General features: G+C 55.7%; 35 protein-coding genes and 1 pseudogene (2 of these 36 cut by a window edge). 16 read left to right on the top strand and 20 right to left on the bottom strand.

Translation table 11 applies throughout. From position 1 onward, the window contains the following. The 5 genes from ACGY09_RS22680 to ACGY09_RS22660 all read left to right on the top strand — a co-directional run. Positions 1-105, top strand: partial view of a GntR family transcriptional regulator gene (locus ACGY09_RS22680; RefSeq protein WP_397569548.1) — the end only. It extends 774 nt beyond the left edge of the window; 105 of the gene's 879 nt are visible here — the last part of the coding sequence; its start codon lies beyond the left edge, outside the window; it ends in the stop codon at positions 103-105. A gap of 31 nt (positions 106-136) precedes the next feature. Next, positions 137-3,418: a DUF1553 domain-containing protein gene (locus ACGY09_RS22675; RefSeq protein WP_397569547.1), complete on the top strand. Its 3,282-nt coding sequence runs from the start codon at positions 137-139 to the stop codon at positions 3,416-3,418. 21 nt (positions 3,419-3,439) lie between these two features. Continuing rightward, the gene (locus tag ACGY09_RS22670) at positions 3,440-4,888 is read left to right on the top strand and encodes a DUF1501 domain-containing protein (RefSeq protein ID WP_397569546.1); all 1,449 of its coding nucleotides are present in this window, start codon (positions 3,440-3,442) and stop codon (positions 4,886-4,888) included. 401 nt (positions 4,889-5,289) lie between these two features. Then, positions 5,290-6,276 (top strand): DUF1559 domain-containing protein, encoded by a 987-nt coding sequence (locus ACGY09_RS22665; protein ID WP_397569545.1) that lies wholly within the window; start codon positions 5,290-5,292, stop codon positions 6,274-6,276. Positions 6,277-6,503: 227 nt separating this feature from the next. Beyond that, positions 6,504-6,956: a hypothetical protein gene (locus tag ACGY09_RS22660; RefSeq protein ID WP_373652703.1), complete on the top strand. Its 453-nt coding sequence runs from the start codon at positions 6,504-6,506 to the stop codon at positions 6,954-6,956. Positions 6,957-7,143: 187 nt separating this feature from the next. Here ACGY09_RS22660 and ACGY09_RS22655 read toward each other — a convergent pair whose 3' ends face one another. Continuing rightward, on the bottom strand, positions 7,144-7,347 hold the full coding sequence (locus ACGY09_RS22655) for a hypothetical protein (RefSeq protein ID WP_397569544.1): 204 nt from the start codon (positions 7,345-7,347) through the stop codon (positions 7,144-7,146). A 192-nt stretch (positions 7,348-7,539) separates the two neighbouring features. After that, positions 7,540-7,896 (bottom strand): hypothetical protein, encoded by a 357-nt coding sequence (locus ACGY09_RS22650; RefSeq protein WP_397569543.1) that lies wholly within the window; start codon positions 7,894-7,896, stop codon positions 7,540-7,542. A 1,168-nt stretch (positions 7,897-9,064) separates the two neighbouring features. Here ACGY09_RS22650 and ACGY09_RS22645 point away from each other — a divergent pair. After that, positions 9,065-9,937, top strand: a complete 873-nt coding sequence (locus tag ACGY09_RS22645; protein WP_373652705.1) for a DUF4394 domain-containing protein — start codon at positions 9,065-9,067, stop codon at positions 9,935-9,937. A gap of 1,045 nt (positions 9,938-10,982) precedes the next feature. On the opposite strand, the gene ACGY09_RS22640 is transcribed toward ACGY09_RS22645, so the two are convergent. Beyond that, complete coding sequence (locus ACGY09_RS22640) at positions 10,983-11,306, bottom strand: hypothetical protein (protein ID WP_397569542.1); 324 nt, start codon at positions 11,304-11,306, stop codon at positions 10,983-10,985. Between the two features lie 325 nt (positions 11,307-11,631). Between ACGY09_RS22640 and ACGY09_RS22635 the strand changes: the two genes are divergently transcribed. Beyond that, positions 11,632-12,249, top strand: coding sequence for a hypothetical protein (locus tag ACGY09_RS22635; RefSeq protein ID WP_397569541.1), 618 nt, complete (start codon positions 11,632-11,634; stop codon positions 12,247-12,249). A gap of 298 nt (positions 12,250-12,547) precedes the next feature. On the opposite strand, the gene ACGY09_RS22630 is transcribed toward ACGY09_RS22635, so the two are convergent. From ACGY09_RS22630 to ACGY09_RS22620, 3 genes are all read right to left on the bottom strand, one after another. After that, positions 12,548-13,468 carry a hypothetical protein gene (locus ACGY09_RS22630; RefSeq protein WP_397569540.1) on the bottom strand — a complete coding sequence of 307 codons (921 nt, stop codon included), beginning with the start codon at positions 13,466-13,468 and terminating at the stop codon, positions 12,548-12,550. A 131-nt stretch (positions 13,469-13,599) separates the two neighbouring features. Then, complete coding sequence (locus ACGY09_RS22625; protein WP_373649637.1) at positions 13,600-13,998, bottom strand: transposase; 399 nt, start codon at positions 13,996-13,998, stop codon at positions 13,600-13,602. Beyond that, positions 13,992-14,420, bottom strand: coding sequence for a transposase (locus tag ACGY09_RS22620; protein WP_397571900.1), 429 nt, complete (start codon positions 14,418-14,420; stop codon positions 13,992-13,994). The genes ACGY09_RS22625 and ACGY09_RS22620 overlap by 7 nt, the downstream gene beginning before the upstream one ends. Before the next feature lie 932 nt (positions 14,421-15,352). On the opposite strand from ACGY09_RS22620, the gene cphA (ACGY09_RS22615) reads away from it, so the two are divergent. The 3 genes from cphA (ACGY09_RS22615) to ACGY09_RS22605 all read left to right on the top strand — a co-directional run bounded on the left by cphA (ACGY09_RS22615) (position 15,353) and on the right by ACGY09_RS22605 (position 22,985). After that, positions 15,353-17,962, top strand: a complete 2,610-nt coding sequence (cphA, locus tag ACGY09_RS22615) for a cyanophycin synthetase (protein ID WP_397569539.1) — start codon at positions 15,353-15,355, stop codon at positions 17,960-17,962. A gap of 382 nt (positions 17,963-18,344) precedes the next feature. Further along, entirely contained in the window at positions 18,345-20,984 is a 2,640-nt protein-coding gene (cphA, locus tag ACGY09_RS22610; protein WP_397569538.1) for a cyanophycin synthetase, read from the top strand. Positions 20,985-21,245: 261 nt separating this feature from the next. Then, a complete protein-coding gene (locus ACGY09_RS22605; RefSeq protein ID WP_397569537.1) occupies positions 21,246-22,985 on the top strand; it encodes a SpoIIE family protein phosphatase in 1,740 nt (579 codons plus the stop codon). Positions 22,986-23,181: 196 nt separating this feature from the next. On the opposite strand, the gene ACGY09_RS22600 is transcribed toward ACGY09_RS22605, so the two are convergent. The 3 genes from ACGY09_RS22600 to ACGY09_RS22590 form a co-directional block, all read right to left on the bottom strand. Then, on the bottom strand, positions 23,182-24,381 hold the full coding sequence (locus ACGY09_RS22600; protein WP_397569536.1) for a class I SAM-dependent methyltransferase: 1,200 nt from the start codon (positions 24,379-24,381) through the stop codon (positions 23,182-23,184). Positions 24,382-24,466: 85 nt separating this feature from the next. After that, the gene (locus ACGY09_RS22595; RefSeq protein ID WP_397571899.1) at positions 24,467-26,410 is read right to left on the bottom strand and encodes an ATP-dependent DNA helicase; all 1,944 of its coding nucleotides are present in this window, start codon (positions 26,408-26,410) and stop codon (positions 24,467-24,469) included. A 188-nt stretch (positions 26,411-26,598) separates the two neighbouring features. Continuing rightward, positions 26,599-27,426, bottom strand: coding sequence for a BtpA/SgcQ family protein (locus tag ACGY09_RS22590; RefSeq protein ID WP_373652714.1), 828 nt, complete (start codon positions 27,424-27,426; stop codon positions 26,599-26,601). 107 nt (positions 27,427-27,533) lie between these two features. On the opposite strand from ACGY09_RS22590, the gene ACGY09_RS22585 reads away from it, so the two are divergent. Next, on the top strand, positions 27,534-29,222 hold the full coding sequence (locus ACGY09_RS22585; RefSeq protein ID WP_397569535.1) for an alpha-keto acid decarboxylase family protein: 1,689 nt from the start codon (positions 27,534-27,536) through the stop codon (positions 29,220-29,222). A 102-nt stretch (positions 29,223-29,324) separates the two neighbouring features. On the opposite strand, the gene ACGY09_RS22580 is transcribed toward ACGY09_RS22585, so the two are convergent. Beyond that, positions 29,325-32,567, bottom strand: a complete 3,243-nt coding sequence (locus ACGY09_RS22580) for a sulfatase-like hydrolase/transferase (RefSeq protein ID WP_397569534.1) — start codon at positions 32,565-32,567, stop codon at positions 29,325-29,327. Here ACGY09_RS22580 and gcvT point away from each other — a divergent pair. Continuing rightward, positions 32,561-33,676, top strand: coding sequence for a glycine cleavage system aminomethyltransferase GcvT (gene gcvT, locus ACGY09_RS22575; protein ID WP_397569533.1), 1,116 nt, complete (start codon positions 32,561-32,563; stop codon positions 33,674-33,676). The genes ACGY09_RS22580 and gcvT overlap by 7 nt on opposite strands. Here the strand turns inward: gcvT and ACGY09_RS22570 are convergent. The 4 genes from ACGY09_RS22570 to ACGY09_RS22555 all read right to left on the bottom strand — a co-directional run bounded on the left by ACGY09_RS22570 (position 33,658) and on the right by ACGY09_RS22555 (position 40,325). Further along, a complete protein-coding gene (locus ACGY09_RS22570; RefSeq protein WP_397569532.1) occupies positions 33,658-34,479 on the bottom strand; it encodes a (5-formylfuran-3-yl)methyl phosphate synthase in 822 nt (273 codons plus the stop codon). The two genes, gcvT and ACGY09_RS22570, sit on opposite strands and share 19 nt — an antisense overlap. After that, positions 34,476-36,659 carry a DUF2079 domain-containing protein gene (locus ACGY09_RS22565; RefSeq protein WP_397569531.1) on the bottom strand — a complete coding sequence of 728 codons (2,184 nt, stop codon included), beginning with the start codon at positions 36,657-36,659 and terminating at the stop codon, positions 34,476-34,478. Before ACGY09_RS22565 ends, ACGY09_RS22570 begins: the two co-directional genes overlap by 4 nt. A gap of 78 nt (positions 36,660-36,737) precedes the next feature. Beyond that, a complete protein-coding gene (locus ACGY09_RS22560) occupies positions 36,738-37,109 on the bottom strand; it encodes a hypothetical protein (protein ID WP_397569530.1) in 372 nt (123 codons plus the stop codon). Between the two features lie 567 nt (positions 37,110-37,676). Beyond that, on the bottom strand, positions 37,677-40,325 hold the full coding sequence (locus tag ACGY09_RS22555; protein ID WP_397569529.1) for a cation:proton antiporter: 2,649 nt from the start codon (positions 40,323-40,325) through the stop codon (positions 37,677-37,679). Between the two features lie 533 nt (positions 40,326-40,858). Between ACGY09_RS22555 and ACGY09_RS22550 the strand changes: the two genes are divergently transcribed. The 3 genes from ACGY09_RS22550 to ACGY09_RS22540 all read left to right on the top strand — a co-directional run bounded on the left by ACGY09_RS22550 (position 40,859) and on the right by ACGY09_RS22540 (position 46,488). Then, entirely contained in the window at positions 40,859-41,512 is a 654-nt protein-coding gene (locus ACGY09_RS22550) for a DNA-3-methyladenine glycosylase (RefSeq protein ID WP_373652722.1), read from the top strand. Between the two features lie 254 nt (positions 41,513-41,766). Continuing rightward, positions 41,767-42,855: an efflux RND transporter periplasmic adaptor subunit gene (locus ACGY09_RS22545; RefSeq protein ID WP_397569528.1), complete on the top strand. Its 1,089-nt coding sequence runs from the start codon at positions 41,767-41,769 to the stop codon at positions 42,853-42,855. 246 nt (positions 42,856-43,101) lie between these two features. Continuing rightward, positions 43,102-46,488, top strand: coding sequence for an efflux RND transporter permease subunit (locus tag ACGY09_RS22540; protein ID WP_397569527.1), 3,387 nt, complete (start codon positions 43,102-43,104; stop codon positions 46,486-46,488). A 1,350-nt stretch (positions 46,489-47,838) separates the two neighbouring features. On the opposite strand, the gene ACGY09_RS22535 is transcribed toward ACGY09_RS22540, so the two are convergent. After that, on the bottom strand, positions 47,839-48,243 hold the full coding sequence (locus ACGY09_RS22535) for a hypothetical protein (RefSeq protein ID WP_397569526.1): 405 nt from the start codon (positions 48,241-48,243) through the stop codon (positions 47,839-47,841). A gap of 135 nt (positions 48,244-48,378) precedes the next feature. Further along, entirely contained in the window at positions 48,379-48,975 is a 597-nt protein-coding gene (locus ACGY09_RS22530; protein WP_397569525.1) for an REP-associated tyrosine transposase, read from the bottom strand. Positions 48,976-49,169: 194 nt separating this feature from the next. Here ACGY09_RS22530 and ACGY09_RS22525 point away from each other — a divergent pair, with 194 nt between their 5' ends. After that, a complete protein-coding gene (locus ACGY09_RS22525) occupies positions 49,170-52,967 on the top strand; it encodes a tetratricopeptide repeat protein (RefSeq protein WP_397569524.1) in 3,798 nt (1,265 codons plus the stop codon). Between the two features lie 86 nt (positions 52,968-53,053). Here the strand turns inward: ACGY09_RS22525 and ACGY09_RS22520 are convergent. The 4 genes and pseudogenes from ACGY09_RS22520 to upp all read right to left on the bottom strand — a co-directional run. Beyond that, positions 53,054-54,241: pseudogene (locus ACGY09_RS22520) on the bottom strand (IS3 family transposase). A 93-nt stretch (positions 54,242-54,334) separates the two neighbouring features. Then, a complete protein-coding gene (locus ACGY09_RS22515) occupies positions 54,335-55,456 on the bottom strand; it encodes a glucose 1-dehydrogenase (RefSeq protein WP_397569523.1) in 1,122 nt (373 codons plus the stop codon). Between the two features lie 150 nt (positions 55,457-55,606). Further along, complete coding sequence (locus ACGY09_RS22510) at positions 55,607-56,716, bottom strand: hypothetical protein (protein ID WP_397569522.1); 1,110 nt, start codon at positions 56,714-56,716, stop codon at positions 55,607-55,609. A gap of 353 nt (positions 56,717-57,069) precedes the next feature. Continuing rightward, on the bottom strand, positions 57,070-57,671 hold the 3' portion of the coding sequence (upp, locus tag ACGY09_RS22505) for a uracil phosphoribosyltransferase (protein WP_397569521.1). Its footprint extends 37 nt past the window's final position; only the last 602 of its 639 coding nucleotides appear in the window; its start codon lies beyond the right edge, outside the window — the gene reads right to left on this strand; it ends in the stop codon at positions 57,070-57,072.

Raw genomic sequence — 57,671 nt, 5'->3', positions numbered from 1 at the left:
CGAGATGAGCAGAGTGCTCGGCGATCCCTTAGCTATCATATTCTCAATAATCACCCGATCCTGACGCAGATTTCGGGGAAGGCAAACGAGCAAGACGATAGATAAAGCCGCAAACTCATGTTTCAGAAGGTGCACAATGCGGATTTCTCTACAACGATGGTTCTTCGCGACCTGCTGGTTCAATCTGATTTCGCTCGCTGCCGCCGCCGATGATGGCGTGAATTACCAGACGCAGGTCAAGCCACTGCTTAAGGGACGATGTTACGCCTGCCACGGCGGACTGAAACAGGCAGGGGGCCTCCGTCTGGATACCGCCCGGTTGATCCTCAAGGGAAGTGACTCCGGAAAAGTCATCACTCCCGGAGAAAACGCTGATTCCAGTCTGCTGCTGGAACGAGTCGCCGCGACAGACACCTCGGTCCGCATGCCCCCCGAACATGAGGGTGAGCCCCTCAAAGAAGAAGAGATTGCGCTGCTGCGGAAATGGATTGCTGCAGGCGCTCCCGCTCCCGACGATGAGCAACCCGAGTCTGACCCGACAGAACACTGGTCGTTTCGCACGGTCGTACGCCCTGAAGTCCCAGTGGTCAAGAATACCGCCTGGGTTCGCAATCCGATCGACGCCTGGATCTCTGCAGGACACGAACGACACGGTTTGACCCCTCAGCCAGAAGCCCCTCGAATCGTCCTGCTCAGACGACTCACGATGGATTTGATCGGCCTCCCTCCCACGGCCGAAGAAATTGCCGCATTTGAATCGGACACATCACCTCAGTGGTACGAGAAAGCAGTCAATCGACTGCTGGAAGACCCTCGTCACGGCGAACGCTGGGGCCGCCACTGGATGGATATCTGGCGCTACAGCGACTGGTGGGGACTGGGCGAACAACTCCGAAACAGCGACCGACATATCTGGCACTGGCGTGACTGGATTGTGGAATCCCTCAATCGTGACACGCCCTACGACGAGATGCTCCGTCTGATGCTCGCCGCCGATGAAATCGCCCCCGACGACCCTGATAAACTCCGCGCGACGGGGTTCCTGGTTCGGAATTTCTTCATTTTCAATCGTAATAAATGGATGGAGGATACCGTCGAGCACGTCAGCAAATCCATGCTGGGGCTGACGATGAATTGCTCCAAATGTCATGATCACAAGTTCGACCCGGTTTCGCAGGTCGACTACTACAAAATGCGTTCCTTCTTCGAGCCCTATCTGACTCGTATCGACATGGTTCCGGGGGAGATCGATTTCAACAAGAATGGCATTCCCCGCGCTTTTGACGGTCTGCCAGACATTCCCACCTACCGTTTCATTCGGGGGGACGAGGCGCAGCCCGACAAGGGAACGGCCATTCATCCCGGTGTCCCCGAACTGCTCGCTTTCGATGAACTCAAGGTCGAACCGGTCAGTCTCTCTCCCACCGCATCACAGCCGGGACTGCGTCCCTGGGTGATGGAAAACTATGTGGCCGTTGCGCGGCAGAAGCTCCAGTCTGCGGAAGCAAAGCGGCAGGCAGCCCTGCAGGTTCTGGAACGAACCACGACAACCTCTGCAGAGGCGGCATCGAACGCACCTCGGCCAATCCAAGAAACGTTCGAGACGCTGGATCCGGCCCGCTGGAGACTTGACGGCAAAGGCTGGGTCCATTCACCGGGAAAACTCGAGCAAACAAAAGACGGCCTCGATCAACCGACGGTCACGTTACTGGAGCGCGCTCCCGATAACTTCAAGGCGGTATTGCGATTTACGATCAACGGCGGAAGCCAGTGGCAAAGCTTGGGAATCGTGTTCGACACGACCAGTTCCGAGAACTTTCCCGGTGGTGCATCCGAGACCAGCCAGCAACTTTACGTCAGTGCATCATTGGCTGATCCCAAAGTTCAATTTTCCTACCGCACAGGGGGAGAATGGAGTTACCCGGGAGACGGCAGGAAGTCGATGTCCTTCGAGCTCGGTCGCGAATACGTCTTGGAGCTTCGGGTTCGAGGATCACTGATTAACGCCGCGATCAACGGAGAACATCTCCTGGCGTACCGCACTCCGATTCCTCGACGTCAGGGATCGCTGCGGTTAATGACGTTCGATGCCCTCGCCACTTTTCATGAGTTCCAGCTTTCCGAACTGCCTGGGAATGAGTTGCTGATAGACCCGATGGGGAAATCCCAGGGAAGCGACCAGAATGACTTCGAACTGGCCGACGCCGAACTGAAGATCGCCCGGGCCGAACTCTATAGTGTCGAATCTCGCGTGGCAGCCACGCGGGCATTGCAGGAAAACGCCGCTCAAGATCTGCAAATGGCCCGAAAGGCCACCGCGATTGAAGCGGAGCGGCACCTCGCGATCGCTCAAGCCGAACGTGAAGTGCTCCTCGCTCAGCACGCTCACGCCAGTGCCAATGACGCCAAGAAAGAAGAGGCACAGAAGAAACTCGACGAAGCCCGGAAGAAGCTGAGTGAAGCAGAATCCCTGGCGCAGTCGCCGATCAAGGAAGACGATGCTTACACCCCTTTCACGGGGACCCGCTGGACCGCCACGCGGTTTCGAAATACAGGAGCCGATGATCCCTCACCCGCCTTGCCTGCCCAAAGTACAGGTCGACGTCTGGCACTGGCGAAGTGGATTACGGACAAACGCAATCCGCTCACCGCGCGTGTGGCCGTCAACCATCTGTGGAACAGGCATTTTGGTACGCCTCTCGCCCCAGCCCCCTTCGACCTGGGAAGAAACAGTCCCGCGCCAGCAGATCCTCAACTGGTCGATTGGCTTGCTTCGGAGCTGATGGAACAGGGGTGGAGCCTGAAGACCCTGCATCGATTGATCGTTATGTCGTCGACTTACCGGATGAGTTCCTCAGTCGTCGACGCGGAAGACTGCCTTAAGAAAGATCCCGACAACCGCTACTGGTGGCGACGAACCCCGATCCGAATTGAGTCCCAAGCGGTCCGGGATTCCATCCTCAGCCTCACGGGAACGCTCGACCCCACCATGGGGGGGCCCTCTGTCATGCCCGCACAGCAAGCCGACTCAAAACGTCGCAGCATGTACTTTTTCCATTCGAATAATGAACGGAATCTGTTTCTGACAACGTTTGATGAAGCGGATGTCGGCGAGTGCTACCGCCGCGAGCAAAGCATTGTTCCGCAGCAGGCTTTGGCCATGACGAACAGCGGGCTGGTGCTCGATTCAGCCCGACAGATTGCCGATCGCATTTCACAGCAATCGACCGATGACACGGATTTTGTCAAACGGGCTTTCGCGCTGGTTCTGTGTATGCATCCCAATGAAGCAGAAATCGCAGCCAGCCTGAACGCCATGAAACGCTGGAAGAGCGAAAATGGGGAGTCGGTGGACCCGTCTCGAGCCAATCTGATCTGGATTCTGATGAATCACAACGACTTCGTCACGCTTCGCTGAACCGTCTGGAAAGGATCACTCATGATATCGTCACCATTTCATTCATCCCTTCCTCGACGAGCGTTCCTCTCTGACCTGGGACTGGGTTTTACGGGCCTGGCTCTCGGCGCCATGTTGCATCAGGATGGAGTCGCCCGTGCCGACTGGGCACCCCCGACGGGGACGCCCCATTTCCCACCCAAGGCGAAAAGCGTCATCTGGCTGTTCATGAACGGCGGTGTCAGCCACATGGAAAGCTTCGACCCGAAGCCCATGCTGACCCAGTACGGCGGCAAGTCCATTGCAGAGACTCCTTTCGCCGACACGCAAGACCCCAAAAAACTGGCCATTGAGAAACTGGTGGCACCCGATGGCAACGGATTACAGAGAAACAAACTCTATCCGCTGCAGGTCGGTTTTCAGAAACATGGGGAAAGCGGCATCGAGGTCAGCGACTGGTTCCCGCAGATCGCTCGCCACGTCGACAAACTCGCGATTGTCCGGTCCATGTGGACCACAGACAGCAACCACGGAGCACAGACCCAGTTCCACTCCGGACGCCACACAAACGATGGCCAGTTCCCCACTCTCGGGGCCTGGGTCCATTATGGACTCGGTTCGCTGAACCAGAACCTGCCGCAATTCATCTCGATCGGAACACGAGAATACTGGAACAAACGAGACGGGTACTATCTGGGTCCCGCCCACGACGCGGTCCCCCTGCGGATCGATCCGAGTAATCCTCTCGACTTCAACCGGCCCGAACGTCCCATGTCGTCGGACGCAAAGCAGATCGGTGAGAGTCTCCTGCGGGATCTCAATTCCCTTCGCGGGGTTGAATATCCCAATGACCAGTCGATGGCTGCACGAATTGCTTCTTACGAACTTGCGTTCCGGATGCAGACTTCGATCCCCGACATCGTCGACTTCTCCAAAGAAACAGCCAGCACGCAGGCGCTGTACGGACTTGATCAGCCTCACAGCAAAGAGTTCGGAACGCAACTGCTGGCGGCTCGACGCTTCATCGAACGGGGCGTCCGGTTTATCCAGATTCAGCACGGGGGGGGTGGGGCCGGTGCCTGGGACGCTCATGGTGGCTTGAAAGAAAACCACGGACGACTCGCCCGCGCCGTGGACCAACCGATCGCAGGCCTGTTGCACGATCTGGACGAACGAGGATTGCTGGATGAGACTCTCGTCATTTTCTGTACGGAGTTCGGTCGGACTCCGGGAACTCAAGGTGCCGATGGTCGAGACCACCACATCTTCGGATTCACGGTCTGGATGGCGGGTGGAGGTCTGAAGCGGGGTGTCGTACACGGTGCGACGGACGAAATCGGCTTCCATGCCGTGGAAGACCGGCACTACGTCACTGACATCCATGCCACCATCCTGCATCAGCTCGGCCTGGATTCCCGTCAGCTCGAAATCCCCGGTCGAAAACGACTCGAGATCGACCACGGTACGCCGATCACCGAGATCATCGCGTAACGCACTCTTCTCACCGCACGACTGACCTGAGGATTCGCAACGCAGAAAGCAATGCGTGATGGCGATTTCCCCGGGGAAGGTGCGCCCTCGTGTCCTTATCGATAGAAAGGAATAAGCGTTTCCGAATCCCGGTCAGATACGACAGGGAAATTCGACGCCCGCCACCCGGAACAGGTGACCTCGTTTATCTTTTTGACAATTGCACTTCCGCTGACGCTCCGGGGACTCGCGCGTTTTTCTGGCAGATCACTGCAACTTCTCTCCAGGTTGCGAATCTCGCAATCGCTACTCGTTTGTGTGAGCGTTTCTATCTGCTCACTTGTCGGTATCTGACTTCGCTGGTTGTTTCTCGAGATTGCTACGCTTTTGTCCAACTCATCAATTTACAGATTGGATGCCACATGAAGAGAAAAACGAATCGCGGATTCACATTGATCGAGCTGCTGGTGGTCATCGCGATCATCGCCGTTCTGATTGCACTCCTGCTTCCGGCAGTGCAACAGGCGCGTGAAGCAGCACGCCGAACACAATGTAAGAACAACCTGAAGCAAATCGGTCTTGCCTTACATAACTATCATGACACCTATAACACCTTCCCCCCCGGTGGAATTGGAATGTTCCACTATTCGTGGCTGGTTTCGATCCTGCCCCAAATGGAACAGTCGAACGTCTTCAACCGAATTGACTGGAACGATCAGGGGTATCCCGGTGGCGTCAACATCGCCATGCTCAATAACTGGACTCCGGATTTCCTGTGGTGCGCATCCAGTTCTGCGTCTCGCGTGAACGTACGACCGGACTTCCCCACGAAAGTCGCAACGACGTCCTATATTGGGATCTCAGGAGCCGCGACGAACGCGATCGACCCCACCGATCCTACAGGCATGGGACGCTGCATTGCCGGGGGACAGGGATATGCCTGTGCAAACGGGATGCTTGTCGCGAATACCGTCTCCCGGATGCGCGATGCGTCTGACGGATTGACCAACACGATCATCGTGGGGGAACAATCCGCGATGGGCACGACGGGCGTCGGCGGAACTCCGATTGAAATCCGTTCCAGCGCCGAATGGGGTGCCTGGATCGGCCCCGGTGCCACCGTCGCCCCACCTCAACCTGGGGGTGTCTACACCTGGGCGGCCGGTCCCTGGAGTCGCAACACCACGACCACGCGCTATCCGGTTGGCCACAACACTCTGGCAGACGGTTCAGGTGGCAACCACCGGGATGGAACCAACACCGCGATTCACTCCGCACACACGGGTGGAGCACACGTCCTGCGAGGGGACGGCGGCACGGTCTTCCTCAGTAACAGCATGGACTGGACCGTCTTCCGCAACACGTGTATCCGCGACGATGGACAGGTCATGGGTGAGGGCCTCAACTGAGGCCCGCCACGAGGGAGCACATCGGACAGGACTGTCTAAAAGCGTTGTTCCTCCCTTGGTCATGAACACGTCGCTCCTCTCTCTGGAGGGGCGACGCGTTTCCCTGCAGCGCGGTGCTGGCAGGCAGCCGCCTCTTCAAGCAGCCGGCCGGCGCGGCTGAAAGGTCCGCCGGCCGGCCAGATCTGGTACGAACGCCATTCGAAATCTTTGAAACAAGGTAGACTGCAATGGGATTACCTGTTCCCCTCATTCGGCTGAAGAACGCTCATCGTCTGTCTGGCTCCATCCTGATGGTGGGGTTGCTTGCGAGTTCCCTTTTCAGTTCGGGATGCTCAGGCTCAAAGCCTCAATCTTACGTGACGGGTATGGTGAGTCTCGATGGAGAACCGGTCGGCGGCGGATCCATCCTCTTCATTGATGAAACGGGACAAACCGCGAACGCACCACTGCAGGAAGATGGGCAATACTCCCTGAAATGCTCACCCGGAACTTACCGGGTTGCCATTTCACCACCGCCGGCGGTTGATCCCCTCGCCGCCAAATCGACCGGCCAGCCTGCCGCCCCCACAATCAAGATTCCCAAAGCCTATCAGGAAGTTCGCACCAGCGGTCTGATGGCAGACGTCGCCGCAGGTACCAATACGCACGAATTTGAGTTGGATTCAAAAGTGAAAAAGTAATCCCGGATCGAGCTTGTTTGCCGGCAGCAAGCCCGGCGTGTGGGAAATCGTCAACTCAACTGGCGTCAAGGACTCAGGGGCTCGTCTCGGACGGGCCCCATTTTCGTCGGCAGTGGTTTAGAACATAAGAACCAGGCGGAAAGGGCGGTCAGTGGTATTGTAACTGCCCAATATGGAACACGACACATCAGGCATCTTTTCGGTGATCCACCCCTTGAATCTTCAAACCAATGGCATTTGCCGAGATCGAAGCCGATCCATCGCCATCGCCAGTCGAGGACGAAGATAGGCGAGTCGTTTTCCAGTCGTCGAAAAGGAACGAGCCTTTCGCCTTGGGGACGCACCCATGCTTTCCGCTCAAATAGGGAAATCCTTTTAAAGTCAGGTCCATTAGCAGTTTCATGAACGAACCAGAACGCATCGTAATCTGTTCCGAATTGCTGCCTCGATGTTGGACTGATGCAAACGACAATACGATCGATCAGAATCAGACTTCGCACCCATCCCGCCATCAACGCGGACGCCATGACCAGCGTTAGCAGGCCCAGCTTCCGTCGCCGTCCACGAAAAAATTCTTGCATGATCACACAGCCCCTTCTGTTGATCCGATCGCGGGTTTGCCGGGATTCGATAGCATAAGCCATGAAGTGAGCACAGTCAGGGGAATGACGACGACGATGTAGTCGATCTCAAAAAGCGGCAGGTTTTGCTCAACCAGCTCAACCCTTCCATCAGCCAGTTCCAGCGTCTCGGTTCTGAACCCTTTCGGGTCGTAGATCTCCAACGATCCGTTGGAAGAAACAATCTGTATCAACGAGAGATCGACAGACTCGGCGTAGTCAGCATGACTTCGCACCCACCCCACCATGAACACGCACGCCATGACCAGCGTCAGTAGGCCCAGCTTCCGCCGCCATCCACGAAAGAATGCCCAGACCATGTTCGTTCCCCCTTGCATGTGAGCGTGTCCGCTGCTGCGGTTACCCTCTCCGAATCATTGATGATTGAGGGAATGACTTCGAGAAGGTCGCAGAGTATCACCAGTTCCGGATCCTTCGCAAATACGGGACAGCGTCAATGTGGCAGTGAAACAAGGAAGTGAAACGTGGTACCGGCTTCCAGCCGATGATGACCCGCGCTCAGCGGCTGGAAGCCGCTGCCACAGAGTGTGTCACTTGACGGACGCAAACCTGCCGCGCGACCGCAGAACTCACACCGTCGCGTTTCGGCTGGCCGATTGATTCCCCAGCGGTCTTGATTCGTCTGATGAAAGGACGCGAGAAAATCTTCATCCATGCCCGCCAGAGAATCCAACCGCTCTCACCCGCCGAGCAGCGGCAACGCCAGCACCACGCTTGAGAGCTAATTGAGAAGTTCCTCGATGCGGGTACGAATCATTGCTGACTGCCGAGGCCGGTGTCGCCGACGCACTCACGCTCTTTGACGTTGAGTGATATCGGCTGCTCTCTTGATGCGTGATGCCAAACCTCATGCATGTCATCGCGATCGTCAAACCTTTGTCCGGTCACGCACTGGCAGAAGTCACACATTCCTGAAAATCATTGACGAGCAACGAGGCCAGTTCTCAGCTCCGGATATGCAGGATCTCCATGGCCCCACATCGTTTTCAGAATCGGAAACTGGCTCCAAAGATATTCTCACAGTGATGAGAACGAGTGCAAGTCGAGGTCCCTGCGCCGTCTTCGCCAGTTGCCGTTCGAGTCAGTGCGTGCGAGGGTCAGCCTCGCTGCGCGATTTGATTCCACTCGATTGCGTTTCTTAAGGCTCAAATTCCACTGATGAGTTAGTAAAGGGGCGATCACATATGCAACCATAACTGATCGCATGTTCACGCTTCATTTCCGCTGCCGGCGATAACGACACATTACGAGTACTTAATCTGCACAGGCACGCAAAATTCGGAACTCCGCCTGAATTACAGTGTTAAGCGGAATATCCATTGCGAACGGGAGCCCTTCGACAGCTTCTCACATTGGCTCGCAGGGAAAAAATGAATTCGTCGTAGTGAACATCATTTTAGGCCTCTGTGAACCTCCTTTTTAAGCCCAGTTTAATCTCGACTACGCCCATTAAAGGATATTCGTCGTATGTTCTATCGACTTTCAATTTGCTTCGCATTCACATTCCTTGCGATCTTACCCGTGTCTGTGAAGGCAGCGACCATTACCGGGTTGACCGCAGACAATCAGTTACTGACATTTAATTCATCGAATTCGAGTGTCATCACGAACACCGTTGGTGTGACAGGACTCGGCGATTACATGTTGCAGGATATCGACTTTCGACCTTCCACGAAGGAACTGTATGGTGTCGGAGTCAATGGAATGGGCCAAGGTGCGATCTTTAAGATCAATACGGTCACCGGCCAGGCAACAGCCGTAGGATTGACGGGATCCCCGTTCAACCTGAGTGGAAACATTGGAATCGACTTCAACCCCGTTCCAGATGCACTGCGCGTTGATACTACGGCCGACCAGAACTACCGGGTCACGTTTGCAACGCCAACGACGAATGTGAACGTCGACGGCAATCTCGCATATGCCGCAGGCGACGTGAATTTCGGAAAAAACCCGAGCATCACGACAATCGGTTACACAAACAACTTTGCAGGAACGACCTCGACGACTCTTTTCGGCATCGATTCAAACCTGAACACGCTGGTGAGGCAGCAGCCACCAAATAACGGAGTCCTTAATACAGTTGGTTCCCTGGGATTCAACATTTCGAGTGACAGCGGATTCGATATTACTGCCGACAACAATGCTTTTATTGCCGACTTGGACCGACTCTACTCGCTTAATCTGTCAACAGGACAGGCAACATTCATCGGTCAGATCGGCAGTGGCTCCCCAGACATTATCGGCCTGGCCGTCGCAGTTCCCGAACCGAGTATGTTCTATCTCCTGAGCACGGGAATCGCCGGTCTGATTGCGAAGCGACGCTTCGGCCCCAGGAAATGAGCGATCAAGAATTGGGGAAATGGTTGATGAGCAATCTTTTCAATGGTGAATACCGGATGTGGCCGAACTTCCGGAAGCGGCTGAAAAGTCGGTGCACGTAACTGGTAATTCAGGACAACAGGGCAGAGGGAAACCGAGTATCTGAATGAGTGTGCACACCGACAGGCATTGAGATAAGTCTGCAGGCTACAGGTCATAAATGGATTCCGTCGGTGTGCACTAAAGAGGGGTGTCATCCGCATTTCTGGCGCTAGGTGTGATTTTTTTGCACCGAAGCGCCTCGTGAGAACGTTACCTTGAATCCCCCAGAAATGCTTTCTCGAAGTCGACGTTTGCGGCGGGCCAAGCTTCCGAATTACGAGAAAGCTTCTGCGGTTTTGCACCGAACTTCCTGCTGTTGCTGGCCAATGCGACGGCGGGTCAGCTCAAGCGTCTGCCGGCGGCCGGCGACATGGACAACAGCTCACGGAACGTTCGGACCAGTGACAGCGAGGTGTTGCTTTTCAGAAAGCTGCCTCGCTGTCCTACTGAGTAACGGCTGGCAATCCGTCTACGTCATAGGCAGAAACCCTTTGTCGCCGCAGCGGCCACCGGGACGGTTCGGAACCAGGCCCATCGTGCCATTCCCCTCGTCGAGTGCAAAGGCTTGGAAACTGGTCGGCTGGCAACTTGCGCGTCGTTGCACTCAAGTCAGTCCTGCTGACTGAATATTTGGGACTGAAGATCCCTCTGATTCGAGGCGTTGCAGGGATGGGGGTGGCTCGTGAGCTCGATAGAGTCTGCTGAGCCTCGTTCTGAAGCTGCGCCCCTGAGACAAACTGTGTCCCAAGTGTACTCACATGCATTCTCGAGCCCAAAGCCCCATTCGTTCTCCGGCCCAAAGGGCCATTCATTCAAATAGCCTGGCCCATCGGGCCAGACGTGATTCGGAAAAACACCAAAAGGCCTGAAGGGCCGACCGTTCGACCGCATGTCTCCTTGGCGAATCCGAAGAGACTGCGATCTGTCCGCGCACTCACTTCTGGCAGCAAATTGGCCAACTGCTTCAACGTCCATTCCCCGGCGGACTCAAATAGTTCCCGAAAAACATCAATGCAAACACGAGATAGAAACAACCCAGGACAATTGTTTTCTTGCCCCAGTCCCGATACTGCTTTTGAAGTTCAGGGTCACTTTCCGCTCCCTTCGCCACCCCCTTCAATCCGAGTCTAATCACGTAACAACCATAAACGGCAAAGATGAGAGACATAGTTGCGTACAGAATCGGCCAGCGTGTTACAAGCAATAGTCCGACCAACAGGGTCCCGACGACGCGTAAGAAGACATCCCGATCTCGCATCACAACCATCTCGTAAGATATCTCACACACGCCGTTTCGTGAAACGCAGTATAGCTCAGCTCCCACACCCCCAAAAAGCCTTGCAACGGCGGCTTCGAAACTGAACTTACCATTTCTCGTGACCACACCGTCACGCCGTTCTTGGCAGACCTGGAGAACCTAATGGCCCTGCGGGAGGAGGATGGGCAGGTGTGACCAAGCCCTTCCACGAACCTGCTGTCTCCCCGCGGAACTCTGCTCTTCATCTGACATTTCTGAAGACAATTTTATTGTGGACGTGGCTTCAACTGCGATAGCTTTGAATTGATAGCTATACCCGTGAATTCAACCCCTCTTCAACGACAGGAATTTGTCAATGATCAAGAATCCATCCAGGTTAGCGCTGACTGCGGTAGCGTTGATGGTACTGCTGGCATCAAACCGGATTCGGGCGGAGGAGGATGCAACGACTCAAGTCGCGGATTTGGCGAACACGGAAAGCGGTGCCGCCAATCTGCTGCTGAACCCCGGCTTTGAAGAGGGGGACCAGATGCCTCGGTCGTGGTCGATCGGACAGAAAGTTGATGGCGTGACGTTCCTTTGGGACAAGCAAAAATGCAAATCTGGGAATGCGAGCATCTGCCTGAAGAAAGACGCCAAACGATATTTTCCAATTGCCGAAATGCATCAGGTCTTTGATCGCAAAGATGGGAGTAAATCGATCAAGGTCAGTGCTCAAGTGAAAGCCGAAGGTGCCCACAAGGCAGTCCTGGACGTCCTGTTCTTGGACAAGGACTCCGAGTGGATTTCGCATCACTGGGTTTCATACATCGGAGCCAAAGAAGCGGGAGATGAACCCGTGACGCACGACTGGAAGGAATACGCAGGCGAAGTCGAAATTCCGCCCACGGCCAGAAAAATCCAGGTCAGCATGCAAATCTACGGACCAGGCAAGGTCTGGTTCGACGACGTCACTGCAGTGTACAGAGAATAAGATGAGAAAGTGAGCGTACCCTGGACCTGGCGCCAGACGATCCGTCTCCAGCCAGAATTCCCGCTGACTCTCTAATTCACGCTTTCCCAGCGACACCGCCAAATCCTCCCGAGACGATCTTCTCACCAAGGTCATTCGGGCATATCAGATATGCACTTGTTGGAGGTTTTTCAACAGGCTGCTAAGGTGGCTGACAATCGCAATCGGACTTTCAGCCTATCGAAATACTCGCTCCTGCCACTTACCCAGATCTGTAGTGTCCCCGTGCCCCTTTCGTCCATGGTTTCGAGATTGCGATTCAATACAACTGACGATAGTAATAGGCTCGTGCTGCGGCTCTGTCGAAAACTGCGCTAACATTACGGTCGCGCTCGCGCCACTCATATGAATAACCATCGAGTACCTCAGCTTCACACCATGATCCCATTCCATAACCGAGCGCTGTATCTCGCTCCGCGGCTTTGCAAACTCTACGAATCTTACATGGTGAGACGATCTCCCTTAATACAACGCCGGCGGAAAATCTTTGAGGTACCCCGATTCCATTCCTTATCCACTGGATAAACTGTTCTTTTTCGATAAAAAAATCACATGTCAGAGATCCTCGCGGCCCTTGGATAAAATTGATATCAGTTGCAGAAGCCGGCAGGCCGAATGGGGCAGCACTTCTCCCAACCCCTTCCCCAATCCTGCGCACTCCGAAAACCACTTGCACTGAAATTGAAGCGACGACGAAGATTATAATCGGGACAATAATCTTAAGATCCCACTTTGCGTGTACCAGTCGACGCGCTGTACCCACCTTGTTATTTCGCCCCCTACAAGAACGCAACCACAGAATATTCAATACTGCTCCAAGCCAGAGCATCACCCCCACGCCAAGGGCAATTACTTCCCACCTGCGATCGTGAACCCCGTCACTCTCTCGTTGCGCATGGGTAGCAGCCAAGAAAATCGCGACAGAACCAAGAAGACCTGGAGCAATACTGGACTGGAAGGTGCTATCAATCGAACTCTTCCGAAGGCTCTTCAATTGATGATAAGCGATCATGCAAGCAGCACCAATCGCGACAAGTCCGCACAGGACACTCACTGGATCCCACAGCATCGTCACCATTAGAGCAGCATAAGCAGTTAGAATTGCACACGCAGCAACAACTAGTAGCACCCCAATTACGAGCAGTTGCGATTCTCGGAGAGAGGAGGCAGTGGATCCCATCAGCGATAGTCTTTCGTTTGAAACTGCGTATGATTCGTCCTGTTACTCCGAATGGCGGCACTTAAACTCTGGAGTGTCATTACTTATCCATGAAATCCACATCAAATGAGGGTTTTTCGCTAGAAGCAGTTTCAAAACCGGTTCAAGCATATCATTAGGCAGGCGAGGTGGAAAAAACCTTCGAAGAGATGTGGGTAGTATTCATGCCGGACAAGAAGTCTTCTTTGATAGCCTAGCCAACTGATCGTGCGTTCCACTTTCCAGCGACTCGCATATCGCCTCAGGCTTCGCCCGTCTTGTCGAGACGGCTTCTTCCGGCCTTTTCGGTGGGGTGTGATTTGCTCGATACCTCGCAGTTTGAGCGTATCACGAATCCAATCCGCATCGGCAGCCTTATCGTACAGCAGCCTCTCCGGTTTCTGGCCAGCAACTTGAATGTCGACCAGCGTCTCGATCGTGTTGACTTCGGCGACCTGTGCAGAAATGGTGAACCCCGAGATGGGGACGCCGTTACCATCCGTCATCAGCATGAGTTTCGTTCCTTTGCCTTTCTTGGTCTTGCCAACCTCGGCGCCCCCTTTTTTGCAGGCGAAAAGGTGCCATCACCCATTGCCTGCGACCAGTTCAGCCGCTTCTGTCGATCAAGGGACTTCAGGAGACGCTCCCACGTTTTGACCATGATTCCTCTTTCCGTCCACTCCTTGAGCCTTCGCCAGCATGTTGCAGGAGAGGGGTATCGCTCTGGTAAATCTTGCCATCGTCCTCCGCTCTTCAGGACCCACAGAATTCCCTCCAGACACGGTCGAGGCTCGACTCGTGGTCGGCCTCCCAGTGGGGATGGAAGAGGGTTCGCAAACAGATCTTTGATGGAATTCCACTGGGCATCATCGAGAAATGGCTTTGGGACCGTCCTGGACCCTGTCGTATTCGGCCGCCGTCGTTGGGGCCACATGGACAGGGTAATTCGCATGTAAGGGACTCCTTTCTCCCTTATCGGTATGCAAATTGCCTGCCAGAGTAATTATTGCAAAAATAGGGTTTTGAAACTGCTTCTACAACTCCCCTGGAATCTTTCGCGTTTCCATCCAAGCCGCAGTACCTTCACCACGCACTGCGACAAACAATCTTGACGCAATTTTCTTATGAAGTAGAATTGTCGGCACTGGTAGGCTTGGTTCCTCCTTTTGCTTCGTCAGTATGTTCCCGTCAATTGTCGCTGCGACCCGACCTCATCGATTCGGCGGAAAGATGTTCTGTGAAACAACTCCATTGGAAATCAATACTTATGATCTCGGAGCTGAATTTTGGCGTGGCCGGTCATTCGCTCATGATTAGATGTTCAAGGTGCTCAAGATGCTCAACGTGAGCATCTAATTCAAAAGCCTGTAAAACAGGGGTTTGGACCATTAGGTGCTCAAGGTGCTCAAATCTGTGCAGCGCGCATTTCGGATTGGCGAGTCGCTCCCAGGGGTTTCTCCCGACGAAGCTCTTCGAGCAGCTCGTGGAAGCAGCACCCGAGAGGGGCAGACGCTGCCGGAAGCAGAGCGGGAACTGGCCTCCGGGGGTAGATTCGGCAGACGTCTCGTCGGGAATCCGCTGCTGATCACTGGGGAGGAACGGGACGAATCCGGCCCGTTGACCCGGAAACTTGCGGGTTTGTAATGTCAATTCGGCAGAAATTTCTGTGTTTCAGTCGAATTGTTGCAGTTTGACTGTGGGGGCAGGGGGCGAGGAAAAAAAATGCATGGAAGCGAATTGGGGATGTCGATTCTTGATGGAACAAAAAGGGAAATACCGGCATAATCGTCTCTGTTTTGGTCGAACGGACACTCCGACCTCGTACTCCTGATTGACGAGCGGTACTGACAGGATCTCATTGCATTCATGATCATCCGCAAGGTTCTTGCTCTTCGTGGCCCGAACATCTGGTCCCGGCACACTGTTCTCGAAGCCTGGGTCGACCTGGGCGCGCTGAAAGATACCTCGTCCGCGCATATCCCCGGCTTTAACGACCGGTTGATGATCTGGCTCCCCAGCATGATCGAACACCGTTGCAGTGTGGGGGAACGGGGCGGATTTTTTCAGCGTCTCCGCTGGGGCACCTATCTGGCTCACATTCTGGAACACACGACACTCGAACTTCAGACCCTTTGCGGCACCCCCGTCGGCTATGGACGAGCCCGTGAGACCACCGAAGAAGGTGTCTACAAGGTCGCGATCCGCTACCAGGACGAAACGCTCGGCCACGCCTGTCTGGAAACCGCTCACCGGCTGCTCATGGCGGCTGTGTTCGACCTTCCGTTCGAAATGGAAAGCGAACTGAAGCGATTGCGTGATCTGGCGGATCGGGTCTGTCTGGGTCCCAGCACCAACGCGATTGTGGACGCGGCCCGAGCTCGCAACATCCCGTTCCGACGGCTCAATTCCGGCAGTCTGGTCCAGTTCGGACAGGGGAAGAATCAGCGCCGGATCTGGACCGCCGAAACCGATTCGACCAGCGCGATCGCCGAATCGATCGCCCAGGATAAACAGCTCACGAAAATGATGCTTGCCGCGGCAGGGATTCCGGTTCCGGAAGGTCGCGAAGTGGAAAGTGCCGAGGACGCCTGGGAGGCGGCTCAATCGATTCCCGGCCCGGTCGTCGTGAAGCCGGTCGACGGAAATCATGGTCGCGGCGTCTTCATGGATCTGACCGAAGAACATCAGGTGAAAAGCGCCTACGAAGAAGCCCTGAAAGAGGGTTCCGGGGTGATCGTCGAACGCTTCGCCAGCGGTTCGGAGCATCGCCTGCTGATTGTGGGGAACAAACTGATTGCCGCCGCTGCGGGCGACGCAATCTGGGTCGTCGGGGACGGTGTCAGCACGATTGAAGGCTTGATCGAGTCTCAGGTAAATTCCAATCCACGCCGGGGCGAGGATGAATCCAAGCCACTCGACCGGATTCGGATGATTCCACTGATCATTCTCACGCTGGCCAACCAAGGTTACACACCGGAAACGGTGCTGGAGCCCGGTGTGAAAGCGATCATCCGACGGAACGACAACCTTTCCCGCGATGTCACAGACGAAGTCCATCCTTCGGTCGCCGAGCACGCGATCCTGGCGGCTCAGATCATCGGTCTGGACATCACCGGCATCGACCTGGTCACGGAAGATATTTCCCGTCCACTGGAAGAGCAGGGGGGAGTCATCGTCGAGATCAACGCCGGCCCCGGTTTGCTGATGCATTTGAAGCCGGAAGTCGGAAAGCCCCGTGCCGTGGGCGAAGCGATCATTGACCACATGTTTCCAGACCCGAGCGATACCGGTCGGATTCCGATCGTCTCGGTCACTGGAACGAATGGGAAAACGACCGTTTCACGTCTTGTCGCCTCGATCATGAAGGCCGCCGGTCACACTGTCGGTCTGACCTGTTCCGACGGAGTTCTGGTCGATGGCCGAGTCATCGACACGGGCGACTGTGCAGGACCGCGAAGTGCTCGGAACGTACTGCTCAATCCGCTGGTCGATGCGGCGGTCTTTGAGGCCGCTCGGGGAGGAATCCTGCGGGAAGGGCTGGGCTTCGACAAGTGTGATTGCGCCATCGTCACAAACATCGGGGAAGGGGACCATCTCGGTCAGAAGTACATTGACTCACCCCGGGATATGTTCAAAGTCAAACGAACCCCTGTGGATGTCGTACTGCCGAGCGGCACTGCGGTGCTGAATGCGACCGATCCTCTGGTGGTCGAGATGAAGGAACTTTCCGCAGGGAGCGTGACCTTCTTTGCGATCGATCCCGAACATCCTGTCATTCGGGAGCATCGGGCGAACGGAAAGCGGGTGGTCTTTGTGAAAGACGCGCACGTCGTCCTCTGCGAGGGGGAAACAGAAACTCCGCTGGTCACCCTGGAGGATCTTCCCTGCACGCACGGCGGACGCGTTCGTTTTCAGCTCGAAAACGTCCTGGCGGCCGCTGCAGCGGGCTGGGGACTCGGTTTCGAGCTGCCCGCCATCCGGAACGGCTTACACTCGTTCCAGGGGAATCTTCAAGACGCTCCCGCCCGTTTCAACGTGCTGGAATCCTCTGGCAAAACGATCGTCGTTATGGACGGTCGCAACACGTCCGCCTTACGGGCGGTGATTGCTGCTCTGGAAGAGTTTCCACATACGAAGCGCGCGGTCATCTATTCGGCTGAAGAAGATCGCCGCGACGCGGATATCGTTCATCAGGGACAGATGCTCGGTGACTCATTTGACCGCGTAACCCTGTGTGAAATTGAGAATGAAGTCCGCCCGGCCGGTGAAATCATGCAGTTACTGCGGTCCGGCGCGGAGGGAAGGGGGCGAGTCGCCCGTATTTCCGAGATCAGCGACTGGACGCAGGCCGTCGACGCGGCGTGGCGAGAACTGCTGCCGGGTGAGTTACTGCTGATCCAGTCTTGTACAATTGCCAAAACCGTAAAGAAATTACAAACGTTGCTGGGACTGGAGCCAGCCGAGATTGCGGCGTGACGACGAATGCGACAAATGCAGGAATCAGCGTTGATTCCTGCAGGGTCCGGGTGATGCCGGCCCGGTCAAACAGAGAAGCAGGGTTGGAAGATTCTTTTCCACCTCAAACGTCAATCAGCGGTTCTGAAATCATTCGGTCAGATGGCACACTGATTGCGAGTAGAGCAGCCGACTCGTCGGTCTCCTGTGAAAACGGGTGACTGCGGGCACGATAGACAGGTCGAGACGAAGACGTACTTGGCGATACGATTTCCCCGCAGATGGGGCGCTCGCAGGAGCAAACGAGGATGCAACTCTGCATCCCCGGAGCAACGGTGGCCGTGTGGTCCACCAAAATCAGGATAAGCCAGGTGAAGTGTAGGATCTGAAGGACGCACGAATTATGAATCTTGGGACAACGCGAGCTTTGCGAGGTCCGAACATCTGGTCTCAACTGACGGTACTTGAAGTTGAGATCGACCTGACTGCTCACCTGCAGCGTTCGACGCAAGACATTGCCAACATTCGATCTCGGGCCGCCACACTGCTCACCGTTTCTCGCTCTGGCCCCCCTTCAGAACCGCTCGAAGAATCCCCTGAAATCGCGCACCGCTCGATCGCGATGAGTCTCGCAGAACTGCTGGCGCGGACCACCATCCACCTCCAGCAACTGGCCGGATGCGAGGTGAAATTCGCTCGCGTCTTCGAAACCAAGACTCCGGGGATCTGCAAGATCACCGTCGAGTACTGTGAGGAACCCGTTGGCCGCATGGCACTTGCGGCCGGTGGTGATCTTGTCCGCGCCGCCATCGCCGAGCAGGAATTTGATACTCTGTCCCGCGTGCAGGGAATTCGCAGCCTCGATCAGCAGATCCGTCTCGGTCCCAGCACAGGCTCGATCGTCCGGGCGGCCCTCAACAGGGGCATTCCAGTGCGCCGTCTAAATGATCGCAGTTTGGTGCAACTTGGATACGGTTGTAAGCAGCATCGCATTCTGGCGGCGGAAACCGACCGGACGTCCGCAGTCGCCGAATCGATCGTCCAAGACAAAGAATTGACCAAACAGTTGCTCGACGCGGTCGGCGTTCCGGTCCCGAAAGGGCGTCCCGTCAGTAGTGCCGAAGACGCGTGGGCAGCCGCTCAAGAGATTGGGCTCCCCGTCGTCATCAAGCCCCAGGATGGAAATCAGGGTCGCGGGGTCGCCTGCAACCTGAATTCGCGCGAACAAGTCGTCGCCGCGTACGCTTCCGCTCTGGAAGAAGGTGACGAGATCATCTGCGAAAAATTCGCCCACGGGGGAGATTACCGCCTCCTCATCATCGGCTACAAGCTGGTCGCAGCCGCCCGACGAGAGCCTCCTCAGGTCACCGGCGACGGTCGTCATACGATCCTGCAACTCGTGGAAGAAACGAACAAGGATCCTCGCCGCGGTGAGGATCACGCCACGTCGCTCAGCAAAATCCGCATCGACGAGATCGCCAAAGGGGTGCTGGCCGATCAGGGCCTGACGGTTGATTCCGTTCCAGCAGCCGGACAAGTGGTGCTGATGCGCCGCAATGCGAACCTGAGTACGGGTGGATCGGCAACAGACGTCACGGACCTGGTCCATCCGGAAGTGGCCGCTCGCGTCATCGACGGCGTGCGGATGGTCGGACTGGATATCGCGGGTGTCGACGTTGTCTGTCAGGACATCAGCCGTCCCCTGGAGCAGCAGGGGGGGATCATCGTCGAGATCAACGCTGCCCCCGGTCTGCGTATGCACCTGGAACCTTCCTCGGGCAAAGGGCGTCCCGTGGGCGAGGCCATTGTGGGGACCATGTTCGGAGAAGGGGACGACGGGCGGATTCCGATTGTGGCCGTCTCCGGAACCAACGGTAAGACGACCACCACGAGGCTGCTGGGACACATTCTCCGCTGCACGGGCAAACGCGTCGGCATGACGTGCACCGATGGCGTTTATCTGAACGATCGCCGGATCGATTCAGGTGATTGCAGTGGCCCCAAGAGTGCCCGGACGATCCTGTCGAACCCGGCCGTCGAGGCAGCGGTGCTGGAAACCGCACGGGGGGGGATTTTACGGGAAGGGCTGGGCTTTGACGCGTGTAATACTGCGGTCGTGACCAACATCTCTGAAGGTGACCACCTGGGGATGAACGGGATTGATACTCCCGAACAACTGGCCCGCGTGAAGCGAGTCATTGTAGAATCGGTTGCCCCCACCGGTTATGCGGTGCTCAACGCGGATGATCCACTCACCGCTGGGATGGCGGATTACTGCCCGGGTAAAGTCCTTTACTTTGCGAAATCGCTGTCGAACCCGCTGGTCGCCGCACATCGGGCCAAAGGGGGCAAAGTCATCTACCTGCGTAATAACTGCATCATGGCCGCCGAAGGCTCATGGGAAGCTCGCATCGCACTCCTCGATTCCGTTCCCCTGACATTTGGCGGGTTGATCGGTTTTCAGGTCGAAAACGCGATGGCCGCTGCGGCTGCCGGATGGACCCTAGGGGTGCCGTTTGAAATGATCCGGCACGCACTGGAAACATTCGTCAACGATACGCAGAAAGTCCCCGCCCGATTCAATGTCATCCAGTTCTCGGGATCGACACTGGTAATCGACTACGGCCACAACGCGGCTGCTCTTTCTGCCCTGTGTGAAGCATTCGACAAACTGCCCCATGAACGTCGTCTGATCGTCTATACGGCCGCCGGCGATCGCCGGGATGAGGACATCATCCGACAGGCGGAACTGATCGCCAACGGGTTCGATTTGATGGTGCTCTATGAAGACGCCTGCACGCGAGGCCGTGAGGACGGCGAGGTCTGCCGCCTGATGCGTCAGGGATTCGCCCGCGGTACGCGATTGCGATCGGACAAGATCATTGAGACGCGGGGCGAAATGAAGGCCATCGAAATTACCTTGCGACAGATGAAGCCGGGTGATCTGGTCCTGATCCAGGCCGATCAGGTGGAAGAAGCCATTACCTTTGTGCAGCAGTTTCTTCCGCAACTCGCTGCCGAGCAATTAGCGGTCTCTCGATGAGCGATCGTCAGAAGCAGTTGAGAGACAGGGGAACCAAGGAGTTGCGTTTTCCCCTGTATCCCGTTCGCACGAGGCTAAACACTGCCGCTGCTGCGAACGGAATCGAGTTCGTAGATGGATCTTATTATGTGAACTTGGTTTGCTTCAAATCCTTGCATGGCGATTGAACGCGTTTCGGCCCCGTGCTACGCTGAAGGGAAGGAGCTTATCCCTTCAATTCGGGCCGGACGCGTCGTCTTTTTGGTCTCATCGGAGTTTCCCTTGACCGTTGCATACCTCAAGGTCATCAAAGGAAGTTCTGCCGGTCAGGTACTTGCCCTGTCGGGAGAGGCCGTTGTATTGGGCCGCCATCCCTCGTGCCAGATTGTTCTCGACAACGCCTCTGTCAGCCGTCAGCACGCTCAGATCGTCGAAGAGCATGGTATCTTCCTGATTGAAGACTTGCGCAGCCGTAATGGTACGCAAGTGAACCGGAACTCCATTCGAGGACGGACCGAGCTTCGTGATGGCGACGAGATCAAGGTCTGCGACTACGCCTTCATGTTCATGCGAAAGGCGAGCGGCCCTTCGATCCCGGTTTCACCTGGCTCCAGTGTGATTGCCATCGGAGGGATCCGCGAGACCGTTTCGGCACCAGATCCTGAGATTGATTCCGAGCCCGAACTGATTGCGTCCGAAAAAGCACTGGAAAGCTCTTCAGTCCTGACCTCCATCTCTGCGGGATCGTCGGCTCAGGGATTAAGGCTGAATGTACGCCCCGAGGCGAAGCTGCGGGCGATTCTTGAAATCAGTATGGCCCTGGGGAAGGTGCTCGTCCTTTCCGACGTGCTGCCTGTGATTCTGAATTCTCTGTTCAAGATCTTCCCACAGGCCGATTCGGGGTTTGTATTACTCAAGGATCATCATTCGGACAAACTGCGGATTCGCTGTTCGCAGTCACGACGAAGCGATGACGATGATGATGTCCCTGTCAGCATGACCGTGGTAAGGCAGGCCATGGACAGTGGTCAGGCCATTCTGAGTGCGGACGTGTATGGAGATCGCCGTTTCCAACACAGCGAAAGTATCGCCGAGATGCAGTTGCGTTCTCTGATGTGCACTCCGCTGATGGATACCAGCGGCAACGCCATGGGGGTTCTGCAGATCAGCACGTTCGACGTCTCGCAGCCGTTTAACTCGGATGACCTGGATGTGCTGGTCAGCGTGGGGGCTCAGGCGAGTCTGGCCGTTGAAAACGGGGCAATGCACGAGTCGTTGCTGAAGCAACGGGACTTTGAACGGGATATGGAGATTGCGGCGCAGGTACAGATGAGCTTCCTGCCGAGCCAGCCTCCCGTTGTGCCGGGATATGAGTTTGCCGACTATTACGCTGCGGCACAAAGCATCGGCGGAGACTACTTCGACTTCATTCGGTTACCTGATGAACGAATCGCCGTGATCATTGGGGACGTCGCCGGAAAAGGAATTCCCGCCGCGTTACTGATGGCCCGCTTAAACGCGTCGGTTCGATATCACCTGTTTAATGCTCAGTGCGCCAACAAGGCATTAGACAGTCTGAATTCTGAGATGGCGAATAGTGAACTCGGCTACCGTTTCATCACGTTGTCAATTGCCATTCTTGATCCATCTCGCCATGAACTGCAACTCGCCAGCGCAGGGCATCTTCCTCCGGTGTTTCGACGGCGGAATCAGGGAACCGACATCATTGGTAACCGAGAGTCGGGCTTGCCTCTGGGTGTCATGCCTGACCAGAAATACGAGTTGCTGCGGATCCCGCTGGAACCCGATGATGTGATTCTCTTTTATACCGACGGAATCACAGAAGCGATGAATTCGCGAAATGAGCTGTTCGCGAAGGAGCGAGCTCGACAAGTGATTGCCGATGGCCCTCAATCGGTAACCGAGCTTGTCCCCGCGTTGATTGAAGCTGTGGACGCATTTTGTGACGGTCGGGCGCAGCGCGATGACATCTGCGTGACGGCCTTGCGACGGACGAATTGATACCTGCCGGGCCACCACGACTGGCAGTGTTTCTGCCATTGAGTGGAGCCTGAGCGACCACTTCGCAGAGAGACATGAAAGTTTGCTGCCGGCGCGCTGTAAGGACGCGTTCGAAAACCTGTGATGGCCTGAGAATGGCAACCAGATTGCCAGAGACCCGTCATACGGAGTTCGAATAACTCCGCTCAGTTGTTCGTTACTGATGTTCGCTACTGATGCGTCGGGCCGCGACAATGCGGGCCTTCCCATCGAGTCGAGCGAACACGATGACTCGGGGTTCCGAGCCATTCAGCGGAAGTCGCCTGCGAAGTACATCGGCTTGTATCGGAATATGTCGGCACTTGATTTCCAATGGTCCGACGCTGGCTTTCCTCAGCCAGGCTTTCAGTTCTTTCTCATTATTGGGTAAATTTTCCAAGACCTCAAACGGTTGAAGGAAGGGCGACGTCACGAGGTGATCGGACGTCAGATATTCTTCGGCCCGGTCCAATCGACTTAGTCCCAGCCGATCCGCGAGCACATCGACAAGTCCAGCTCGTACAACACTGGGATCGGGGTCATAGAGGTATTGTCCCAATGGGCTTACCGGAACCAGTACTTCCAAGGGGTGCCCTGAGATACTTTCTCCCGCCGGTAAGACGGTCGCGCGAAACAGCGCATCGCTGGCGAGTTCGCCAAACCAGACGGTCGCTTCTTTGCATTCCCCATGGAGGCTGATCAGTTCAATCTCGGCGTCGGGGAACTTACCGCCGAAGTTGCTGGCGGGGCTTACCTTGATCGCACCACCCGGACATCGCGGCATGATCGCATTCAGATAGTCGAGTCCGGGGACATAATCTTCGATTCGCGAGACTCGCCCCGATGAGCCAGGTCGCCGGTCCGGATCAACATGGACGAGATGACTGAAGCTCGTCAATTCCCGAACATCGCGGCACTGTGTCTCGACTCGGTCCGCAACGCCATAGACCTCGGCGTTCCACATGGTTCTCAGGCAGTTGGGGGCATGAATGTCGACCGCAATCACATCGCAATGCGCGGCGAGCGACATCGAATCACTTCCGATTCCACTGCACAGATCCCAGACAGTCCCTTTGAAACGTTGGGCTTTATAACGAGATACGACCTCTGCCGTAGACTGTTCGAGCCCCTGACGGTCGAACCACATCTGTTCTGCCCGCGAGAACTTGCCACGCGCTTTCAAGCGGAACTGATGCAGTGAGACAGCCATTCGCACCAGATCGTCGGGATACTGTCTTCGCAGTGCCGACTGCAGCGCAAGCTCTGACCCGCTGGACTGGCTGATCTGTTCGAGCAATCCCGGCGTCGCCCGCAACTCTTGAAGCAGCCGACACTCCTCTTTGGCGATACGGTTTTCGTCGGCGGGTAACTCGGTCATGAAGCAGCACTAAGCGAGAGGAGATGGAATTGTCTGGAGAGAGTCCGTCGACGGTTAGCTACCGGGTCGCACTGATCAACAGTCATCAAGGATCATTAATGATCTCGCACTCGGGAAGGCTGTCGAGGAACAGCCGCCCGTAGCGTTTGGTTTTGACCCGCGGATCCAGGATCACCACGATCCCTTTATCGTAGCGAGTGCGAATCAGACGACCGAATCCCTGTTTAAGTTTGATCACCGCTTCGGGGACCTGATAGTCCATGAAGGGGTTCCCCCCCGCGGTTCGAATGGCTTCGAGTCGTGCTTCGAGCAGGGGATGATCGGGAACACTGAAGGGGAGCTTCGTGATGATCACGTTCTGAAGAGCATCTCCGGGGACATCGACCCCCTGCCAGAAACTGTCGGCTCCAAACAGGATTCCTGCCGGATCGTTGCGAAATTTTTCCAGCAGCATCGTGCGCGGCAACTCATCTGCCTGAGAGTAAAGACTCAGGTTTTTTGAGATGAACCAGGGAGTCAGACGACGTGCGCAGTTCCGCAACATCTGATAACTGGTAAACAGCACGAACGCATGACCCTGAGTCAGTTCCACGTACTTCTGGATCCGTTCGCAGACGGCGGTTTCATAATCAGCGGGAGACTCACTCGGGTCGGGCATCCCTTCGGGAAGAATCAGTTTCATCTGAGCCCGGTAGTCGAACGGACTGCCGACCTTCTTCTCGGTCGATCGTGTCAGTCCCAGACGCTGGCGGATAAATGCGAAACTCTGACCTCCCACTGCGAGTGTTGCACTCGTGAGAATGACCGTGTTGACCTTGTTAAACAATTCATCTCGCAGCACGGGTCCCACATCGATCGGAGCAGAGACCAGTTTAATCCGCTGCTGCTGCTGGCCACTGGTTTCAAGCCAGTAGACGGCATCTTCAATCGATTGCTGTAACCACGAATTCAGTGAGTCGGCCAGCGAACTGCACCTTTCGGCTGCCGAAGTATATTCAATCCGCTCTTCATCCGAGTTGATGTGTGAACTGATTTGCAGGATCCACGAGGAGAGTTCCTTGAGAGCCGGTCCCAACGTATTCTCGATCTCAACCGGACTGCGGAATCGTCCGTTCTTTCCTGCGTGGGAACGCTGGCACTCGTGAATCGCAGCGAACAGATCTCCGGACAGGAAACGGATGCGTTCGATCGAACGAATCGCTTGCCGCTGCAGGTCGAGTACTGAAGCGTCTGCCGTGGGCATTCGGACCAGGAGTCCTTTCTGAGTCCGGTCATTGTAGAGCTTGCCCAGCATGTACTCGACTTGTCCGTTAGAGACGGAAATCCCGAGATGGTCTGCAGCGACCTGTTCAACGGTATGAGCCTCGTCGAAGACGACGACGTCATAATCGGGAAGCAGGCTGATCCCTTCCCGGCGTAGAGACAGATCGGCAAAGAACAGGGCGTGATTGACCACCATCACGTCTGCGTTCCAGACGCGTCGTCGAGCTTTGTAGTAAAGGCACTGGTCGTGCGTCGGGCATTTTTTTCCAAGGCAATTGCCATGATCGCTATGAACTTCATCCCAGACATTAGACAGCGGTTTGAAATCCAGATCTGCCAGACTGCCGTCGGTCGTCGATCGCGACCATTCGACAATCTGCTGCAACTGCGACAGCTCGTCAGGACGGGAATAGATCCCTTTCGACCGATCAACGGTCCCCTTCATCCGCCGTAAACTGATATAGTTGCCACGTCCTTTGACCAGGACTGCGGAAAACTCGACGGGCATCACGGCGTTGAGAAAGGGGATATCCTTGCCGATCAATTGCTCCTGCAAACTGATCGTGTGCGTCGAAATGACGATCTTCTTTCGTTGTCCTCCCTCACCCTGTTTCGCGGTCGCGGCAATGATGGCAGGAACGAGATAGGCGAAACTTTTCCCGGTACCGGTACCCGCTTCGACGACCAGATGCTGCTTCGTGTCGATTGCGTGTTCAACGGCCGTCGCCATCTCAATCTGCTGCGGACGCGATTCAAAGTTCTTCATACGTCGGGCGATGCTGCCATCGTCACCGAGCACGTCCGTCACACGAAGAGTCACCAGCCACCCTTATTCTTACTGATGCAGATTTTCACTGCGTTAAATAATCCAATTGTCGAGTTGCCGATTCCGCCCGTAAAATTTTACGACGATCCCGTTTTTTAATGGGATACGGCTTCTGACTTCCGCGGGAGTCAGGCGGACGTACTGCTGTTGTTCACGTTGCCCCGATTGATCGCTTCCATGAATTCTATCACGCGACTCGTTTCAACGGGGTTTCTCACTTTGCCATCCTGCTTGAGGCTTGAGCCAACAATTGCTCCATCTGCATAAGGAACAAGTTCGCTGACCGTCTCTGCATTCACGCCGCTACCCATCAAAACAGGAGTCGAAGCAGACGCTGACTTGATTGCGCGAAGTGTGTCCGGATCGATGGGTTGTCCCGTTGCCGATCCCGATACGATGAGGGCATCCGCTTTACCGCGATCGATCAGATCAGACACTTCATCCTTTAAGGGCCTTGCTGCCAATGCCGCCGAATGCTTCACGTCGACATCAGCCCAGATCTGAATGGATTGGGCCTTGAGGTTCGCTCGTTCTCGGAGGAGGTCATGGGCGATGCCATGTAATATTCCCTGATCCGCAACGCGAGCGCCACACAGGACATTGACCCGAATGAATTCAGCACCGCAGGCAATCGCCACCGCCAGAGCACTTCGACCGTCGTTTCTCAGGACATTGATTCCGAGCGGAATCCCGAACCGCCATTTCAAATCGCTACCCAGCGATGTCATCGCCGCCACAGTGATTGCCGGAACCCGATCGGGATAGAAAGGGACATCGCCAAAATTTTCCAGCATCAGTCCGTCGACGCCGCCCGCAACCAGAGCTTCTGCATCTCGCAGTACAATATGACGGACACTGGCAAAGTCACCGCGATAGTCAGGAGAGCCAGGTAGCGCTGGTGCGTGCAACATCCCAATCACGGGGCACGAACGAGACATCCACTCTGATAGCAGCATTACCCTGCCTCCGATTGCGGCTTGCAGACTTCACTTGACGTACCGATACTTGCAGCATCCTTCCAAGACGAAACTATATCACATCCAGGTTCTGTTGAGGGATTGACATGGCTCGAAAATCCGCCGTACAGGCTGCGAAAAATCAAGGTCCAGTCGAAACCGAAAAGGAATGGACGATCGGGAGTTACCTGATCCAGCGACTTCAGGATCATGGACTGTCCGACATCTTTGGAATCCCGGGCGATTTTGTCCTGCAATTCTACGGGATGCTTGAGGAAAGCCCGATCAATGTGATCGGTTGCACCCGCGAAGACTGCGCGGGGTACGCCGCTGACGGGTACGCCCGTGTCCACGGGATCGGCGCCGTCTGCGTCACTTACTGCGTAGGTGGACTGAGCTTATGCAATTCCATCGCTGGCGCCTTCGCAGAAAAATCACCCGTGGTCGTGATCAGCGGAGCCCCCGGCGTGGACGAGCGAAAGTCGAATCCGCTCCTCCATCATCGGGTCCGTGACTTTCATACCCAGCGCGAGGTCTTCGAAAAGATCACCGTGGCCAATGCGTCGCTCGACGATCCCCTTACGGCGTTTCGGGAGATTGACCGCTGTCTCGAAGCGGCCGTCCGCTATAAACGGCCCGTTTATCTGGAGCTGCCGCGAGATCGAGTGAATGTCCGTTGCCCTTATCCCCACGTTCCCAAAGTGGAGTCATTCGAAAGCGACAAGGATGCCTTGCAGGAATCTCTCGCCGAGGCTCAACGAGTCATTAATGCCTGCAAGAAGCCCGTCATCATTGCGGGCGTCGAAATGCATCGATTCGGACTCGCTGACGAGGTTGTCAAATTCGCGGAAGAAAACTCCATTCCGATGTGCGCCACCCTCCTGGGGAAATCGGTCGTCAGTGAAAAGCATCCCCTCTACCTCGGCATCTACGAAGGCGCCATGTGCCGCGACAGCTTGAGGAACTATGTCGAAGAGAGTGACTGCGTCATCATGCTGGGAGCATTCCTGACGGACATCGATATGGGGATCTTCACGGCGAACATTAATCCATCCAAGTGCATTTATTCCACTTCGGAGCACACGCGGATTTCGCACCATCACTTTCTGGATATTCTCGTCACGGACTTCGTAAAAGGCCTCAGAAACCTCGATCTCAAAGTCGTCAAACGACCGATGCTGGAAAAGTCCAGAGAAGCGACAACACCCTACACACTGCAGCCGCAGGCAAAGATTACGAACGCCCGGTTATTCGCCCGGATTAACGAACTGATCGATGAAACGATGATCGTCATTGCCGATGTGGGTGATTGCCTCTTCAGTGCTGCCGACCTGACGATCTACCGGAAGACCGAATTCATCAGCCCGGCTTACTACACGTCGATGGGGTTTGCGATTCCCGCTTCCATCGGCGTGAACGTCGCAGCCCCGGATCGGCGACCAATCGTGCTCGTCGGGGATGGGGCATTCCAGATGACTTGCATGGAGCTTTCGACCGCCGTCCGACATGGGTTCAATCCCATCGTCATCGTTCTGAACAACAAGGGTTACACCACCGAACGATTCCTGCAGGATGGGCCGTTCAACGATATTCTCAACTGGAACTATCATCGCATGCCGGATCTGCTGGGGGGCGGCTGGGGGTTTGAAGTCCGCACAGAAGGGGAACTCGATCAGTCACTCAACGCCGCGATGGCCAACAAGGACGCCTTCAGTATCCTGAATGTCCATCTGGATCCGGACGATATCAGCAAGGCTCTCCAGAGATTGGCCGAAGGACTCTCCAAGCGCCTGTAAACACAGGCACCCATTTGTTCCCAAGGTGCCTGAGCGATTCGTTTGGTCGGCTCTGGAGAAATCGACGGTGGATTCGGCCAGGCTCGGGGTCCTGCATGCGGTTTAAGGGAGATCGATCAGCAGCGAAAGGATGGCTGACGCATAGACGCGGTGTCCGAAATCACTCGGATGGTTTACGCCATTGCCGGTCAAATCACAGTCCCGTTTGCGTTTAAGCATCTCAGTCCAGAGGGAGGTCAGGTCCGCTAGCGCAATCCCTTCTTGACAGAGCGACTCCAAGGCCTCTCGATATTTGGGAAACATCTCGCGAGGAGTGTGTGTCCATTGGTCGTTACCGACCATCGTGGCGACGAGGATAATCTCCGCTTCCGGTCGGGCGGCCTGAACCCCCGCGATCATCTGCTGGATTCCTTCTTTGTACGCACCTGGATTACGACGTCCGACATCATTCATGCCGTATGCGATGATCACGAGATCAGGCTGATGCTCGAGCAATTTGTCCAGATCTGCGATTCCATTGGGGACGCCCCAACCGCCAACCGCGCGATTGAACAGTGCGACATCAGTCCCGTAGCTGGCACGTAACTGAGCAGCAACCAGGTCGGGATACATCGGCATATAAGGAGGCGCCATCACCAGACCAGAGGCATTCAGCCCGTACGAAATACTGTCACCGCTGACCGCGATTGTCAGCTTTTGTTTCCCCTTCAATCGAGCGAGCGTCCGGGGCAATTTTGTGGCATCGAAACGGGGAACGGCAGCGGGCCATTCCTGAGATTCGGCAAGGTATGTCACTTCAATCTGCTGGCCATGGAACCAGTGGCCGTTATCAAACAGCACATGCGTTTCCGGATCGCCCGCCTTATGCGGAAGGGCACACGGAACGGCAGGTTGAGCCCCCCCGGTCCACGCTGGTCGCGCTCCCTTGGGCATGAATAAGTCAGTTGACTTCAGCACGGGAATGGCCGACTCGTTATTCCTGACCAGATGCCGTCGATCCGGACCCATCTTGAAATCGGTCCCCTCTTGAAACTGCTGAATCCCATCCGCCCGGGCGACAGAGAGAATCTTGCGGGCGGGGAACAGCAACTTGCCCGTTGCAGGTTTGCCGTTTTCGTCCCGAACGCAAATCACACTCTCTCGATAGACCATCGGTGACTTCCAGAATGGCTTGAGCAACTGAAGGTCTGAAAGCATGTCTTCCGCCGCGTAGGGTCGTAACTCGATACGTCGGATATCCATCACGGCCACCCCTTCCTTCTTCTGCGGGACAACCTTCAGTTTGAACCGTCCGGCTCTTTCCAGCGAAACCAGCCCTAGGTTCTGTGGGACGAAGTTCTGGAAGTGACCTGTCCCCGGAACGACCAGCGGTATCGTCTGCCCTTCGACTTCGAAGTGAACCAGACTTCCACCGCTCGTACCACATCCCACATGAGGAACCAGATAGAACCGCCCCGGCCGCTTCAATGTGAACTCAAACGTCGCCGTATCTTCTGCTCGTACCCAGTACCCCAGCGTGTCCTTGTTCGGGAGTGGTTCATACCTCAACATGATTCCAGAGACTTCGGCCGTACTCGCATGCAAAGCGACTGACCCATCATCGGATTGAAGATTGGGCGTGTAGTCAGGGTTCGCCAGCGGAAGTTGTGCATTCACATCCTTTCGCCAGCGTTCGAGTTTTTCAGCCAGTTGCTGGGCGATATCGGGTTGCTCTTCGATGAGGTTGATCGATTCGCCGACCGACGCCTTGAGATTGAATAACTCTCGACGCCCCGATTCATAGAACTCGATCAGCTTCCAGTCTCCCGACCGGACCGCGGCACCGGGAATCGCCCCTGCGTTGGTGTTGTAGTGAGGGAAGTGCCAATAGATCGCGTCACGCGACGGGGCATTTCGTCCGCGCAGCACTTCGACGAGACTCACGCCGTCAAACTCGGGGAACTTCAGCTGGTCCGTCGATGCAAGCGACAGTCCGTCCACAATGGTGGGGAACCAGTCGATACTCGACACGATCGCGTCACTGGTGGATCCGACCGGCACAACAGAGGGCCACTTGACGATCAGAGGAACACGAAGCCCTCCTTCGTAGAGGTGGCCCATACCGTCTCGCAATGGAGAATTCACCGTCGGGGGAAGGATCTGCCCATTGCTGTTGCACACGCCACCATTGTCTGACGTGACAATAACCAGCGTATTCCGAGAGAGATTGAGTTGGTTCAACTGGTTAACGACTCGACCAATCGCAACATCCATGCTCTCAATCATCGCGGCATAGGTGGGGTTGGATTGCGTCCCGTTCGGCTGAGCAGGAGCGTCCCCGTAATTACCTACTGCCTCGGGCTTCACACTCGTGGGCTGGTGCACAGAGTTCAGTGGCAGGTAGAGAAAGAACGGTTTGCTGGCGTGTGACGTGATGAATTTTTCTGCTTCAGTGGCGAGTCGATCGGTGAGCAGTTCACCCTCAGGCGCCTGCTCCAGACCGGGCAGGAATTTTCCAGCCGAATTTGTGTAAGGAGCCACATCCCGAAAAATTCCCTCGTTCACATCGCTGCCTGCAATGTTGGTCTCGAATCCTTGTTCCTGCGGGCCGAAGCCTTCTCCACCGAGATTCCATTTCCCAATGGAAGCGGTCGCATATCCGGCGGATTTTAGAACTTCCGCGAGAGTCACCTCGGCAAGCGGCAATTGATGGACGACCTGTGGTGCCGTCATTCGGTGATTCGGGTTATTCCCGCTGGCCACGACCGATGAGGTGATCCCCACGCGCTGCGGATATCGCCCGGTGAGCAGCGCAACCCTCGTCGGAGTTCCGACGGGAGCGGCCGCGTAGGCCTGTGTGAAGCGCATGCCCTCTGCAGCCAGGCGATCCAGATTCGGCGTCTTGTGGAACTTGCTGCCATAGCACCCCAGATCGCTCCAGCCGAGGTCATCCACAACGATTAGCACCACGTTGGGCCGAATCTCTTCGGCAACGAGGCAACTCACGCTGCCTAGCAGGAAGAGTCCCACAGTGAGAATCGTTTGCAGCAAACCGCCCCTCGCCCGGGGACCACGCATGCCACTCCTCTTTGAAGGGGAGGGGCGTCTATGGTCGACCTCAACTTTGGACAGGTTCGGAATTCCGACAGGAGCCGTGCTCGTTCCGTGAATCCGCTGCGAGTGAATCTTGCCGAATTGTGTCTTCAATGTCATGCTCCAGCAGCAGCCCGCATCGGGGGACCGAATCGTCAGTCCGTAGACTGCACGTAGCTGCCCCGTAAAAATGAACTTGGGAAGGAACCGGCCACAGGTCATCGTGGAATCGGGTGGCCTCTCAAGGTAGAGATAAAGGTCTTGAAATGCCATTGCACCGCACACCACTTTTTGACTGGCACTCCTCCCATCGAGGGAGAATGGTGGAATTCGGTGGCTGGGAAATGCCAGTCCAGTATTCGTCCATCGCGGAAGAGCATCACACCGTCCGAAAAGCCGTCGGACTGTTTGACATCTCTCACATGGGCCGACTCCGTTTTGACGGTCCCGATGCTCAGCGACTGCTTGATCATCTGCTGACGTGCCGCGTCGACAATCTGGTCGACGGTCAGATTCGTTATGGACTGGTTTGTAACGATGCCGGTCAAATTCTGGACGATGTTCTGGTTAATCGAATCAATCCCACCTCATTCGGCCTCGTGGTCAACGCGAGTAATCGGCTCAAGATTGTCGACTGGATCAATCAGCGAAAGGCTGACCTGTGCAAGTCTGGCAAGTCACTCGACCTGAGCTTCCGAGACGAGACGCAAGACACCGGCATGATCGCCATTCAGGGCCCCCGTTCCCTGGAGCTTGTGCAGAAGGTGCTCAACATGGACGTTTCCGCCATGCGGTACTACTTCGGCCAGTTCTCTACATTCGATGGAGCCTCCATTTTCGTGAGTCGCACTGGCTATACGGGCGAAGATGGCTTTGAAGTCATTGTCCCCGCAAATTTGACAGTGAAGCTGTGGGAAACATTCATCGAAGCAGGGGAGTCTGCTGAGCTGAAGCCATGCGGGCTGGGTTGCCGTGACACCTTGCGACTGGAAGCCGCGATGCCGCTCTACGGACATGAACTGTCGGAATGCATTGACCCTCTAACGGCCGGACTGAAGTCGTCCATAAAGCTGGATAAAAGCGAGTTCGTGGGCCGCGATGCACTCGCCAAGATCGCAGATCGGGAGGATCGACCCGTTCGCGTTGGGATCAAATTGAACTCGAAGCGAATCGCCCGAGAACACTCGGAAATTTTCGCCGCCGACGCTCGGATCGGCGAAGTGACTTCGGGAACATTCTCACCCACGCTGGAACAATCAATCGCGATGGCCTACGTCGCTAAGCCGCATTCCGCGATTGGCACCAGTATCACAGTCGATATCCGTGGAAAACGGGAAGCAGCCGAAATCGTTCCACTCCCATTTTATAAACGGGCTAAGTAAGCCTGACGCAGTTGATGGCGGAACTCGCTCACTTTTGTCGAGTCGAGTTCCGCAGTCCGATCAGAACCTCGACACGCGGCAGACCGGATCGCAAGGATGTCGGCGGGTACGCCACTTAACGCTGGCAACAAGTCAGCGTTAAGTCGTCCGGCCAGTGCCAGAAAAAGCCCCGCGGACCGACACCGCTCGGCAATCTCAACCAGTTGCTGCTGCGAGAACTCATTGAGCAAGGTTCGTTGATCCTTGGCCCAGGTATCAATCAACAATCCGGCACAGCCTGTTTCAATGGCTGCCTCAAGGACCTCGCCCACCGGCGGAGCGTCGGCTTCCACCGCGTCTGCATAAACCACTGCGACCCAGGCAATCTTTGAAATGGCTGCGATAGCGAATGCCGAACGAATGCGACTCCACTCCGTGACCCAATCCCGCCGCGAAGCACACTGACTGAGGCCAAGCTTAGCAAATTGAACCCCCTCCGGCAGTGACGGAATCTCATTGTGATTCCAGTCCGCTAATTCGCCTAACGCGACACTGAGTGCAACCCACGGATATTGGCTTCGAAGCGAATCCTTCGCGATCGCCGTGATATCCTGAAGACTTGCCATCCCCAGAGATCCCTGTGAAGGATTTTTGATATCCAGAATCTCAGCACCACCCTGGAGTGCTGCTGTCGTTTCCTCGGGCGAACGGACGCTGACGAGCAACCGAGGCAGGACAGCACACGTTCGGCCATTCGCCCCGCACTGAGAAGCGGAGGAAAGGTAGTTCCCCGATATTGAATCTCTAGGAATTGCTGCTGTCACCTCTCATCCCTCTTCCGCTTCAGCACGATAAAAGTTCCTTCGGTCAAATCCGGCAGCAGTTCCCAGCCTTCAGGATTATCACGTAATTCGGGGATCTCGCCCGGCCACTTGATGGTGGAGTATTTATGACCGGTGTCGATAACGAGATAGTCCGTATCTGCAGGTATTCGCTGACCTTCACCTGCCAGTTTCCGCTGATAACCACTGTAGTCGTACGACCGTTCGTGGTGAGTGAATCGAGGATGGACGAAGTCGGTCGACGCAACTCGCGCCGTTGCTGGAATCAGTGGAGCAATCCGTGCAAATTTCTCTGAGCGAGGATTGGGTCCATACAGGGTCCGCCAATACCAGCTCGATCCCGGATCCCAGAAAGGGAATCCTTGAGGCCCCAGACTGAAAAACAATCCGGTGCAAAGGGATGCCGTCCAGACCAGCCGTGCGAGCACGCGCTGAATGTCGACCTGATCATTCGAGGCAATTACCTTGAACCTAGGCGCGAGCCGGGTGATGAGCGATGTCGCGCGCGGCAGTCCTGCAGCCACCGACCAGAAAACAACGGCCACCAGTGGAGCGTGAAACTGGTGCTGCGGGGTCCGCGAACCGTCCAGTTCATTCAGGCACAAGATGAAGAACAGAGGGAGCCCGACCGCCAGCCGTCCAGGCGAGAAGAGGGGAAGAAACATGACCGGTGCGAGCATGGCCATCGCGTAAAGTGCTGTCTCGAGGGTCAGTAAGGCTTCGATGACAGAGAAGGGCTGAGTCAGCCATGTCCGAAGTATCTCTTCCGGCGTTTTCCCGAATCGAGCGAAGTAACTGGCGTAGTGAACCTCACTTCCTGATCGGAACCACGGCATGGCAACTCGCGTAGCAAACCAGAGGTAGGCAACACTGAAAATGCTTAGTACAAGACCGGCCACTAACCGCGACCGACATCGAGGCATGATCCAACCAGCGACGCCAGACGCGTTTTTCACCGCACTGCCCGCAGCAGCATTGTCAGCATCGGTTGGAGGAATTCCGTCGAGCTGAGTCGTATTTTCACGATGGAAGGCGATCCAGAGCCCCAGCGGGCCAAAGATCAACGTATAATCCTCTTTGACAGTCAGACACAGAGCAATCCCCGCCAGGGTCCCTGACAGATTACGTCGGTCCAACTGATCGAACGTCAGCAGCAGCAATAGAATCCCGAATGACTCGGGGCGAAAAGTCTTCAAGTCGATTTCGATATCGAGAAACTGCATGGGGAAGTACAGCAGGTAGGCAACGGCGACTCCAAACGCAGCCCGATCGGATCCACAATGCCGCTTCGCCATCCAGTACACGGGAAATGCCCCGAGCGCCAGTGAGGCGGAACTGCAGAGTTCCAGCAGCAGATGTGATGGCCACAGCACGTAAAGGGGAAGCAGAAACAGGTGCACAAACTGGATGTGCTCACCCAGAAAAAGTCCCTGATCGAGGTAACTTCGAAACCCTTTACCGTGCAGCAGGTTCCAGAGGTGTTCTTCATACATGACCGAATCACCATGAGGCATCAGCAGGTTCCCGTAAAGCCTCCAGTTCATCGCGGTATAAACAAGGGTATATACGGAAACGGCAATCCAGACTCTCCGTTGAGAAGAACGTACGACTTCAATCTCAGGCGAAGACCGATCAGGCGAAGACCGACGAACGGAAGCGAGAGTGAGAAACGTCGTTATCCACCCCGCGAGACATCCAGCCAGCCAGAACTGGGGAATCACCGACAACAGGTCAGCCAGCGACGACCACCCGACCGCTGCCGCACTCATCCAGATCCACTCCCAGACATCCAGCAGGATCCACCAACCCCAGCCGTACCAGCCCCAGGTAATGAGAGCCTCATTCCAACTCCAACCTCGCCTTGTCAGCCATACGCTTCCTCCCAGCCACGTCACCAGAGAGACAACAGCACAGGGAACCAGCGTGAAACCGATTGAAATGTCGACCAGAGCACGTTCCGGCACGACAGTACCTGAACCCATCGCCGAGGGATGGGTTGCTGTCAGTGCGGACCAGGTGGCGGGACTGATGAAGTTTGAAGCTAGCTGGCGTGAACCGAGCACCGTCTGAAAGCAGGTCGCAGCGAGAAATGTCCCTGCAAGAACGACCGCGAGGGTTCCCAACAGGCGGCTAATTATCGGTGATCGAGCAGACGGCGACATATCCGCATCGTAATTGGTCGGGCTCAACCGGTCGATGCACCGGTAGTTGAAAGCAGACAACGTGGCAGCAAATCGACCTCAGTTTGCCTGAGATATCGTCAGCATGATTCCCAGCGTCGGAGGATTCGTCGCTTCCGCATCCGCCCCGAGGGCCTCATGGAACGCACGATTCAGGCAATTGTCGAGTTCCATTGCAATCCGAACCGCTTCCACTTCGGATCCGCACTCGATTTTCAGCTCCTCTTCCGCTCCCGGAAAAGGCATCACATAGACGGTCTTTCCGAATGTCGCCCGAGGTCGGTGATCTTGTCGGCACTCGAACACCGCGAATGGCTTCCCATCCGCCTGCAGCTCGATACCGATCCGTTCACCGCAAGTGCTGGGACGGGCTGTGGCTTTCAAGGACTTGTCCTTGATCGCTTGCAGTACTGCGCCAGCGGAAATCTCCATTACCCCCCCCATTAACGTCTCAGTCGACTCGGAAACCGCGAGCAAGCCGGGATCACGCTATCGATGGATCCGAGACCGGTCAAGCGGTGGTGAAATCTTCCGCGAGAATTCATAAAAAACGAACTCTTTTCAGACAAATTACGGCAGCAAAGAGAAGCATTATGAAACACAAATTAAGAAAACACAGTGCACTTCCGAACAAATCAACGCACCCACTTCTGAAGTGAGGATAATTACCGCACATTTCACGCCGACAGCAGTCTTCATAAAAGACTAATCGTCGGAGAAGAGGGCCAGTTATTACGGGCAGCCTCATGTCCGGTCGCGAGTCGATGGGCTTGCTGGCGAGTACCCAATGGATTGCGACGCGTACCTCAAATGACCGACAGGCTGCAGAGCGTATCGTCAAAAAACGTTACACCGAAACCGCCGGACGCAGTTCGATTCCTGGGGTGAACTGCATCAGGGAATCTGTCGGCCCGAATTTAAGCTCCGTAGCATCGAGCTTCGATCGACATTCTCTTCAGAGAACGGACCGAGCGATCCCCTCGTCGACAGAGCCCCGGCTCACTCGGCGTCAGAATCATCCCCTGCCTGCTGTCTTGTTGCGCAGATATTGATGATCTCGTACGGAGTCAGTGCCCCATTCAGTTGATCGCGCGTCGCTTGATCTTCAACCAATCGAGCCAGTTGCGCGAGCAAAATCAGCTGGACACTCGATTGGTCAGCTGGTGTGATCAACAGGAACACGAGATGAACTGGGTTTTCAGAATCGCTCGAAAATAGGACCCCCTGTTTCGAACGCCCAAAAATGACGATCGGCTGATGAAGGCCAGGACAACGTGCGTGGGGAATGGCAACTCCGACCCCGAGGTCTGTCGTGATCTCTTGCTCACGAGCCAATACCATCTCGGTAATGTTGACTCGCTGCGGCAGCCGACCCGGAGGAATCGCTCCCGCCAATTCGCGAATGATCTCTTCGTGATTCTTCCCAGACAGGTCCAAAAGAACCGTACCTGCTGTAAGGGCCTCTCGCAGAACCAGATGCGCCTCAACCGGACAGTCGTCGTCGATTCTTCCCCAAACCTGTTCGAGAATATCTTCCAGAGTAACCAGACCGACGGGCACTCCCCGTTCCTCGACGATTCGTACTGACGACCCTTCTTTCTGCATCTGCAGCAAAACGGAATCGACAGTTTCATCTGACTGGACACCACGCAGCGGCCGGACCAGGCGACTCCACTCATCCGTCCCGGACCCATCGATGATAAAGTCTTTGGCCAGCAGATATCCGGCAACTTTTCCACCCGCTTCAACAACGGGCCAACGGGAAAATCGCTCTTCCGCAATTCGAACCAAAACTTCCTGCCTTGTTGCGTTCGAAGTCAGATAACGGACGTTCTCCCAGGGAACCATGATCGTCCGCACCTGCTGCGACTGAACTTGCGACATGTTTCGCTGAATCAGTTGCTGACGAATCCCTTGCACCTTCCGCTCGACCACGTCCCGGTGAGCCCCGATGTCAGACAAAACCAGTCTGGCCAAAGCCACTGCAACCTCACCCTCTTCGAACACTGCCGCCGAAGCTCCGGCTTCCTCAAGATCGTCCTGTTCGCGCAAGTAGTGAGCACGTACGAAAACCCGTGCATCTGAGTTCAGATTTCTCGCTGCGGTCACGACGGCCAATCGGGCCGAGGAATGGGGCAGGGTCACAATCAGGTAGGCGGCATGATCCATCCCCGCCTGTTCAAGAATCGCATCGTGCGATGCGTCCCCAAAGATCGCGACTTCGCCACGCGCCATCAGGTCACTGATCGTGTCCATATTCATATCGATGACGACGGTTTTCAGACCGGCGTCTGTCAACAGCCGATGCACGGTCCGGCCCACAGGTCCGAACCCAATCACAATCGCCAGCCGTTTTCCGTCAGAGACCGACTGCTGGATCTGATTTTCCGCTGACCGGTTTACCTTGAGTGCCCGCCGGTCAGCCCGTCGGCTGAGAATTGACCAGAGCCAGGGCGACTTCTGAATCCAAGATTCGATGGGAGCGATGCAGCGGAAGAGAATTGGATTCAGGGTGATTGAGACGATCGCACCAGCGATCAGCACGCTATGACCTGTCTCTGGCATCAGGCCGTGATGCCCCGCCTGTTCCGAAAGAATGAACGAGAATTCACCAATCTGCGCCAGTCCAATGGCCACGGTTAAAGCCGTATGAATCGAGCGTCCCAGCAGCAGCACGATCACAATGGCAATCAACGGTTTCACCAGCAGAATAATTCCCATCCCGGCCAGAATCATGCCCGGCTCGCGGACCAGATACATCGGATCAAACAGCATCCCGACCGAGACGAAGAAAATCACAGCGAAGGCGTCCCGCATGGGAAGCGCATCTGCTGCCGCCTGATGACTGACGGTCGACTGAGCAACGACCATCCCTGCCAGAAACGCCCCCAGAGCCATCGACGCACCAAACAACATGTACGAAGCGGCCGCCATCGAAATCGAAAACACCAGGACGGTCAGGGTGAAAAGTTCTCGCGATCGCAGCCGGGCAACCTGTACCAGCACCCACGGGATCACTCGTGGTCCAACAACCAGTACGGTCACCACAAGACCACCCAGCTTCAGGAAAGCGACGCCCAGCGGCACCCACAACTGCGAAAGTGAGAATTGTGACGCGTCTTCGTGAGCCATTTCTCCCAGCACCGGGATTAGAACGAGCACGATGACGGTCAGCACATCCTCCACCAGCAACCAGCCGACTGCGATGTGCCCCTGAGAAGAATTTAACTCGTCAGCGTCCATCAGCATGCGCATCAGCACCACGGTACTTGCCACAGCCATGGCCATACCGATCACCGCCGAGACCATCATCGGAAGTCCAAGGGCGGAATAGAGAAATAATCCCGCCATCGTCGCGACAAAACTCTGTCCAATCGCCCCCGGAATGGCGATCGACTTCACGGCGAGTAGATCTTTGAGGTCAAAATGAAGCCCGACGCCGAACATCAGCAGGATGACGCCCACTTCCGCCAGCTGATGTGCAATTTCCAGATCACCCACAAATCCCGGCGTCGAAGGCCCGATCGCAACCCCCGCAAGCAGATAGCCAACGATCGGGGACAGCCCCAGGCGCTGCGTCAATAGCCCTAGTACCCAAGCTGCTGTGAACGCAACGGCAATCGTGGTTATCAGCGGAAGATCATGCACGTCGCTACCATCCTCTCAACTTCTCAGCAAGCTCTTTGCAAAGGAGAGGAACGCGTGCAAATTAAAGAAAGGTCAACAACCGGCACAGGGACCCCACTCTCCTCGGGACTGTGCGTATGATAGGGACAGCCAGCTCATGGGCAACCTTCAACGCTCTTCAATTCCTATCAAGGCCCATAATCCAGCCCGACTGATACGAACTATCGAGTCAAGTTCGAGCCGTGACGATCCCTAACGTAACAGTAGTTGGGGATAGCCCATCGCGTCTTGCGTTGTCTGAGCGTCTGCTGCAATGACCTCTCGCGTCTCAGATCCACCCGTTCCTTACCGGCGGATGTCCGAAAAAACCTGACAAATGTGATCCATTCTCCGGACGCCCTGGTGGGCAAGGCCATGCGGTTGACGCTTCTCACGAAATCACTGAATGATAGTCGTCACCAGCACTGAGGCTGCGCTGCCACTCCACACGCCCCTCTCAGGCCAAGCGCGTACTTAATCGCGTTCCCGATGTATGTTGCAGAAAGTTCATTCCTATGCCGATCAACGCCGTCGAGATTGAGTCCGCCATTCGCCATCTGAAAGCGGTCGATCCCGTCATGAGAGATTTAATCGATCGGGCCGGGCCGTTCCGTCTCAAGCTCGAGAGGAACCGGTTTGGACTGTTAGTGCGATCAATTCTTTCGCAGCAAATCTCGACAAAGGCGGCGAAGTCGATTCGGTTACGGCTGGATGAACTCCTGCATCCACTTCCTCTCTCGGCGCAAGCAATTATTGAACAGACGGATGAGGAACTGCGGTCCGTCGGATTGTCGCGGCAGAAGGTCTCTTACCTGAAGGACTTGTCCGAACGGGTAATCGACAGGCGATTGCGACTGGATCGAATCGGTCGGCTGTCGGACGAGGAAGCGATCGAACAACTGATTCAGGTCAGGGGCATTGGACGTTGGACGGCCCAGATGTTTCTCATCTTTTCCTTGGGGCGCCTCGACGTGTTCCCCCACGATGACCTGATTGTTCGGTCGTCCATTCGGGAGTTGTACCGACTGGCAGAACTCCCTACCAAACAGCAGAGCCATCAGATTGCGGCCGCCTGGAAACCCTACTGCAGTGTGGCGTCGTGGTACTGTTGGCGACTTCTGGACGTCAAGAATGATCCGACGATGGATGCCAGCCAATACCCGGTGTAAAGCGTAGTCAACAATTCGCGACGACAGGCTAGAATTGGCCGAGTGATTGTGACAAGATCGGCACGCATCGACCGTGCCATTCCCATCTCGACGCGACACAGGGGCAAAACGCCTGATTGTTCTCGTGTCATTCCTGTCTTCGGAGAAATCAGTTGATCCGCGGGACTCTTCTTTCTGTTCACGCACAACTCGGGGCTGCCAGTATTCTAGGAGTGTTACTCCTGACAGGATGTGGCACGTCGCAGCGAGGAGGCATGCCGGCAAGTGAACCTCCCGCCGTCGTGATCATCGAGCCCACCGAGAAAGAACTTGCCGACTTTGCTGAGTTCACGGGCCGCACCGACGCCGTGGAATCGGTCGAGATTCGTGCTCGAGTCAGCGGTTATCTCAAGAAGATCAATTTCCGCCCCGGAAAGGAAGTCAAAGAAGGGGACCTTCTGTTCGAGATCGATCCAAGACCGTACGACGCAGAGCTCGAACGGGCTGAGGGGACCCTGGCGACGGCGTTGGCCAGCGCCAAACAGGCCAGCGCCGAAATGTTGCGAGCGGAAAATCTGCACGAGAAGAAAATCAGCACTCAGGCTGATTACGACAAGGCCGTCGCAGATCTGGCTCACGCCGAAGCGTCCGTGCAATCGACTAAGGCCAATGTGACCAAAGCCAAGCTCGACCAGGAATTCACGCGAGTGATCGCGCCGATTTCAGGCCGCACCAGCCGCGAATTGATCACCGAAGGGAATCTGGTCTCGGCCGATTCGACAGCACTGACAACCATCGTATCGTCGGATCCGATCTTCGCATACTTCGATGTCGACGAGCGAACGCTGCTCGATATCCAGAAGCTGATCCGCGAGAAAAAGCTCGCATCCGCCCGTGAACGGGACGACGTTGAGATCCGAATGGAACTTGCAAACGAGACCGGTTTCCCACACGTCGGGGTCATCGATCTCGTGGACAACCGCGTTGATGCGGGGACGGGTACCATCCAGATTCGCGGTCGATTCCCCAACCCGGACCGCCTGCTCACTCCGGGCCTGTTCGTCCGTGTTCAGTTTCAGATGGGACTTCCCAGCCCACGGCTGCTGATTCCTGAACGGGCACTGGCCCAGCAGCAGGGACAGCGATACGTCTACCTTGTGAACGACGAGAACAAAATTGTAAAGCGTGACGTCACCGTAGGACGCAGGGATGGCTTGATGCGCGTGATCGAAACCGGCTTAGAGCACGGCGATCGGGTTGTCGTAAAGGGACAGCAGCGTGTCAGGGCAGGGATGACCGTCCGCATCGAGACAGAGAAACCACCGGGTGACGAAGCGAAGCCAGCAGAAAAGAAGTCGCACTAGCAGTTCCGCCCCGTCTCTCACGTGACTGGGAATTGAATTCCCGTTTGTTTGATGTCTTTCACCTGTCGACGGAGATGAAAACATCAATACGGCCGATCATCAGCAGGCTTCTCATTCCAGACGGACACCACACCGGACCGTGAAAGCTGATTACCAATGTCGGTACATTGAATGGGAATTCACTCCCGTTCCATCGACGGATCGAGCATAAATCCGAGTTCACCATTTCCCGCATAGGGTTATTGAATGCTTGCCCGCTTTTTTATTGAACGGCCCGTTTTTGCGATCGTCATTTCGCTGGTGATCGTCTTCGCGGGTATCGCTGCTTACTTCACGCTTCCCATCGCTCAATACCCGGAAATCACGCCTCCCACCGTCGAAGTCTCATGCAGCTATCCCGGTGCAAGTGCAAGCGTTGTGCAAGAGACAATTGCGTCCCCCATCGAGCAGGAAGTCAACGGCGTCGAAAAGATGCTGTACATGTCGTCGCAGTGCACCAACGACGGAACCTATCGACTGACCATCACCTTCGAATTGGGGACGAACCTGGATATGGCTCAGGTTCTTGTCCAGAACCGAGTCGCTCTCGCCCTGCCCAAACTGCCCGACGTGGTCAAAACAACCGGTGTCAGTACCAAGAAAAAATCCCCCAGTATCCTGCTCGTCGTCAACCTGTCCTCAGACATCAACGAGGCAACCGGACAGCCCCACTTAAATCAGCTTTTTCTGAGCAACTATGCGACTCTGCAGATGCGGGATGACCTTTTACGCATCAAAGGTGTTGGCGATGTGACGTTTCTCGGACAGCAGGATTACAGTATGCGGATCTGGCTGAATCCGCAGAAAATGGCATCCCGCAATCTGACAGCCGGCGATGTCGTCAACTCGCTGAAAGAGCAGAACGTCCAGGTCGCAGCAGGGCGGGTCGGCCAGCCCCCTGTTTCTGAATCTCTCGACTTCCAGTACACATTGAACACATTGGGCCGACTGACAGAAGCGTCTGAGTTTGAACAAATCATTGTGAAGACCGGAAACAAAGGTCAGCCAACGCGACTGGGTGAAATCGCCAAGATTGAACTTGGTGCTAAAAATGAAGACACCGCATGTACGCTCGATGGCAAACCTTCAGTAGGGATGGCCGTCTTTCAGCTTCCCGGGTCCAACGCTCTGGAAACCGCCAAACGTGTCCGCGAGAAAGTGGCTCAGCTCGCGTCGATTTTTCCCAATGGAATGCGTTCAGCAATCGTGTACGACACGACCCCGTTCATTGAAGAATCGGTGAATGAGGTTTTTAAGTCACTGCGGGATGCCGTCATTCTTGTCGCGATCGTCGTGCTGCTCTTCCTTCAGGACTGGAAGTCGATGACCCTGCCGATGATCGACGTTCCTGTGTCGTTGATCGGGACCATGGCCGTGATGTCAGTGATGGGGTTCACACTCAACAACCTGACCCTGTTCGGGCTGGTGCTGGCGATCGGGATCGTCGTCGACGATGCGATTGTGGTACTCGAGGGGATTGAACGCTGGCTCGAAAAAGGATACGACGCGAAAACAGCGACGATCAATGCGATGAACGAGTTGACCGGGCCGATTATCGCCATCACGCTCGTGCTGAGCTCTGTGTTTCTTCCCAGTGCCCTCCTCGGAGGAATCAGCGGTCAATTCTACCGGCAATTCGCGCTGACGATTTCGGTCTCGATGATCATCTCAGCCGTGAATGCTCTCACGATGACTCCATCGCGTGCGGTGCAGATCTTCAAAAATCGCAAACACGGGCACGATGACCGTGAGGCCCTGCCATGGTGGGGATACATGGGCCTTCTCGGTTGGGCCAGTGCGGCCTGGCTAAAGTCCCGTATCACGACACTGATCCCACTACCCGAATCAGAGTACGCACAGTGGGGTCTTTGGATCGGCCTGATGATTCCGGGGATGATCGTCGGCTGGCTGATCTGGAAGCCGGTCAATCAGTTTCTTTCCAGTTGTTTTAAGTTGTTCAACCGCGGTTTCGACGCTCTGACCAGAGTCTACGGACGGATTGTTGCGAGCCTGTTGCGTGTCAGTTTCCTCGTCATGGTGGTTTATGGCGGTCTTCTGGTCGCAACCTATTTCGGACTGACAAAGACCCCGGTCGGATTTATTCCGGCACAGGATAAGGGTTACCTGCTGGTCAACATGCAGCTTCCCGATTCCGCATCGCTGGACCGATCGATCGATGTGATGAAGCGAGTTGAGAAGATCGCGCAGGAGACCGAGGGAGTCGCCCACACGACAGGGATTGCCGGTCAATCAATCATTCTCAACGCCGTGGGCTCTAACTTCGCATCGATGTTCATCATTCTAGACGACTTCCACCATCGCCATGGACCGACTCTCGGAGCGAACGCAATCGCTGCCAGGCTGCGACAACGAATGGTGAGCGAAATTCTAGACGCACAGATCGCCGTCTTTGGAGCACCACCTGTTGACGGACTGGGCTCGGCCGGGGGCTTCAAGCTCATGATTCAGGACCGTGCCGATCAGGGGCTGAGCGAGCTTCAAAATCGCGCCGATCAGGTCGCTATGAGGGGCAATCAGGAGCCCGGGATTGTCGGCATGTTCAATAGTTTTCGCGCGGATACGCCTCAGCTCTATATCGATATCGACAGAACGAAATGTAAGGCACTGGGAGTACCGCTGAGTGACGCTTTCCAAACCTTGCAGGTTTACATGGGCAGTTCGTACGTCAACGACTTCAACCGGTTCGGTCGTACGTGGCAGGTCAACATTCAGGCCGATGCCGAGTTCCGAATGCAGGCGGAAGACGTTCGCGCACTCAAGGTACGCAACGTCGAAGGGAACATGGTCCCACTTGGAACCATTGCCAGGATCGAAGACATCGGCGGCCCCATTCTGATCAACCGCTACAATATGTACCCCGCAGCCCCCATCAATGGTGGATCACTTCCCGGTGTCAGCTCTGGCGACATGATTGCTGCCGTCGAACGGGCCGCCGACGCGGAGCTGTCCGATGCAATGACGTACGAATGGACCGAACTGACCTACCTGCAATTGCTGGAAGGCTCGACGGCAGGAAGAGCATTACTGGGTGCTCTGATCCTCGTGTTCCTGGTGCTCTCTGCCCAGTACGAAAGCTGGTCGATGCCCATGTCGGTGCTGCTGGTGGTCCCGATGTGTCTGTTGAGTGCGGTGATCGGAATCTGGATGACCCACCTCGACATCAACATTTTCGTGCAGGTCGGCTTCATCGTGCTCGTGGGCCTGGCTGCGAAAAATGCCATTCTGATTGTCGAAACCGCGCGCGAGCGACGGCATAAAGGAATGTCGGCTCATGATGCCGCGGTTGAAGCCTCAAAGGAGCGACTGCGACCCATCGTAATGACTTCACTCGCGTTCATTCTGGGGGTGGTGCCGCTGGTATTCTCGAGAGGGGCCGGTGCCGAAATGCGGCAGACACTGGGGATCGCCGTATTCTCGGGAATGATTGGCGTGACCCTGTTCGGGATCTTCCTAACGCCTGTCGTTTATCGAGTGCTCGATTATTTCTCAGCGGCTCCCACAACAGCAACTTCCGACACGAGTGCAGAGCTGTCGCCCGCAGACACATCGACGACGCCAGCAGCGCAACACTAGTCGGGGAGTTGATTTTCGTAGCGCGAACTGAGCGGTACAGACGAATAAACAGAAGACGCCGAGAGTTCATTTTCCCGGCGTCTTTTTCGTTGCCTGCTTGGTCCTGGTGTTGCTCACCTGTCATCTTGCGCTGCGCTGGTGGGGAGTTCTCCGCGGACCGGGCGTCGCTTCGAGCCTTAACGCTGTGGCGAGGCCCATGGACGGCTCGCGTCACTTGAGACTGCGGCCTCAGTCGCTCAATCCGCAGAGAACGCCCGACGATCTCAAGTTCCGACCGTCTTCCGCCATGCTGATCGGTCACGTGGAAGACGCGCTTTGCTCAAATTGTCAAATATCAGAGATTTCGTCGACGTGGTTTGAAACTCACCACAAAACCGAAGCGGGAAGGAGACTCGAAGGCATCATCGGGGTTCCACCCTCGTTCTGGTCTTGCGCTCAGGAGGCCAGTCGACGGGATGAACGTGGGGACTGGCTCGTCTAAGGTTCCCTGCCAGAGTGGCTGTTCCTGTTTTCAGTATTCTTGGCTCGGTTTATTCTCGGAAAGTGGTTCCCGGTCAGGGTTTCTATGCCAGTCTGCTCCATCACCGATGTCGTACGTAATCGACTTGATCGAGTGCCATGATGTGGGAAGATCGGCCGCGTCCCGAAATGTGTTGGCCAGTCAGGCCAGTCCGCCGAAAGTTACTTAAACCGTGATGATTGCAGCACATGGGACTGGCCACCGACTGGCCAGGAATTGGCCAGCTGGCCAGCCCCTTCCGCTCGTCGCTTCTGGATCCTCCGGAAGCGGTCAGAAAGTTGGCACCGCCAACCCTCAAGACAGCAGCAGTCCGCCGCTGTTTCTTTTCTGTACCGCCACACGCCATCACAGTTTCTGCACGAAAATCCATTTCCGATCTCAGTCACCCCTGCCTTCCAGAGCGGTTCAAGTTCTTCCGGCTTCAACCCAATCACCGCCGCAGCCGCCATCCTCCATCTGAACAACCACTTTTCGATCATCGCCTCCCTGTTTAGAGGATCCATTCAACCGCCGGGGAATGGAACGAGCGGACGAACCAATTCCCCATGCACAGCTTCAAACTCTCCGAACGTCGATCCCCGTAATCCGACCCCATCGCGCCGCGTGTCTCCCGTGCCGACGGCAGAACGGCCACAGCAAGCAGTGTCCGGAACAAGCCGCAACGCCGCGAGCCCGAACATCCAAACCTCTGGAATGATGGCTACGGATCAGCTCGCTGCTGACGGCGAATCCCAGACGGTCCCGCTCTGCTTTCCCGCTTGCACCCAACTGCCAGGCCAACAGGAAATGCTATGTCCCTGTGTCCGTGTCCCTGAGCGACTCGATACCCCTCATCGACAATCGGGTGGTCTCTCCTCGAAGATGGCGACCATCTTCTCAAAGGACGGTTTGACAATCTTCCCACCCCTTGGTCCAAAATATCCGACGTGGTCCGGCCATTCCGTATCGTCCAATTCGCTTACTTGGACTTCCCACCAAGACCACCTGGATACGTAAGTCTTCTTAATGAGTTCGAGAGCTTTCCTTAGGCTCCGTGCGGTGTAGAAGACCATCTCGTCGGCCCGGTAGTTATCAGGAACTCCCATGATCTCGTGGTGAAGGATGAGGAAAATTTTCATATCAATGGGCATCCGGTACCGATGTGCGACGTTTTCAGATCCGGTTAAGAAATCGCAGGGTGGCCCGACCGCCTGTTCAGGGCAGTTGGGTCGCGGAGCGACATGATGTGATACCATGAGTGTTCCTTTTTTTGGGATCACCGCACGCAGTTTCCTTCTGTCTACCATGGTAGAAAGACGCTGGGTGGCCCGACCGCCTGTTGAGGGCGGTTGGGTGCCGGAGGCACAAGATACAATCTCGTCGGCTGGCCACTAGACATTCGTGGTGAATTCATCATCCGCTTCCAAACCAGGCGGCCACCGAATCGGTAAACCAACAGACTTCTGTTCAAGGTACCAGCGAGCCGAACTCCACGGCCAGTCCCTGGCTCGTTCCACCAACCCGGCCCGAACGGGATTCATGTGCATATAGTCCAGTTTTTCTTCCCCCTTGGCCCGCGACCAAATATTGAATCCGTAGTAGCGTGCTTGCCAGATGGGATCAGAGGAGTCAATCTGGGACCAGTCGTCCTGGAAATGCTGGGGCAAGACGGTTTTTAATGATTTCGAAGTCAGTTCCTTCCACTTGTTCGTGAATGGGCTCAATTGCCACGTTTCCGGGAACCAGATGAGAGCATGGACGTGATCCGGCATAAACACAAATCCCAGGCAAGGCCCCTGATGCTGTGCCAATCGACTCCCCATGGTGCCAATGACGATTTTCTTCGCTTGATCATGCTGTAGGTGCTTGCGCCTCTTGTCGCACGAGAACGTCACGAAGTGGATCTGCTTCTCAGTGTCGTAAACGCGTCTTTCAACCAAGGTGGACAGAGGAAAACTGCGTACGGTGATCCCAAAAGAAGGGAACACTCATGGTATCACATCATGTCGATTCGCGACCCAACCGCCCTGAACAGGCGGTCGGGCCACCCTGCGGTTTTTATTCTATTAGCTTGTTCAATTTGGTTTTAGCAGATATGTAGAATGGCGCGATTGTCTGAAGGCGTTGTTGCTGACAAATCATCAATCTCTCTCGTGGCTCTCACACTTTTGGAGCGGTCCTCATGAGTGACGCTGATCCGAATCCTGGTGACGCAGCGGCGCCGGTTGTCGCGGGAAAGAAGAAGCGGTCGGTGCTGGAACGCATTCTGGTCTGGGGTGGAATTCTCGCACTCCTGTCCATTGTTTTGGTGGAGTGGAGTTCCAAGAAGTTCTATGGAGAAGCTCTTCAGAACTTAGAAAAAAAGCTTCAAGTTCGCAATGCAGGTGGATTACAAATTGGCCTGCCCTTGGCCGAGGCCAAGAATTGCGTCCGAGGTTTTACGTTTCAAAGCGAGAGAGGAAAACGCCCGCCTCGCCGCCTGACTTACGCTTGGCCCAGCCTGTTTAAGACATTTAAAATCGCGATGATCGTGGATGACGATGATCAGGTCGTTTCTGTTGATTCGCATGACGAATTCGACGACGGGCCAGTAAGACCGAATAGCTTGGGTGCTGAGACGGAGGCCCGGTTTTACCTGAAGAGTCCCAAAGTAAAAACGGACGAGCAGGTTCTTGAATTGGCCCGTCAGGAGAAGCCCCTCAGTGACCATTTTGGGACTCGGTATGGCTCATTGATTCGAGAACTTGTACGACAGTCGTTCCTCCTAACAGCGCGGTGTGAGATGGGGCTGACCACGCGCGATTCCGCATTTGGAGAGGTCCTTCTACTTGAGAACGCAGAACCTCGGTTCCCTTTGCAAGTGGTTGTGCAGATGGAGTATCGACATGAACCACCGAATCCGGTCTGCAGGATCGACGTCAGCCGAGTTCAACCTGACGGCAAGAACTACTCATGGACGAAGTCGCTCGAGATTCATGGTCAAGACCTTGAGAATTTCGTGACCCGACTCGAGATCTTGTCGCGCGGGGAGTTCATTCAGGTTTTGCAGGATGCGGGATTCATTCGACTGACCCCACCGAAATGGGAATCTGCGTTGGCCGAGTCTGGCGTCGAACCAAGTCTGGATGTTGTCTCTCAATTCAGCGAACTGCGGCGGCTTAGCGCCGAACTGACCACTCACGGGGAATCCTATGCTCTTTTGGAACGACTGGTAAGAGTCTACGCGAACCTTGGTAGCGTGACTGACTTCTATTGGAGTTCCACTTCGAAGTCCTTTAAAGCTCGCTCACTGCTTTATGCCGACCGCTATTTTGCGAAACAAGGTGTGACGGTGCGATCGCTTGCTCATCGAGCTTACGCCCGCGCGCTGGCGGGTCGACATTCGGCTGCATTGGCTGACGTCTCCGCAGCCATGAAACTCGAGAATGAAACGAAACCGGCTTGGCTGGAATTGATCGACGCCTACTGCTCGTACAAACCCGATGTTCTCCGCAGAACCAAGGGCGACTGCAAAGAGTTGTCGCTCTACCTTCTGATGCGTGTGCTTCAGCACAGCGGTAGCTCGAAGCAGTTTACCGCCGCGATTGATCGCTTTCTGGATGCAAATCCTGCGTCATTGCGTGCCTGTCGGTCATTGTGTGAGACCGGAGAATTGGGGAGCTACCGTGCTGCGACTGAGAGCCGATTCGACATGGCATGGAATCAGGTCTATCAGCGGCTTGGAGCCATTTCAGATCTTCCGAACGAGGCTCGCGAGGTAGTTGATGCCCAAGTCAAGGTGAACGGACTCAATCCAGATCGCGAACACTCATCCCGAATCGCGCTGTTCCAAGCCCTGCGGAATTCCGGTGCACAGGCCAGTGACAAAAGCGAACCATCCTGGAGCATGCTGGCTGAACTTTTGGAGGAAGCGACATTTGTGCAAGTGACAGATGTTTTGTACTGCCAGAAATCAATGCTGGGTGTCAGCGCCGAACGTTCGTTGACTGAACTTCGTCCTCTCGTGGCGACGCATCGGATGAAAGGATTTATCGAATCATTCACGGTCGATCCGCAGCGCAGCACGATCACACTCTCGAATTTCACGAGAATGCTAAACACCCAAGACTATGAACCGCAGATGGAGATTTTTCTCAGTTTTTACCATCGATTTGCGGACAATGCTGCCTACAGTTACTTCTTTCAACGGATCTTCGCGAACAGTGATTTGCTCTTCAATGACCTGCAAATCGAGAGCAAATACCAATCGCCGCCCCATGACCAGAGAGCTCAAATCTGGCGTGGAATCAGTCCTTATCATCCCGCATCGGTGGCGTTCTCGATTCGGCATGACTGGAGCAGTATTAAAGGCATCGCCCCTGACTGGGAAGACACTTATTCGAAATGCCCGAATGTCATGATCGCTCTGGGGCAAAAATATCGCAGCCTGGGTCGTTCGGAAGAGGCAATTCGATGCCTGAAGAAATCGATCGAGACTGCACCGTCATACGAGGCGTATCTCGAATTGGCGGATGAATACTATGTTCAGGGAGATCTGGTGGCTTACCAAGAGACACTGGAAGACTCTCTCGATACTCCTGATTTCGGACTGGAAAAAGCAAATGTCCAACAGCGGCTCGCATATTTTCTGATGAAAAAGGGGAGATGGGAAGAAGCTCAACCCTTCGCCGCGGAAGCAGCGGCAACTTACTCGGGCTGGGGTCTGAACACAGCAGCGCGCTGCGCCGAAGGTCTCAAAGCCTGGCGAACTGCAGAGGACATGCATCGGCGCATTTCCGAACGTTACTCTGGTTCTCAAACGGATTGGTATTTCTGGTGCGTCCGCACCGGCCGGGGCAATATCGACTCGGCGCGTGCCGTTGCCGACACCTATTGGCAAACCTTCGTCCCTCCGTACGCAACCTACCAGAAAGACACTCTCTTTTATCGGCACCTGATTGACGCGGAGAATGAAAATGCTCTTGAGATCATTCGCACTTTAAAAGTCGAGCCGCTCAATGCTGTTGACACCATCGATCTGGACTTGGATCCTCGCTGGGTGCTGCATGGAGCGGTGCTTGCCGATGAACTCAAGGATTCTGCTCTGCGAGACAAGCTTCTGAATTGTTTGCCGATCCTGTGCGCCCGACATAGTACTCAAGTCGTCCATCTGGCGAATCTTTTTGCACGCGCTTTAAAGGATCCAGACAACTTTCAATGGGACGCTGTGACGTTCGATGAAATGATGACCCGCGCGTTCTATGACGAGGTGACATTTCTGTACTTCGTCGCAGGACGATTTTTGGAAATTCATGCCCAAGAGGAACTGGCTCGTCGTTATTTGCTGACTGCGGCGACCTCTTTTCAGGTTGATAAGCGATCTTGCATGCTCGCATCGTTGATGCTGCGCTCCCAAAATATTCCGGTCGGTGAATCACGGCTCTCTGAGCTTCCTGATGATCTGGAGGCCTTTAGCGTCCTCATCACCAAAGCGAGAAATTTAAGAGGAAAACGCGCGCTGGAGGAGGCTGAAAAGTATCTGGAGGAGGCGGCAGCGCTGGGCCTTAGCCCGAGTACCGTACTGGTGGAAAAGTCCTTGCTGGCCGAGGCTCGCAAACAGTATCCTGAGGCGATCCAGTATCTCGAAGCGGCGATTCAAGCAAACCCCAACAGCGTCGACGTTCGCTCACGATTGGCGTGGTTGTTAGCCACTTGTCGAGACGACAAGGTGAGAAATGGGGCTGCCGCACTCAGTCAGGCACAGGCCGCGTACGAACTGGAGCAATTCAAGAGCTACCCAACGTTGATAGCTCTGGCGGCAGCCTACGCGGAGACGGGACAGTTCAAACTGGCGGCTGAACAAGAGCGGTTAGCCGTCCAACTCGTCAGCGATTACCCAGAACGCTACGACCGCTTGCAACTCTATTTGCATGAAAAGCCATTCCGCTATCCGCCGCTTCAAGAGTCGACGGATAGCACCGAGAATGTCAAATCGCAATGAGCGATTACGCTTCGAGGTGTATCTCATGCGTGATTCGTGCGGTCATGCTGGCCTGCCGGTGATTTCCGTACCAGTTATAATAAGAGTCAGGTCTGTAGGGGGCTGAACGTGTGGGCCTGGAGCGGCGGCGCAGGCGTCTTCGCCGGAGCCGTAGCGGAAGGACTACACGTTCGCGCGAACTCCGCCGGGGTCTGATACCCAAGCGAACTGTGAGGTCGCACTTCGTTGTACTGACGTCGCCACGACAGGCCCAGGCTCGTCGCTGAACGCAGTGATTCAAACACTTCGCAGGACAGAAACTCATCCCGCACCTTCGAATGAAAACTCTCCGCGTAGCCATTCTCCCACGGTGAACCAGGCTCGATGTACAGCGGCCCCACCGATGACCGCTCCAGCCAATTCCGCAACGCTTTGGCAATAAACTCCGGTCCGTTGTCACTCCGGATATGTGCCGGTACACCGTGAGCCACAAACAGGCCGCGCAACACCTCGATGATGTCCTCGCTTGTCATCCGGCGAGCCACCTTCAAACACAAACATTCGCGAGTGAATTCATCGACCACGCTCAACCACTTCAGGCTGGTCCCGTTCGACGTTCGATCGAAGATGAAATCCCACGCCCAGACATGGTTCTTCCGCTCCACACGAACGCGATTGCAGCGATTGACACTGGCACCGAGACGTCGCTTCTTTCGTCGCTTTTTTCTGCACCTTGAGACCTTCGCGACGCCACAGCCGATACACACGATCAAACCCGGCTTCAAACCCTACCCGCTGCAACAGAACCGTGATCCGGCGATACCCGAAACGCGGGTGCTGAAGAACCAACTCGTGAATCCGGGATAACAGCCGCCCTTCGTCACAAGAGGGTTGCCGTTCATAACGGTGACTACTGCGCGGCTGGCTCAACACACGGCACGCGCGACGTTCACTGACCGAAAACGAGCTCTCCAGATGGTCCACAGCTTCACGCTTGCGGGAAGGGCTCACCAGTTTCCCGAGGCGATCTCTTTCAGCATCGCCTTGTCCAGCTCCGCTTCAGCCAGAAGCTTCTTCAGTCGCGCGTTCTCTGTTTCCAGTTCCTTCAGACGCTTCGCTTCGTCTGAACTCATACCGCCGTACTTGCTCCGCCAACGGTAGTAAGTCTGCTCGCTGATCCCGAGGTGTTGAACCACCGCCGAAACCGACTTACCTGACTTTAGCATCGCATCACAATCACGCAGCTTCTCCACGATCTGAGCCGCGCTGTGACGTTTTCCAACACCTTTCGGCATCTGCAATCTCCTTGCCTTAATTCGGCAAAAAGACTCTCATTACTGTTGGTACATTTCAACCATGGCAGACCACGTGTTGTCAGGCGGCAGAGATCAGGCCACGTTCACGAAGACTTTGAGGGCCTCTTTGTCTTCGACCAGCAGCCGCATCATTTCTGCATAGTTATCCAGTCCGTTCACCGGATGCGTGAGGATGCGTTCTGTTACGCCGGGATATGTCATTTCGCCGAGTGCAAGACTCGCAATCCCTGACTCAAAGTGATGCCGGTTTCCGTTGACGCTGGAAACGAGTAGCTTGTTGCCCAGCACCCATTCCAGGTTAATTTTTGCCGCATCAATCGAAACGTCGTGTTTGCCACCCGTAATGCTCGTCCAGACGACGGCTCCGTTGTGGGCGACCACTTCCATAGCACGGAAAGCAACCTCGGCATTTCCCGTCGCCTCGAAAATCAGGTCTGGCTTGCCCACCTGTTTGACAAGATCGTGCATCGGTGTCTGCCGGGTGCTAACATACTTCGCACCATAGGCCTCGGCAATTTCCTGTTTCCGATGGGGTCCCGGACGCGTAGCAAGGGTGTAGACATCCATCCCGCGCAGCTTCAGCATCATGGTTGCGAGAAGGCCGATCTGGCCCGCCCCCAATACGAAGGCACGTTTCGGATTCCAGATCTGCAGTCGCTGTTGAGCGAGAAAAGCCTGTTCGATCGCTTTGGCACAAACGCTGGCAGGTTCCGACAACACACCCAGGTGTTTCAAATTGACGGGGACTTTGACCATGTACTCCGCGTCGTCCACGAACGATTCGGCCATGTATCCATGACAGAGGTTTATGCCGCGCTCGTAGTAGGTCTCTTCACTCGTGATGTCGTTTCGGCCGATGACGTCGTAGAGTGACCCGCCTGGCCGCCGAACGGTACACGAAACGTAGTCACCCACCTTCAGCTCAGTCACTTTATGACCGACTTCCATCACCTGCCCAAAGCTTTCATGGCCGATGACAAGGTGTTCGCCTCCCGGAGGAGCGTTACCGTACAGTGCTTCGTTGATTTCGCGGTCGGTTGCGTCCACGCCGACCTGCAACGTCTTGACGAGCACCGCACGCCCTTCGGGAATCTTGCAGACATGCGGGTGGGGCTGATCGAGCAGCTTCGGTGCGGGGACATCTCGCAGATGAACGCTATTCGGCTTACCAGGTAATACGGCGATGGCTTTCATGGCGAATTCGACTCGTCGAGTAGGATTGGGTCGGCGACGTGAATCTCCCCAGTGGGGAGCGCTTTTCGGTGCGAAGTGTAGCTGCGCGGCTGTCGCGGTTCCAGCACTTCGGCGAATCCTCGCCGTTTTCCCTCAGCGTCCCGATGCGCCTCACGCGGTCAAAAGAACCTGATCAGGGGCAGGACGGTGCAGACGTTCCAACAGGTCGAGCAGATTACGCGGGTGCGATTTCAAAATGCACGCATCGATCTCGACCTTCCAGAGTTGATGGTCTTCTGTCGACAACAGGCCAATCAGGTGAACGCCCAATTTCTGGCGGATCCGCTGAACAGACTGGGTCGCCTCGACCGTCGCTGGCAAGCCGAGCATGATCGCGCAGAACCGGGCTTCGGGATCCGACTCGATGGAATCGAGTTGCCCCTCAAGCCCCTCAATCAACACAGGTTCGTATCCCGCCGATCGCAGCACATCGCCAAACAGATGACGGTAGAAGAGCGACGCTTCGACCAGCAGAATCTTTCTTGTGGGGAGCGTCGGCAAGCTTCGCGAGGGACCGATTACAGACCTTGATTCTTCCGAGATCGGAAGGAGCGATGGACCTGCGAGTTCATTCTGCAGCGAAAGCCGGAACGGGACGGGAGGAGCAGGCAGATGCCTCGCCTGGGGAGCAGCGGACTGGTTACCGCGAGCCGCCTTCGCCCTGACAAGGGCTTCCTCGTCAGTCGCAGGTTCCAGAACAGTGTCGTACAGACGGACATGGTCGGGTGCTTTTGTCAGCCGACCAGCAACCGGCAGATCATAGTCCTGGCTGGAGGGAAGCACCTCGATCGGGGCCGCCGAAACTTCGATCGTGCGTGTTTTGACGGCTACGGCCCACGTCGCCTGCAGGGTCTGACATTCCAGCCGCTGCAGCAACTCCAGATCAGGGTACTCGGGCTCGAACTGCGCCGCGTCGAACTCGTGCAAGAGGTATTTGAGGCTGCTGATGCCGCTTGCGAGGTCGGCTTTGTGCTGTTCCGTCAATTGCAACGAATCGGCACAGAAGCGTTCGAGGAACAACTCGAGCACCAGGCTGTTTCGAGCCATGCGGCGCAGGTTCAGGTCGTCGGCTTTACTCCAGAAAAGCTGCAGGCGACGAATGATTTCATACAGCCGTTCCCGGTCTTCCATCTCCTGCGGTGACGCGGAAAGCCATTGGTTCAACTGACCGATCAAGTGCCAGCCGGTTTCCAGCAATGACTCGATACGAGCCGGTTCCATTCCGCAGCCTCTTCACTTTTCCCGCATTCCGCATTGTGACAGAAAGTGGACCGACAATCGGTCGATTCTGCCGTACGAACAAAAAGCGATACTCTGTCTTCCAGCGAATATCGGTAAACCAGTCCACAGAAGTTCAACCCGAGTTCCGCGCAGCCCCTCAGATCAACAATCGCAAATTGGATTGATGCGGCGCGCTCGCTTCAGGACTGATTGTCGCGATTCAATCAAGATCGGCCAGTTTCTCCAAGACCGGATTACGCTGGGTGCGACGGAATGCCGCCAGGAAATCTCGATCAGGTCGGCGGCCTGCGGAAATTGCCCATGGCCACGCTTCACCGGTCTCATCGACCTCGTCAGCCAGGAGATGGGAGGGTATTGAAGGTTCGATCCCCAGCATCACCCAGCCCCGGCACAATGTACTTGTGGTGATTGAGCTCGGGATCGATCTGTCCGACAAAAATTTGTGTGGCGGGGAACTGGTCGGTCACCGCTTTCACTCCGTCACGTGATGCAATGACGGACAGGAGTTTGATTGAGCGGACGCCCCATCTCTGAATTGCGGCGATGGCCATGCAGGCAGATCCCCCCGTCGCCAGCATGGGGTCCAGCAGAAAGACGACGTCCGGCGGCTGCGTTTGTGGCAACTTGTTGTAGTACTCTACCGGTTTCGCCGTCGCTTCGTCGCGATAGACGCCCAGATGCCAGACTTCTGCGTGAGGAACAAGATCGAGGATGGGATCCACCATTCCCAGGCCTGCACGCAGGATCGGGACGAGGGCCACTTTGGCAGTCACTTGCGTTCCCATCATCGACGTCAAGGGAGTCTGAATCGAAACCGGATGTGCGGTCAGATCCGCGGTCGCCTCATAGGCCAGAAGCGAAGACAACTGACGCAGCAGACGGCGAAACTCGTGGGGCGTTGTTTCGCGAGCACGTAATCTTGTGAGGTGATGTC

Source organism: Schlesneria sphaerica, assembly GCF_044336245.1.
In the GTDB taxonomy this organism is placed as follows: Bacteria; Planctomycetota; Planctomycetia; order Planctomycetales; family Planctomycetaceae; genus Schlesneria; species Schlesneria sphaerica.
Note: the sequence above shows the minus strand (reverse complement) of the source record. Positions and strands in the feature narration are given on the sequence as shown.

Excerpts from the sequence above, each read along its gene's own strand:
- ACGY09_RS22670 (WP_397569546.1), top strand. The coding sequence starts at position 3,440 with ATGATATCGTCACCATTTCATTCATCCCTTCCTCGACGAGCGTTCCTC.
- ACGY09_RS22635 (WP_397569541.1), top strand. The coding sequence starts at position 11,632 with ATGATCAAGAATCCATCCAGGTTAGCGCTGACTGCGGTAGCGTTGATG.
- ACGY09_RS22585 (WP_397569535.1), top strand. The coding sequence starts at position 27,534 with ATGGCTCGAAAATCCGCCGTACAGGCTGCGAAAAATCAAGGTCCAGTC.
- ACGY09_RS22510 (WP_397569522.1), bottom strand. The coding sequence starts at position 56,716 with ATGGAACCGGCTCGTATCGAGTCATTGCTGGAAACCGGCTGGCACTTG.
- ACGY09_RS22560 (WP_397569530.1), bottom strand. The coding sequence starts at position 37,109 with ATGGAGATTTCCGCTGGCGCAGTACTGCAAGCGATCAAGGACAAGTCC.
- ACGY09_RS22645 (WP_373652705.1), top strand. The coding sequence starts at position 9,065 with ATGTTCTATCGACTTTCAATTTGCTTCGCATTCACATTCCTTGCGATC.
- ACGY09_RS22535 (WP_397569526.1), bottom strand. The coding sequence starts at position 48,243 with ATGGTATCACATCATGTCGCTCCGCGACCCAACTGCCCTGAACAGGCG.
- ACGY09_RS22545 (WP_397569528.1), top strand. The coding sequence starts at position 41,767 with ATGCCGGCAAGTGAACCTCCCGCCGTCGTGATCATCGAGCCCACCGAG.
- ACGY09_RS22660 (WP_373652703.1), top strand. The coding sequence starts at position 6,504 with ATGGGATTACCTGTTCCCCTCATTCGGCTGAAGAACGCTCATCGTCTG.
- gcvT (WP_397569533.1), top strand. The coding sequence starts at position 32,561 with ATGCCATTGCACCGCACACCACTTTTTGACTGGCACTCCTCCCATCGA.
- ACGY09_RS22590 (WP_373652714.1), bottom strand. The coding sequence starts at position 27,426 with ATGCTGCTATCAGAGTGGATGTCTCGTTCGTGCCCCGTGATTGGGATG.
- cphA (WP_397569539.1), top strand. The coding sequence starts at position 15,353 with ATGATCATCCGCAAGGTTCTTGCTCTTCGTGGCCCGAACATCTGGTCC.
- ACGY09_RS22600 (WP_397569536.1), bottom strand. The coding sequence starts at position 24,381 with ATGACCGAGTTACCCGCCGACGAAAACCGTATCGCCAAAGAGGAGTGT.
- ACGY09_RS22675 (WP_397569547.1), top strand. The coding sequence starts at position 137 with ATGCGGATTTCTCTACAACGATGGTTCTTCGCGACCTGCTGGTTCAAT.
- ACGY09_RS22595 (WP_397571899.1), bottom strand. The coding sequence starts at position 26,410 with ATGAAGAACTTTGAATCGCGTCCGCAGCAGATTGAGATGGCGACGGCC.
- ACGY09_RS22625 (WP_373649637.1), bottom strand. The coding sequence starts at position 13,998 with ATGCTGATGACGGATGGTAACGGCGTCCCCATCTCGGGGTTCACCATT.
- ACGY09_RS22540 (WP_397569527.1), top strand. The coding sequence starts at position 43,102 with ATGCTTGCCCGCTTTTTTATTGAACGGCCCGTTTTTGCGATCGTCATT.
- ACGY09_RS22525 (WP_397569524.1), top strand. The coding sequence starts at position 49,170 with ATGAGTGACGCTGATCCGAATCCTGGTGACGCAGCGGCGCCGGTTGTC.
- ACGY09_RS22515 (WP_397569523.1), bottom strand. The coding sequence starts at position 55,456 with ATGAAAGCCATCGCCGTATTACCTGGTAAGCCGAATAGCGTTCATCTG.
- ACGY09_RS22650 (WP_397569543.1), bottom strand. The coding sequence starts at position 7,896 with ATGGTCTGGGCATTCTTTCGTGGATGGCGGCGGAAGCTGGGCCTACTG.
- ACGY09_RS22565 (WP_397569531.1), bottom strand. The coding sequence starts at position 36,659 with ATGTCGCCGTCTGCTCGATCACCGATAATTAGCCGCCTGTTGGGAACC.
- ACGY09_RS22630 (WP_397569540.1), bottom strand. The coding sequence starts at position 13,468 with ATGGGATCCACTGCCTCCTCTCTCCGAGAATCGCAACTGCTCGTAATT.
- ACGY09_RS22665 (WP_397569545.1), top strand. The coding sequence starts at position 5,290 with ATGAAGAGAAAAACGAATCGCGGATTCACATTGATCGAGCTGCTGGTG.
- cphA (WP_397569538.1), top strand. The coding sequence starts at position 18,345 with ATGAATCTTGGGACAACGCGAGCTTTGCGAGGTCCGAACATCTGGTCT.
- ACGY09_RS22550 (WP_373652722.1), top strand. The coding sequence starts at position 40,859 with ATGCCGATCAACGCCGTCGAGATTGAGTCCGCCATTCGCCATCTGAAA.
- ACGY09_RS22620 (WP_397571900.1), bottom strand. The coding sequence starts at position 14,420 with ATGTGGCCCCAACGACGGCGGCCGAATACGACAGGGTCCAGGACGGTC.
- ACGY09_RS22580 (WP_397569534.1), bottom strand. The coding sequence starts at position 32,567 with ATGGCATTTCAAGACCTTTATCTCTACCTTGAGAGGCCACCCGATTCC.
- ACGY09_RS22655 (WP_397569544.1), bottom strand. The coding sequence starts at position 7,347 with ATGGACCTGACTTTAAAAGGATTTCCCTATTTGAGCGGAAAGCATGGG.